Origin of the sequence: Roseovarius albus (assembly GCF_900172335.1) — a bacterium.
Classification (GTDB): domain Bacteria; phylum Pseudomonadota; class Alphaproteobacteria; order Rhodobacterales; family Rhodobacteraceae; genus Roseovarius; species Roseovarius albus.
Window position 1 is genome coordinate 171,395 of the sequence record NZ_FWFX01000001.1, and the last position, 56,429, is coordinate 227,823.

The window sequence follows — 56,429 nt, forward strand, 5'->3', positions numbered from 1 at the left end:
TTCCAGAATTTCCACGACGACTGAATACGAAGCGGCAGCCGACGTTGACGTTGTCATCGAGGCGGTGCCCGCAGTGCGTGAAACTCAGATTGAGGTTTTTGGCCGCCTTGACCAAATCTGCGCACCGGATGTCGTACTTGCTTCCACCTCTGGCCAACCGATCAGCCTGATGGTGGATGAGATGAAACACCCCGAACGAGCAATCGCCGCACATTTCATTTATCCTGCGCAACTCATGCCATTGGTCGAGGTGTGTGGCGGAGAGAAAACGTCGCCCGATGTGATCAACTGGACTTGTCGTTTTCTAGAATCTGTGGGGCAAACTGTTGCTTTGATGGATAAAGAGGTTGATGGTTTTATCGTTAACCGTCTGCAATTTGCCATTATGCGCGAAGCATGGTCGATGTGGGCCAATGGCATCGCTTCCGCCGAAGCAATCGATGCCTCAATGCGGCTGACGCTTGGACGCAGATATTCGGTCACCGGGCCCATTGAATCCGCTGAGCTGGGCGGCCTCGACATCATCCATATGTTTGGGGAATTCCTGTTTCCTGATCTCGATAATATCACCACGCCTCCAGAAGCGGTTACTGCGCTGGTGCGTGATGGCAATTACGGTTTGAAATCTGGCAAAGGTATTTACGATTGGTCTAAGCGAGACGGGGCAGCTTTGCTGGCGAAACGCGCTGACCGCTTGTTTGAACACCTCGCGGAAGACGCCGGGTAATCCCCACATAAAGTCAAAAAGCGCATTTCCGAACATTCACCCTTCAACTGGTCTCTTGCCAGTTGACCGACCATCCTATGGAGGACACCATGAAAGTCTTGAAGAAAAACGCACTACACCGGCAGATTTTAACGGCTCTCTCGGCATGCACACTGCTTGCAGGCGGCCAGGCCAACGCCGAGGAACTGTCTGGGGTTTACCGAGGCTTTCTCGCCTTCGATTTCAAAGGCGAAGAAATCCGAGAATCCATGATGATCAGTTTTGGAGGCGACAATATTGTTATCATGGGCGCAGAAGAAGGGCAGGACGAACCTGTTGATTCCGAGACTGGAATAGTGACAAAGAACGATTTCGAAGCCGCCAATCTTGGCGTATGGCGCACGGCGGGCGACGACGCGTTAGAGTTTGGAACGCAACAATACCGCGCAGGGTCAGGCTTTTGCGGCGCAGTCGCCCAACATGCCGAAGGCATGCTGCCCGCTTGCAGCTTCATCTTGACGGCCAAACTTGCGTCAGGCGCTAAGGTGCGTGGCGAAACTTGTGATCTGGGTGGCGTTGGCGGCGGCCTGAGCGTTCAGTCAGTCAATGGGCAAGAAACGGCGAAGAACCCTTTTGATCTTGGCATAACGATTGACTATTGCCTGACGAAGATGAGCGTCGATCAGTTTTTTGATGAAGCCCCCACCAAGAGTTAGAAAAGCCGGTGCCAGTTCGCCAAGTAATGACTTGCCTCACCCATATGGGACAACAGCGCCACGATGCAGCAAGCAAGAGATGGCGACAATGGTTGGGGCAAGATTTCACCTTTTTGGAAAAGTGAGCCGATGCTGATGCCTCTCTCTCTTTCGTCATCCGTTAACGGCAAAAAGATTACCGGCATGATCATGATGGCGGTTGCTATGCTCATGGTTCCGGGGCTTGACGCGGTTGCAAAAATCTTGATGGAACGGCTTCCTCCCCTTCAGGTGACATTCGGTCGGTTTCTTGTGCAGACCATTGTTTTGCTGCCCCTGTTTATGATGGTTCCAAAACGACGAACGCCAGTCGTGGGGCATGTCTTGGCGGGGTTTTTCCTTGGGTTGGCGCTGCTTAGCTTCAATTACGCGCTACAAGTCATGCCGATTGCCAACGCGCTGGCAATATTTTTTGTTGAGCCGCTCGTATTGACGTTACTAGGAGCAGTTCTATTGCGTGAGACTTTGGGGTTTCAACGGTTGGGCGCAATTGTGATTGGTCTAGTTGGCGCTTTGATCGTTTTGCGGCCGAATTTATCAACTTACGGGGTTACGGCGCTTTTCCCTCTGGCCACAGCCTTTCTCTTTTCCTGCTACATGCTTGTTACGCGACGGATGTCACAATCCAGAGACCTGTTACTATTACAGTTCTGGACAGGATTTTTCTCAGCCCTTGTGCTGTTAATTGCGGTCGGGCTGAAACTGCACTTTGCTCCGGATGCTCAAAGTTATTTGACCCCGAATATTAGGGAGCTTTGGCTTTTTCTGCTCCTCGGATTGCTGGCTGGATTGGGTCACCAACTGATCATCCGCGCACTTTCTTTTATTGAGGCTGGTGTCGCAGCACCGTTTCAGTATCTGGAAATTGTTTCCGCCATCTTTTTAGGTTGGGTTGTTTTTGGTGATTTTCCTGACATGAGGACTTGGGCCGGAACAATAATAATTGTTTGCGCGGGTTTGTACGTAATCAGGTGTGAGCTTCGGCAAACACAAGCCGTCAATGTGCTCTGAACTAATATCGCGCGATAGGCTCTGATCGCGTTAAAAAGTTTCGCAACATCTGTATCGTGCGTCATCGCGTTCTATCGAATTCACGCAATCGATCTCCAATTTGTCTCGAATATTGACCATCTGGAAACCAAGGTTGCTGCACCATTAAAGTACGTCTATTTTGGGGTAGCTGCACCGCAGCGTCTAATCACCCAACGAATGTTTCCTTTGGACCGTTCTCCCCAATCTTGCAGCTAAGAATTCTGCTGTTGCTGCACCGCATCCGAGGTCTGCATTGAGCCCAATCTGTTGAATGCTGCGCCATGCGCGAATGGCGGCTACTTGGCTGTATTTGCCTGACCAGCCTCTTCAATCAACCAAGTTCGAAATGCTGATACTTTGGGCGTTGATGAATTCCCCCGTGAGCTTAGTAGATAGTATGAGAACGTCAGTGGTGTCATTAGGTCTGGGCCAAAGGGACAGACGAGGCGTCCATTGGTCAGGTGGTCAGACACCAGTCTGTCCCCAACCAATGCCACTCCCTGCCCGTCCAGAGCTGCTTGTATAGCCATGCTTTCCTGCGTGAAGTGAGGTCCACGGTTTGGATCGGCATCGTGAAGGCCCGCCGCGAGCAGCCACATACGCCAGCTTGCTTCGGCATCTTTCCAATCAATGTGCAGGAGCGTGTGCTGAGCCAAGTCCACGGGGCGCGATAGAGCGTTTTCACCTTCTAAAAGAGCGGGGCTGCATACTGGCGTATTGAGTTGGCTGAATAGGTAGTCCACCTCAACGCCTTTGTAGTCGCCTGGGCCGTATCGCACAGCTACATCAAATTCACCTCCCGCGACGTCCACAATGCGGTCAGTTCCGTCAATTCTGATCTCAATATCGGGGTGTTTTCGATGAAATCGGTCGAGTCTTGGTACGAGCCACATTGATCCGAAGGAAGGGCTGACGCTGATGCTTAGTACATTGCTTTGGCTGAAAGCCCGCATCTGTTCCGTGCCCTCTGCAAGTCTGTCGAGCCCTTCCGACAGCGCGGGCAAGGCTGCGTGTCCTGCCTCCGTCAATCTCAGAGCGCGGGTAAGACGGTAAAACAGCGGCGTGCCGAGCAGGTCTTCAAGCGCTTTCACCTGATGACTGACAGCGGCGGGGGTCACATTCAATTCATCGGCAGCGATCTTGAAGCTGAGATGGCGTGCGGCGGCTTCAAAAGCACGCAGAGCGTTTAAAGAGGGCAGTTTGCGTGTCATGTGATATGCATTATTTTTTCTATCTTATCGGTTTAGGTATTATCGTTTGTCATTCAGCCTATCTCGTCAATATATATCATAATTAGAGTGAATTAGCTCAGCATAATGTTTTTCACTTACAAGCTATGAGTTAGATTAAATATAGCATTGGAAGATTATGACGATAACAAGCACGAGATCACAATATTCCATCGGCGTTCTGCTATTGGTGGCCGCCGCCGTGACCTACAGCACAGCGGGAATCTTCACCAAGGGCGTGGTTGCTGGAGCCTGGGCCGTGATTTTCTGGCGCGGATTATTTGCGGCGGCGTTCACGACTTTTTGGACCATCAACCGGCGAACCTTCCGGCATAATTTCTTTGAAATGGGACGCAGCGGGTGGGTCGTTGGCATTGTCGGGGCAATTGGCACGGCAGCTTTCATACCCGCGTTCAAGTTAACATCTATCGCAAATGTCTCTCTGATCTATGCTGTCGCGCCTTTAATCGCAGCACTTCTGGCTTGGCTTGCCATCGGTGAACGCATCACTGGCCCCACCATGCTTGGATCAATTTGTGCGCTGTTGGGGGTCGGCATCATTGTTTCCGGCTCTCTGGGTCAGATCAGTCTTCAGGGCGATACACTTGCTCTCGTCATGACGGCTGCCATGGCCACAATCATGGTTATCTACCGCAAGTATCCGGAAACACCGGGAGCCGGGCCTTCGGTTTTGCAGTCATTGTTCTTACTTCCCCCTTCCTTCATTCTGGGTGCGCCGTTCCAGACCGACCCATTTGAGATCTTCATACTGGCGGCGTTCGGCCTGCTGTTCGCTATTGCATCCGTCACCCTTGCCGAAGGGGCGAAGCGCGTTCCATCTGGCCAAACCGCTCTCATAAGCGCCCTTGAAACCCCACTCGCTCCGATCTTGGCGTTCATTGCCTTTGCGGAATTCCCCAGCACAACGACGTGGCTTGGCGGGTCAGTCGTTCTGATGGCCATACTGATTTCGATCAAGAACGAGGCGGATACCTGAAGCGCTATCACGTGTTTGGGGTATTTGCCTTCAACCACCCCCCAAAAAAACACAGCCACTGCTTTGGTGCAGTTCTCGTGCGTGAATATGAGCCAAAAAGCATTTTTCAGGCACAGGACACGGAAGCATATGCTGATATGAGTAAGCATCTCGTCAGACTGTCTTCCACCAATCGATGATGCACAAGACCAATGCCAAGTTACTTCGCATAGCGACCGCTGGCACACACGCAGCGAACTCACACTTTGTCCCGCTCAGTAGACATTCATTTCGGCATTGCAAACGTCAGCTAAGCGGGACAGACCCGCCTTTTGCCCATGCAGCTATTGCTGACGCAGAAAACCCTCGCATCTGCGGCACAGGAATTTCGGCGGCGCAGCAGATGTCACGAGAGCGGTCATTCAAAGCCACTTTGAGGGACGAAATTCAAACCGCCCTCTCACCGCGATCCGACGTTACTATCAAGGAGCGGACAAAGCACTATTTCGCTGCGCTTTCGTCAATGACGGCTTGCCGCGGTTGCTGTTAGTGGCGTTTCTGTTCAAGAGCTATGACGCAGCACAAACGAGACTACGCTTTAGTAACACGGCGCACTGCTCAGACAGCCTTTCATCGGTCTAGTTTGGCCGCGCTATGGCGCAATTGAGAGCGCATACCTCAAAGGGTAACGGTAAGTGCTAGTTCCAGTGTTCGGCAATCTCCGGAAATCGTTCAGCAATGGCCAGCTGTGATGCAGAGTCAAATACTGGCCTGCTGTCCTCTTTCAGAATCGCACTAGTTCTTATTCTGGCTTCTTCAAGCAATCGCGGCGTTCCGGCGTCCGCCCAGACCTGTGGCGTGTCTCGATTGGCGAGGGCTGGATAGTAGTAGTCGCTTTGCATCCGGCCCAAAGTCTGTCCACTGCCCAAGAAGTGCCCTGGGCCGTTCAGGCAGACCTCGCGGATGACTTCAAAGGCAAGCGCTTCTTCGGTGATCTCGAAACCACGTGTCGCGCGCATGACCGATCCGATCAGGTCATTGTCGAGCACAAAGCTTTCCTTGCTGGCCGCCAGTAGCGAGCCATACATGCCTGCGGCCTCATAGATCAGGTTCGCCCCTGCCAAGGCACTGAGCAATTCGGTGATGCCTTTCTCATACCCCGCCTGAAAATCCGGCATTTTGCTGTCGGTCATGCCGGCACTGACGGCGCAAGGAATGCCGTAGAACTGCGCCATCTGGGCACATGCAGCCATCAGCACGCCTTGCTCGGCGCTGCCGCCAGACATGGCACCTGTGCGCAGATCACTAACAAAGGGCAGCGCCCCAAACAGTGCAGGGTGTCCGGGATTGAGCAGGTTCACGTAGATAAGCCCGGCCAGCACCTCGGCGGTTTGTTGAGCCACGGCACCAGCAAGGGGCGCGGGACTGGTCGCACCAGCCTGACCGGCAGAGACAAGCTTGAGTGGCGTACCTGTGTCCGCCGCACATTCGATGATGCCCAAAGCCTCTTCGGCAAAGGTGAGCGGCGGCACCACGAAACAGGTTGAGACACAGCAGAAAGGCCGGGCACGCCAGGCCGCTTCACCGCCAGCGATCATATGGAACATCTCAATCGCGTCGCGCATGGTTTCAACCGCGCTGAAAGATGTGCCGATGGGCTTGGCCGTGCCTGCAGCACAAGCATAGGCGGTGTTCAGTTCCATCACGTGGGTGTCGGGGATATCGCGGGCCACCACCGTGCGCTGGAACATGTGGATATTGGGCAAGACCTGCGCCAGACGCGCCATGTCATGCAGATCGGCCAAGGTGCTGTCACGGACCGCGCCCGTCTCGCTGTCGACAATATGAACGGCCGCCCCGGATGTGCCGAGATGGATGCGCGCACCGCTCGGGTCGAGGTCATATTCCGGGCGTTGACCATAAAGCTTGAACCCGCGCCCCGCGGTTTTCAGCACGGCCTCCACCAGTACCGCCGGGAACAACAATCGGCCGTCCTCGCTGACAGATCCCCCTGCGGCCACAACCGTTTCAACGCAGCGCGGCGTCGCACTGGCCATTCCGATCTCGGCCAAGATACGCAGCGCGGTGCGGTGGATGGCTTTGGCACCATCGTCCGGGATCGGACGGTATTGTCCGCCTACGATTCCCGGCCAGATTGACGTGGTGGGGCCTGATCCGGCCCCTTCTGCACGTTCGGCGCGACGTGCGGCGCGACCTGCCCGGGTTCGGCTCATCTTCGATCTCCATTTTTGGTCAAGAGGTTCAGAATGTCTGGCTCGGTGGGCCAATCGCGCAACTGTTCTGACCAGCGCGGGTCATCGGCGGACGCGCCGAGATTGGCGTTGAACTTGGCCCAAAGTTGCGCATCGCTCATGGGGGCCTGTGGCGCCCCTAGGGGAAAGGGGCACTGTTCTTCGACGACGCGCCCATCCGACAGAGTTACGACCATGCGGTCTGGATCGGCGTCTGAATAGTTGAGCTCAGGGTGTATCGGAGAAAAGGCATGCACATGCGTCTTGCCGATCATGGCCTTAATGTCAGGTGCCGCCCAACGGGTCGCCTTTAGGTCCGCAAGGGTAAGAGCCCCCCGAATGAGGCCCATCGCGGCCACGAAAGGGAGGCTGAACAGGGCCTCGGCCCGGCTTGTGGGGCGTTGGAAGGGCAACACCGCCGCATGGAAATCTGGCAGGAATAGATCGATCCGCGCAACCTGATCCAGCGGCACCTGCTCTCTCAGTGCCAAAGCAGAAGTCATAATCCTGTGCGTGTAACCGCAACTTGGCCAGGGTTTCAGAACCAGTCCGTATTGGCTGAGCGCATACTCTTTGCCCAAATGTGACAGGGCTGCTTCAAGGCGCTCGGGTACTAGCCCGTTCATCAGCGCAGCCATGCCCCGTGGATGGTCCAGCACATGGACCTGAGCGATCAGGCCGGACTGCGCAAGACAGGCGGCTTCGACGCCTGCGCGGGCGGCGAAGCCTGCCTGAACAGGTTTGGCGCTTGATCCGAACTGACAGGTATAGCCGCTGGCTGCACTGATCGCGAAAGACATGGTGTGCGCCGTTTGATCAACCGACAACCCCATCAGTCGTGCACAGGCGGCAGCAGCCCCGGGCGCGCCAAGCGTGGCGGTGGAATGCCAGCCTGCATCGTAGTGTTCAAAATTTAGGGCCTCGCCCAGCCGCGCAATGACCTCGAAACCCGCCAGATAGGCACGCACCAGGTCCTTGCCGGACGTGGACGGGCCTGCGACAGCTAGCAGCGAAGGCAGCAATACCACCGTCGGATGGGTATTCCCGGGGATTTCCCAATCGTCGAAATCCAGCGCATGACCCGCCACAGCATTCAGAAACGCAGCCTGCGGGCGTGGGGCCTGCATATTGGTTCCGATGACCTGTGCCGGTCCGCCATTTGACATGGATTGCACGGCCTGTCTGGCGCGGATTGCGACGTCAGTCTCTACACCTGCATGTATGCAGCCCAGCGTATCCACGACCCCGGCTCGCAACACCGCAAGTGTTTTTGCGTCAGCCTCCAACGGATCTTTGGCCGCAAATGCTGCCAATCGGGTCAGCGCAGCCCCCGTCATGCAAAGGGCTCCGGCTGTTCTGGATCGAGGTCCAGCCAAACGGATTTCGTTTGCGTAAATGCCAATAGTCCTTCGATGCCGTTTTCGCGCCCGTAGCCTGACGCTTTGAACCCGCCTACGGGCGATTGCGGGGCAGAAGCGAAGTAGTTGTTGATGTAAACCGTTCCCGCGCCGATCCGGTGCGCCAATCGCATGGCCCGAGCGGCGTCCCGACTCCAGATACCGGCAGCAAGACCAAAATCACTGTCATTCGCGATCTGAGTGGCTTGATCGTCGTCGCGAACGGGTAGCACCGCCAAAACCGGTCCAAAAATCTCGTCCCGGGCAACGGCCATTTCAGGCGCAACATCGGTGAAGATCGTCGGCGCAATGAACCATCCATCGCAATCAGGTGGATGCACTGGCTCGCCGCCCAGAATGCAGGTGGCACCCTCGGCTTTCGCTTCCTCAATCGCCCGTAAAACCCGCTCAAAGTGTGGCTGATTGGCAATGGGCCCGATATTTGTATCTGGCGATGCAGGATCGCCGATCACGGCCTTACCGGTGATCTCAACCAACCGCTCAACCAGCGTGTCGTACAAGCTTTGGTGCACCAATACGCGACTTCCGGCGATGCAGCTTTGCCCTGCTGGTGGAAATATCCCCGCTGCAATGCCCCGCGCGGCCATTTCGACATCCGCGTCATCCAGCACGATTTGCGGAGATTTGCCACCGAGCTCAAGAATGACCGGTTTGAGGTGTTCTCCGGCGAGGCTGGCCACAGCACGACCGCCGGTCACGCCGCCGGTAAAACTGATCAGCCGCACATCAGGGTGGCGCACGAGTGTCGCGCCTGTCTCCGCTCCGCCTGTCACAACATTGATCAAACCCGGCGGCAGATCGGCTTCTTGCAGGATGTCCATCATGGCCAGGGTCGATACGCTGGCAAACTCGGACGGTTTCACGACCACGGTATTGCCAGCTGCAATGGCCGCCGCAATTTTCCACATGGCGATCAGCAGTGGCGAATTCCACGCTGTGATACAGCCCACGACGCCAAAGGGCTCACGCCGCGTGTAGTTCAGGATCATCGGCACATCGACGGGCACGTTAGCACCCTCGATCTTGTCAGCTAACCCCGCGTAATAGTCGAAACTGTCGGTTAGCCAGCCTTCCAGCCCAGCGGTGATGCCTGCAAGATCCTTGCCATTGTCGAGGGTTTCCATCAGCCCCAGCGTCCGAGCATGGCATCGCAAGCAATCCGCGATCCGACGCAACAGCCGCCCCCGCTCCGTCGCGTTCATCCGCGAGAACGGACCCGTCTCAAACGCCTCTTTCGCGGCGGCTACGGCAAGGTCCACATCCTCATCGCCGCAATCGGGGATGCGCGCCCAGACCTTGCCCGAGGTTGGATTGATACTGTCCATCCACGCGCCGGTCGCTGGCGAGTGCCAGTTGCCCGCGGCAAAATAATTCCAGTTGCGGTTCTCCGTCATGGGGTATCCCCGTCAAACAGGATCACGCCCCGCCCGGGTTTGCCGGCAAGCATATCAGCAACGGCCTCGTTGATTTGCTGCAGCCCGTACCGGCGGCCAATGAGCCGATCAATCGGCAGCTTTCCATCCAGATAATGCTGTGCGTAGGCCACAAAGTCACGTGTCGTACAGGCCGATCCGAAGATCGACCCTGTCACCATGATCTCGGATCGCGTGATACCGGTTGTAGGCAGATCAATTGTGGCGTCATTGGCATCCATTCCTACGAAAATCACCTTCCCGCCCGGGCGACAATAATCGATGGCTGCGCGCTGCAACGCGCGTTTTCCAACCGCCTCAAAGACGTGATCCACCCCATAAGGGACGAGGATGCCAAGCCGGTCAGCGACGCTTTCTGCTGCCGCGATGAATTCTGTCGCACCCATCTCGCGCGCTTTGGCTTCTGTTTCGGGGGCTGAATCAACCGCGATGATCTGGCTCGCCCCAGCCAGTTTTGCCCCCATAATGATCGATAGCCCTACACCCCCGGCACCGATCACCGCCACGGTACTGCCGGGGGTAACTTCAGCCCGGTTCAATACCGCCCCCACGCCTGTGGTCACTGCGCAACCCAGAAGCGCAGCAATTTCAAACGGCACGGCCTTGTCCATACGCACACAGCTTTCTTGTGGCACCACCACATGATCCGCCCAACAGGCCAGCATCGATAAATGCCGCACAGGGCCACCGGCGTTCGAAAAAAACCGGCACGTGCCGTCCATCATCGTGCCGTCCCAAAGCGGCCCCTTATAGGTCTGGCAAAGGTGGGTCTGATTGTGGTCGCAAAAAAAACAAGCATCGCAATAGGGGATCCAGCTTAGCACCACATGATCGCCGAGAGCGAAGTCGGTCACGCCTTCGCCAAGCGCGACGATCTCGCCCGCACCTTCATGGCCCAGAACAACAGGCAGATCATGGCCCGCTTGCCCGGAGATCACATGGTAGTCTGAATGACAGACACCCGCAGCACCCATGCGGATCAAGACCTCGCCCCGGCCAGGTGGTGACAGATCGAGCGCCTCGACCTTCAGCGGAGCGTTCACAGAATACATTACAGCGGCTTGGGCTTTCATGAGGCATCCTTGTAACCAGCGCGCAATCCCGCGAGGTATGGACAACTGAAAACCAGTCCCCATGGGAATGTGATTTCTTGAGCCAGCATATTCAGACTTGAATTCAATAAGAAGGTCGGAAAAAGCTATAGAGAGCATTCTCCAGGAGAATAGTATGACCATATTGAATTGGAAATTGCTGACCGCTTTTGAGGCTGTCGCGCGCCATCGCAATTTTACACGCGCGGCTCGTGAGCTGAATGTTCAGCAACCCGCTGTCAGCCGACGTGTTGCGGAACTAGAGTCAGATCTGGGCGTGAGATTGCTTGAGCGGACCCGGCCTTATGCCGCTCTGACGAGAGAGGGAGAGGTGCTCTACCGCGCTATTTCTGGCAGCGTGTTGCAAGTCAACAGCGCCGTTGAGCAGGTGAGATGCCAGCCGGACCGCAACACAGTCACGATTAATACGACAATTGGATTCGCGAGCTGCTATCTGATGAAGCGCTTGCCCGCGTTTCGCGCGTTGCACCCCGACATCTCTATCGAACTCATTTCGCGTGACAAAAACGACAGTTATGCATCCGACACAGATGTTGTGATTGTCTTTGATCACCCTGATAAGCTACCAGGGATTCACAAGACAGCGATCTTTGGTGAAACGATGGTGGCTGTTGCTCATCCCAAAATTGCTGCGGCCATTAAAAACCGCCTCTGTGCAGTGATGGATCACCCGCTGCTGTGCTTGACTATGGGCATTCACGCCGATGACTGGCGTACATATTTCACCGGCACCGATCTTGAGCCTCGTACGCCAGGGCCTGAGCAAAAGTTTACCAGCTTCATGGTCTACTTACAGGCCGCACTGAATGGCGAGGGCGTTATGTTGGGTTGGGAGACATTGCTCCAGGACAGTTTTGATCTTGGTCAGCTTGCGCCTGTCACAGACAGAAGGGTCGAAACCCAACGCGGCTATTTCGCCTGCCTGATGCCGCGGGTTGAAAACAAACCCTCAGCAAAGATATTCATTGACTGGATTTCCTCGCTTGCGCAGGCAACGTGCGAGCATGTCGAATTTGGCTAAAAGAACAAACGACCAATCTGCTGGCGGCACAGGATCGCTTCACAAAGATCCGTTTTCGCGCCGTTTGCTGCCATTCGTGCAGCCCGCAGCATTCGACACTCTGGGCTCAACACCGACCAACGTCGCGTGAGGGACAGACAGCCGCTTTGAAATGGCGAACGGCAGCACCGCTCGCCAAGGTAGCTCAAATATCGATGCGCTCGGCGATACTCAGGGCATCCTCCAGTTCGACCCCAAGGTAACGAACAGTGCTATCGACCTTCGTGTGGCCGAGTAGCAGCTGCACCGCGCGGAGGTTGCCAGTTTTTCGATAAATCTCCGCCGCCTTTGTCCGCCGGAGCGAATGGGTGCCGTATCCGCTCGGTTCAAGCCCAATCGCCGCCACCCAATCACGTACCAAGCGTCCATACTGGCGTGTTGAGATGTGTGGGCGGTCATGGAATCGGCTTGGGAACATGAACCGACACGCAAACATCTCGGGTGATTTGACCCAGGCCAAGACGGTTTCACGAGTGTTTTCCGTTAGTTCAAACTGCACTGGCCGCTTGGTCTTGCTTTGGACCACCGAAACACGTTCTCGCACGCGGTCATTCTTGACGAGATCGACCACTGCCAGTTTGACCAGGTCGCAACCGCGCAGTTTGCTGTCGATGGCGACGTTGAACAAAGCCAGATCGCGCAGATTACCTGCCAGTTCGAGCCGTGCCCTTATCGCCCAGACCTGTTTAGGCAACAGGGGCCGCTTCTGGCCAATGATGCGTCCTTTGTTCCAAGCTTTGCGCTTCGGAGTGACGGCGGGAAGTTGAACTCTAGGCATGATTTTGCCCTCCGTTCCTCCCTCCGCACCCAATCATCAGCACAGCGCCAACGGGACAATTTTACAGTTTGAGCGAACGGTCCGTGTCAGAGATACACGATGGCGGTCGATGCCGCACCAACATCAGGCCGTTCTGAGCCCTAATTACTTAGGCTGCAGCTGCAGATTGTTGTTATCGTAGAAAACGTCGTGAGTTCGGCTCGGCGCATAACGGCTTCTCGGTATAGCCCAGAGTTACTTAATTACCTTTTCCAAAGCTGACGCTCAACGGCTCATGAGCGCAACGTTAACGTGCCTTCATCGTTTCTCAACTTTAAGATTCTGTTACGAGTCCGATAAGAAACTGTGAGCTTCCGGCTGTACTCGAATGAGGCATTTTTGTGACTCAATGGGGGCTAGTTGTGGCTTATACTCTCGAACTTCTTCATATCGCTGACCAAGAGGCCGGTAGCGCGGCTGTTGTGGATGCGCCAAATCTTTCTGCTGTGCTGAATGCGCTACGTGGGCAAGACATTGGCAACGACGGTGAGGCGGACAACACTCTGACGCTCTCTTCGGGGGATGCGATCATTCCCGGACTATTTTTTGACGCTTCGGCGACGGCATTCGGTTCCGCCGGGATCGCCGATATTCAAATTCAGAATGAATTGGGCATTTCTGCCATCGCCCTTGGAAACCATGAATTTGATTTCGGAACGCAGGTTCTCGCCGACCTGATTGATGGTTCTGCTGCAGGCGATTTCTCGAGCCTGTCTGGCACGGATCTGGATGGCTTGGACTTCTCGGGTGCTCATTTCACTTACCTGTCCGCCAATCTTGATTTCTCAACTGATGCGGATCTGGCCCCAATGGAAGTGGCCGGAGGTGGCGCACCTGTAACGAATGCAGTCACCTCTTCAGTTGTGATGGAACAAGGTGGTGAGCTGATCGGCGTCGTCGGCGCGACGACGCCGACACTGGCAACCATCTCATCCCCAGATGGGGTTGGCATTTCGCCTTCGCCATTTGACGGCAATCCGACCCCAGAGCAACTGGACGCGCTGGCGGCTGAAATCCAGGCCGAAGTTGATGCATTGTTGGCCGCAAATTCGACCATGAACAAAGTTGTTTTGTTGGCGCATATGCAACAGCTGGATATCGAACTTGGTTTGGCTGAGCGTCTTGAGAACGTTGATATCATCTTGGCTGGCGGATCAAACACGCGCCTGACAGATGAAAATGACCGCCTGCGTGATGGCGATGTATCGCAAGGCGAATATCCGCAGTTTGTCACCAATGCCGGCGGCACGGAAACGGTGGTTGTGAACACCGACGGTAGCTACAAATATGTCGGCCGTCTGGTCATCGACTTCGATGATGAAGGGAACATTATCCCCGAAAGTTATGATTCAGATGTTTCGGGTGCCTATGCAACAGATGCGCAGGGCGTCGCCGACTTGGGTGCCGAAGGGTTGGTTGACCCTGAAATTCAGGCCATTGCAGATGCGATCGAAGACGTCATCATTGCCACCGAAGGAAACGTCTTTGGTGTCTCTGATGTCTTTTTGAACGGCAACCGCTCGGGCACGGGAGATAGCGAAGACACGGACGGTGTGCGCACACAGGAAACCAACCTTGGCAATCTGACCGCCGACGCTAATCTGGCGGCGGCCAAGGAACATGACGAAAGCATTCTGGTTTCGATCAAAAACGGTGGCGGCATTCGTGCAAGCATCGGTGAAACCGTTGTTCCAGCCGGAGGCACAGAAGCCATTCGAACAGTGAACAGCGAGGTTGTCGATGGTGAAGGGAACGTCATCAAACCCGAAGGCGGTATCAGTCAAAACGATATCCAGACAACTTTGGCCTTTAACAATAATCTGACCCTTTTAACCCTGACCAAGCAAGAACTGGTCAACGTTATCGAGCATGGCCTTGGCGGGCTGCCCGGTGTAAGCGGCCGGTTCCTGCAGGTTTCTGGCCTGAAAATTGCCTTTGACGAAACACAGCCTGTTGGCGACCGTCTGGTGAACGCAGCAATCGTTGACGAAGACGGCGGCATTATTGCCCAACTGGTTTCAAACGGGGAGATCGTCGGTGACACTGCAGAAACGTTCCGTATTGTAACCCTGGGCTTTCTGGCTGGCGGTGGTGACGGCTATCCATTCCCGGATGGAGAAACCGCTAATCGTGTTGATCTGGATGATCTGGACGCAGACGGAGAAAGCGACGGTTCAACAACTGGTGTTGCAACATTTGCTGATGATGGAACAGAGCAAGATGCGCTGGCCGAATATCTGGCGGCAAATTTCGGTGATGCGGAAAATGCGTACAACGAAGAAGATAGTGGCGCGGCCAACGACCAGAGAATCGTTCAGATTGAAAAGGGCGGTGTGAACTTCTCTGTCAACACTGCGGTGAAAATCACCAATCAGACCGTACTGTTCTCTGGTGAGGATGGAACACCTGACGCGGGTGACGACGAAGGCCGCGCCGAGATTGTGGATGTTGAGGCCGGTCGCGCCTATGTCACCAATGACGTGGATGATGTGATTGACATCTTTGATACGTCTTCCGGAGACCTTGTTGGCACCATCGACCTGAGTGTGATCAATGGTTACGCAGGTGTGCAGTCGGTTTCGGTTCAAAACGGTGTGGTTGCAGTTGCGATCAATCGTCAGTTCGGTGGCAGTGAAGATAACGCCTCGGGTGTTGTCGGCCTGTTTGACGCTGATGGAACCTTGCTCAATGTGGTTTCGGTCGGAAACTTGCCTGACTCGGTCAAGTTCTCTGCGGATGGCAGCAAAATCGTTGTCGCCAATGAAGGTGAGCCAGGCGAGAACTTTGACGCCCCTGGTACCATCAGCATCATCGACATCAGCAATGGTGCCGGAAACGCGACCGTGGCTGCAATCGATTTCAGCGCCTTTGCGGGAATGGAAGACGAGCTGCGCGCACAAGGTATCCGTATCTTCCCAGGCAAAACGCTGGGCGAAGATCTGGAGCCCGAAGTGGGGGCCTTCTCGGAAGATGGAACGACAGCTTATGTTTCACTGCAAGAAAACAATGCAATTGCTGTTGTCGACGTGGCCACAGGTGAGATCACCAATCTGTTCTCAGCCGGTGTTCAAGATCTGTCTCAGATCGCTACTGACGTGAATGACAAAGATGGCGGGTACAACCCATCGACCTTTGACAACCTTGTCAGCATGCGCCAGCCCGACACGATCACTGCCTTCACGGCCAATGGCACGAACTATATCGTAACTGCCAATGAGGGCGACTCGCGCGATGAAGACTTCCGTGTAAAGGATTTCCTTGATGGTGAGGCCTTCTATGACATTGATGGTGATGGCGAAGAGGAGCTGGTGACAATCGACGCCTCTGTCGACACAACCGGCCTTGAACGTCTGGAAATCTCGGCCATTGATGGTGATACAGATGGCGATGGTGACATCGACGTTCTGCACGCCTTTGGTGGGCGCTCGTTCTCAATCTTTGATGAAGAGGGCAACCTGATTTTCGATAGCGGTTCGGACTTTGCCCGTATCACCGCAGATCTGAACAGCGAAGGCTTTGTCGAAGGTCGTTCCGACAATAAAGGCACCGAGCCGGAAGCCGTCACCGTCGGTGAAGCTGATGGCCGGACTTACGTCTTTATCGGGCTGGAGCGCGACAGCGGGATCATGGTTTACGATGTGACTGCCCCTGAAAATTCGGTCTTTGTCGAATACTTCGCACCCGGTGATGTGGGCGTTAGCCCAGAAGGTATGGCCTTTGTTCCCGCCGAAGAAAGCCCAAGTGGGCAACCTCAGTTGGTCGTGTCCTACGAGGTTGACGGCTCAACCATCGTTTATGATCTGGAGTTTGGTCTGAACACGCCGATCCTTGGTACAAACGAAAGTGAAACACTTAAGGGTACAAAACAGGACGATGTCATTGAGGCCTTTGGGGGTGATGACATCGTGCGTGGCCGTCAAGGGGATGACGAGCTGAATGGCGGCTCGGGCAATGACAACCTGCGTGGCAATCAAGGCGAAGACACTCTTAATGGTGGTGACGGTGACGACAATCTGCGGGGCAACCGCGATGACGATGTGCTGAATGGTGAAGACGGCAACGATCAGCTACGCGGTAACCAAGGCAACGACCAGCTCTTTGGTGATGCAGGCAATGATACGCTCCGTGGCGGTCAGGGTGACGATGAACTCACTGATGGTGCTGGGCGAGATTTCCTTGTAGGCAACCAAGGTCAGGATACATTCATCTTTGTCGCAGATGGGGAATTCGATCAAATCGGTGGCTTTGAGAATGGCAAAGACCTGATCGACGTCACACAATGGGGAGCAACGTCATTTGATGATCTGACGATCGACTACATTAATAAGCATGCCGCCACGGTGACGTTCGAGGATGAAACTCTCAGCGTTCGGGGTCGCAATCTGAATGAAAAAACCTTTAACGAGGCCGATTTCATTTTTGATGACGCACTACTTCTTGCCTGAGTTTGTGGGATGATTTTAGGTCAAGTGTCCGCTTTTAGCGGGCACTTTCCTTCTTCCAAGGTCAACTGGACCGAGCAAACCAACGGCAAAAAAGCAGCTTTCTACAGAACTTGAAAAACTATCCCAGTTTTCCTACTGTCACCCAAGTGTCACAAATGGGTGGGAACCATGGTGAAAAGAGTGTATGTTGCTGAAACTGATGGAGACGGGGCAATTGTCTGTGTTTGGGTGAAACCCGAAAGAGGAAGAAATGCGGCACCTTTCGACCCAAAACTGCACAAGTTTGATACGAAAAAGACAGCTGACTACTACGGCGCAAACCCGATGGCGGTTCAGTCATGGCTTGCAGCTGAGTTCCTAAACTCCAGATAGTTTTTGTATTCAAAATTTGCATTTCGATGAATGACCGCTTTTCCGGTGAAAAGATAGACTGAGCGCTCAAAGCTAAAGTCCGCTTCCCGCCCGCCGCTGCAGAGCCTTCTTAAACGCAGCAACAAATTCGCGCATGTGGCGAACGGTAGCTAAGTCCGCGACCTGCAAATTCTCAGGCTGATCGTCGCCGCGCAGCTCCCCAATGGCCGGTTTCTCTGCCGCCATACAGCACCAATGACCGCGCACTTGCAGCGAATTTCGTGCTGCATGCGCTCGCAGCAAAAATCCGAGAGGTCTCCTCTGGGCTCAATGCGGACGGTTTTTGCGATGCTCCTCAATGTCCGGTAAGAGCCCGAGGTGGTCATTGCGATTTTGTGCTGCGTGCGCGCGCAGCGTGAAAATCTCTGCAGGTGCGTTGTCTGGCCTGCCGCAGCGCGGCTGTAAACTCGGCCATTCGTGGGCGGCGCAGCATAGATTAAGGGTCGACTTACAGGCCGCGGGACCAACCTACCATTCAGATTATGAAACCCAATGTCTGCATACGGATTTGGTTGACGACGAGATGTTGCCGTGGAAAGCGCTTTCCCGGGCATTCGAGCCCGGGATGCCTCCTGGCTCAGGTTTCGGTTGCTGATCGTCGGAAGAACAGAAAGACATCAATCAAAGACGAAACCGTTCGGCTAATTGCTGGATGTTCGACGTTCACACCGAAGAGTAGCGATATCCGTCAGATGCTCGTTCAATTTGTCCGATCCCGGGGTAAGCAAAATGATAGCCCAATATACGATGGCCATCGGTCGCCATGCGGTCCAGCAGAGCCGTTCGAGTTGCAATCGCCACATCCGGTATCGCGTCAAAGCCGAAAGCCCAATCCGGCCTCTGAACGCTCACAAACTCACTGGCGATTGAATCTCCGGCAATGATCAATCCCTCGCCCCTTTCAACGACCACGGAGATATGACCCGGGGTATGACCCGGCGTGTCCAATACACTGATGCCGGATGCGATGCTGTCGCCCTCTTTTACAAGCTGAACCCGATCTTGAACTGCCAACAGATCGCGTTTCGCCCCTACGGCAAAGGCCCTAAATTCGTCCGGCATCTGGGTTTCAGTTGCCGGATCACTCCAAAATTCGAACTCGGTTTCGCCAACTTAATAGGTGGCATTCGGCAGGGCCAGAGAACCGTCGTCCAGCAGCGTGCCCCAGATATGGTCGGGATGAGCATGGGTGAAAACCACTTTCGTGACTGCAGCGGGATCGACCTCGTTGAGCGAAAGGTTGTCCAACAACCTTCCAGCGGTGGGCTGGTATTTATTGCCAGACCCGTTGTCGATCAAGATCAAGTCATCACCGATGCGCAGCAATGCATGATTTGTCCCGGCCTCTACAGTTTCAGGCAATGAGCCCATTGTTCGGGTCAGCAGAGCCTCGAATTCCTCTCTTGGCGCCGCTGGAGCCAGCGCGCCTGAGGGAAGCGTGAGACTGCCATCACTCAGAACTGTCAGCTCGACATCACCGATCATCGAGCTGTACGTTTCTGAGCCAACCGCCCAACCGGTGCTCGGCAGGGACGGTATTGCGGCTGCACTTGCAGAAAGTGCAAGAAAGCGGCGGCGATGAATGTCGGTTAACTTTGGATGTGTCATCAGAATTCCCCTTCTGTGATGTGGTGATCGATTGAGAGCTGCCCCTAGCGGGACAGTTCACCTGAATTCAAAGGCCTCGACGTGCATGGCTTTGCGCTTCACGCCTTCCTTCTTGAGGTCCTTCATCAGCCCCTCAACCATCGGCTTGGGTCCGCAGATTAAGTATTCGTAGTCGGTCAGCGCGCCGGGGAGCCGTTCCTTGGCCGCGTCGACACGGGCAAAGTCGCCGTCTTCAGAGAAGAAATAATAGAGGGTGAGATTATCCCGCTCGGCTGCGATAGCCTGCAGCTCCTCCAGAAAGATCGCTTCTTCCTTGTTCCGGGCGGCATAGGCAAAGTGAATGTCCCGATCATCGTCTGCGTCCATCGCCCGCAGCTTTGACAGGAATGGTGTCAGACCGATGCCACCTGCAATCCAGACTTGCTTTTTGCTTTCAGCTTTGGAGGCGTCGAACCGACCGTAGGGGCCCCGCACAATCACTTCTCCTCCAGGCTGAAGCTCTTCGCGCACCTTTCGGGTCCAGTCGCCGAGGACCTTCATGGTGAAGCGCAAACGATCCTCGCCTGGCGCACTGGAGATCGTGAACGGGTGTGGCTCTGACCACCCCTTGCCCTGGATTTCCACAAAGGCGAACTGACCCGGCTTGAACTTCAGCATGTCTCCGACGGGTTTCAAAACGACTTCGGTGGCCCGTTCCAACGCGTTCACCGCTTCAATTGTGTAGTGCTGCGCGGTGCGCTTGTTCATGCCGAAGGCCGTGTAGATCAGCGCGACGGTTCCGACCAAGGTCGCCAGAATCAACAGAATGCCGGAGGCGCTGAACCGTTCAAAGAATATGCCGGGTGCGTTCATGAAGTGGCCAATCACCAGGATGTAGACCAGCGCCATGACCTTGTGCGGGTTCCGCCAGCGGGAATAGCTTATCTTCCGGTTCAGCGCGACAAAGAGGCCGATCACCAAGAGGACCATGGCTGCCATCCCGATCTGGGCCGAAGGGAACGTCGAATTGGCAACCGGATCGACGCCAGCGGGCAATTCCTTTGGGATGAAGAAGAAATGGACCAGTGCGAACACGGCTGTGAACGTGCCTGCCACGCGGTGCACCTGATACATCCGGTCCAACCCGCCGAACATCTCTTCAAAGACCTCCAGCCGCGTCGCCAGGATCACCGAACAGGTCATCAGCAGAAAGGCGATGCCGCCCAGCAGTGTTGAGATTGTCGTTCTGAACGTGTGCGCATCAGGCACAAAGGCGAGGTGCAGCAAAGCGAAGACTGCGATCAGGGCGATGATGGCATTGATGCCTTGTAGACGAAGCATGAGCTTGCCTCCTTTCTTGGGGTTTGGTGTATGCTCAGGCGGTCTTCTCGGACGCGTATCCGGCGCTGACAGCGCAGAAGAGACCGAGGATCCCTACGATGGTCCGGAACCAATGCATCTGTTGCCAGGTGGCGAGTTCGGCGGTGATGGCCTCCCCACTCAAAGTGCCACCAGACAGCGCTGCATTGGCGGCCCCAAAGTAGAACGGCACGCAGACCAGCATGATGAGCGTGGCGGCGGCACCTGCTGCGAGCCAAGCGCGGCCCGGCAGCTTTTTCCAGAGCGCAAGTCCGGCTGCGAGGACCATCGAGCCGGTGCCCAGGATTGTCAGAACGATCATGGTGCCGCCGACGGTTGGTAGGCTTGTCGCAAAGGCCTGTGTGAATTCCACCGTGTCGAGCGCGCGCCAATACGGGACAAGTCCGGTCGCGATCAGCAACATTCCCCCGGCGAGCAGTCCAAACAGGGTGGTTGCGGCTTGTGAGATGAGTTTCATGGTGTGTCTCCCAGTTTTGGTTTCAAGGTGAATTGAGGGTGCAAAGGACCGTCCGGTGCTGAGCATCGGTTTGGCTTTGCTGAGGTTTGGTGGGTTGGCCTTTAGCGCTGATCGCCGAGCTCAGGCCCTATTCAATCTGCTTGTTGAGTTGCCGTCGGTAGTCAGACGGCGTCTGGCCTGACCAACGTTGAAAGGCCCGACGAAACGCACGCTCGTCGGAATACCCGAGCAAGAACGCAATGGAGCCGATGTCGTTGCGATTGTCCTGCAGAAGCTCCAATGCCCGATACTCACGTACTTTGTCGACCAGCGCTTGCAGGGTCGTGCCGTGCTCTGCGGCAATCCTCTGCGCCGTGCGGACACTCATGTTGGCGGCCGCCGCGATGCTGGCGGTATTGAACACTCCAGCCTCTGCATTCTCCGCAGCTGCTTTTCTGAGCGCTTTTAGCTCCTTCGGCTCTTTAGCTGCAGCAATCTGCTTTTTGATGCCGGACAGGTGAGTCTGGACGTAGTTGAAGAGGTCGACATTGGCCTGCTTGATCCGAGCATTCAGCTTCTCTGGTTTGATGACAAGGCTGATCTCATCCGCGTTGAACTCCACAGGCACGCCGAAATAGTCCTTGTAGTGTCTCTCATCGAAGTGAGGTGCATGGGAGAATGTGATGCGCTCGAAGCAGTCCGGTATTCCCAAAAATTCCGTGAACAGCCGCACGATAAAAGCGGACCCGATTTCCGCTGAACGGCCACCATCGATATGGTTCATCGGATGGTTTGAGATGATTTTGGCCTCGGACTCACTTTCATGGAAGGCCAGTTCCAACTGGTCGGAAATGACCGAGCAGTTCTTGACCAAAAGATTGATCGCAGCGCTCAGATCGTCTGCGTAGCGGGCACCATCTGCAAGGCCACCGAAGAAGGAGAATGGTGCTGCCCGCGCAATGTCCAGTGTGATTGGCTCGCCGGGAAACCGTTCACCCAGCTGCGCAACGATCTTCGGCATGACATCCTCTGGGGGACGCGTCTCTGGGTTCATCAATGTACTGCACTCGATCCCGGCAGCGTCTTGAACGTCCTTAAACGATAGTCCTCGTGACAAAGCTGATGCGACGACCGACATGACGGTGCCATTGCTCACTGTTGTCATGACAAGGCCCTCGCATATTCAGTCCGGGGCAAAGTGCGACTGGCCAAGGTCCAGCAAACCTCATCTCCTCGAGGATGGCTCGTTCCTGATGTTTGAAAAACCTGTGTCATCTCAACCCTCTGAGCTTGCTTTGTTAGAATTAAGATGATCGATCACCCCGTGCTTGCACAGGACAATTCTCGCCAAATGCCGGACAATGTACGCCAAAAAGGGGCAGTTTGCGCCATTGTGTGGGTTGAGAAGAAGCGCACTGGGCGGTGCTAGCGTCCACGGCAAGAAGTGGGTATGAGCGCTATCCGGACATCCGCACAAAACGCAGCATTTGTCAGGTAGAGCCCAATCTTAGCCTTGGTGAAATCCGCAGCATCCGTCGCGAATGGCGGTCACTAGTCATTGGCGGCGCCGAAATCGATCGGCCGGTTTGGTGCGTCGCCCATCGCGCCGGTACTAACTGTAACCGCCAGTCCGTGCGGTCTCTACTCGGCGTCAGATTGATCGCCATGAGCCTCCTTCCTGAACTCCGTCGGAGCTTGGTTGTGCGCTCTTCGAAAGGCCCGTGTAAAGTTTGCGGCGTCTGAGTAGCCGAGTTCCGTTGCGATTTCTCGGATAGACCGTTCGGTCGTGGAAAGAAGCATCCTGGCGGTTTCCTGGCGGACGACGTCAATCTCGCGCGAGATGTTCGTTCCGAATGATGCGAGGTGCCGCTGAAGCTTCTGTTGGCTCATCGAGACAAGCTCTGCGCAATCGCCCGCTGTAAGCTGTCCTTGGTCGAAATGTGCGCGAACGACTTGCCGGAAAGACTGCACGAACTCAGGGGTGCTGTGATGAGGGGCGGCATTCAAGGTTACGGTTCCGCTTGACGCTTCCAGGGGGGCGAACAACCAGGAGGAAGGGAAAACGAGTTTGAAACCGCTGCGATCGCCCTTCATTGGGTGCATCAACTCGAACTCGGGAGGAAGCGCCTTGGGCTCGCTGACGACCACTTGAATCTGCGAGGGGTCCATGCTGTCGCGCAACGCGCGCCGCAGAATGGACAAACCGAGACCGGCCATGAAAGCATCGTTCTGAGCCGGCAGAATAGAAGGATCAAACGCCCGCCGCTCGCCAAGTGTCGCTTTGGGACCGTCAAGATGAAGATATTCTACAGCCGAAGAGGCAACTTCGTTGGCAGTAGACACGAAGATATTCAGGTATTCCCCGACGGTCGATGCACGCGCCTCCGCATCGGCCAGCACTGGCCAGCCGTCGAGATCCAGACCAGCGGCAATACGAGCTGCGAGAAAGCTGTCACCGGCGGCTTCGGCCGCGTTCTCGACAAACTGCGTAGCGACCATCACATGGACAGACATTTCTGGATCGAGCGTCGCCTCTTCACTCAGCCCGACGCCAGAGAATACCGGTTCCGGATCGAGCCCGCGATCCCGCAGCGCATTTGCGTAGGGTCGCAGGAGACTGAGTTTGACGAGGGGTAGGTTTTGTGGCATCTCTCATTGTCTGGTAGGTTCGATTGGCCTGACCGTAGATGCTGTATTCCCAAAAAAACAGCAAAAATCCCCAGAATCTGTCATTTTTCATAAAGTTTTTGCCTCTCGTGATATCTACGGACAGGGTGCTTCTGAAATCTGTGCTAGACTTCCGTCATGTGGAAGCCCGTTCGGACGGGCTTTGTCCAATGGGAGATTGAAATGCGTAGATATTTGAACTCGGTTGCCGGGATGGTCCTCGTGGCTGCTTCGGCTACAGCCACCATCGCGCAGGAGAAGGATGCGCCGCCCCCCGTGCTGTTCACTAATGTCGATGTCTTCGATGGTTTCAGTCCGGACCTGATCATGGACGCCAACGTCCTGGTCGAAGGCAATGTGATCACCCAGGTCTCGACCGACCCGATCGAGGTCGAAGGCGCATTTGTCGTCGATGGAACCGGCAAGACAATGACGCCCGGTCTGGTCGACATGCACACACACATCATGTTCGAAACCCCCGAAGGGACGAACTCATACCAGGACGAGTGGGATTTCGGTGGTGGCGGTGCAATGGCCGCACAGGCGATCCGAGAGAACTACCTGATGAAAGGCATTACCACGATCCGCGATATCGCAGGTAACTCGCGTGGCGTTGCACGGGCGGTGCAACGCGGCCTGTTGATCGCTCCGCGGGTTTACACCTCCGGCGGCGTGCTGAGCCATACGGGTGGTCACGGTGACTGGGGCGACCGCAATGACCTCACCGCAAACGACTACGGAGAAATCGTCCAGAACTCATTCAAGGTGGACAATCGGGATGACGTGATCAAGGCCTCCCGCCGCAACTATCGAAATGGCGCACATTTCACCAAGTTGATGGCCGGTGGTGGCGTGGCTAGCCGCTTCGACCCGCTGGAGATTTCGGCCGCGACGAAGGAGGAAGTCGAAGCGGCCGTGGAGATCGCAGAGAACTACGGCACCTATGTCGCGGTTCACGCTTATCACGACACATCCTATCAGCGTGCACTGGATGCGGGCGTTCGCAGCTTCGAACACGGGTTCCTTGTCTCGGAGGATATCGTCAAGCAGATGGCGGCCAAAGGTGAGGAAGTCGTTTGGTCTTTCCAGTGCTATATGAGCATCAATTCCTTCGGGTCCTACGAGACCATGCCGGAATTCTTCACGCATGAGCAAAAGCTCAAGGGCGTTGCCGTTGGCGAAGGTGCCCGAAATGCAGCCAAGATGATGTTGGAAAACGATGTGTTCATGACGGGTGGGGCAGACATGTTCGGCCCGGGTCTCAGCGAAATCGCCAAGGAAGACATCACTTGTAAGGTCAATGAGGCAGGATATCCACCAGCGCATGTCTGGAAGATGCACACGGGAAATGCGGGGAAGGTGCTCAAGTGGTCCGGGCCACTTGACCCGTATCCGACTTTTGCAATTGGGACCATCGCGCCCGACAGCTATGCGGATATCCTGATCTGGGACGGAAACCCTGTCGAGGACATTGATATGATCCTGGACGAGTCCAAGCTTCAGCTGATCATGAAGGACGGTCGCGCCTACAAGAACACTTTGGTTGAAGCTGACAGCATTATGTATCGACCGGGAACGACCAAGGCCTCGATCACTCAATTCCAGTAACCCAAGTGGTATGCAGGGCGGTTTGTTTACCTCGGCCGTCCTGCGTACTGCATTTATTGTCGCAGAAAATGAACTTGAAATGAGCATAGTTTCGTTAGTTGGCTCAGTGGTCACGGCCTTCGTGTTTTCCGCTACTCTAGCGTTGGCAGCCGAGGATCGTTCCGTGGACTGGGGCGACCTTGTCGATCCGTCGGCGAAAACCTACGAGGATCCTTATCGGGATTTAAGCAGTCAGCAGATCGAAGCCTTGCAGACGATCGTCCGGAACCGCGCTTGGCTTAATGACCCCACGCTCAGCGAAGCGCGGATGGCCGACAGCGCCGCAAAAATTAGTGCGGCGATTGAGGGGCTGGCCGAAGACAGGATTGATGCCGATTGGCTGATCGACCAACGCTGGATCGTCGCGGATCGGCGGGAGAAAGCAGCAACTGCAGCCAACCCAAACCTTGATGGACGAACCGTTACATTGGCGGGTTACGCTATCCCGGCGCCAGTGGATGCTGACGGAGCCACGGTCGTCTACCTCGTTCCAGAACGTGGGATGTGCAGTCATACGCCCCCGCCAAATGCCAATCAGATGATCCGAGCGCGTGTAAACAGCGACTGGAACCCCAGCACGATTCATCAACCTGTGCGGCTGACTGGTACACTTTCGATTGAAGAAACAAATTACAGTTTCCGTATCGTAGACGGCATTGTGCCGATGCGCGCCAGTTTCATTATGGACACAACAGAAGTTGAAACGGCGCCAGTTTTTGGCTCTCCACCTCAAACAACAAATGAATGGGCGACATCCATTGCGGAACGTCTCCGTGCATCCGGGCAACTGCAAGACCACGGGACATCCAATGCAGAGTCGCCGTAACTTTTTGTCGACCTCCATTGCCGCCGGCTTCGTCTTTCCCACAGGTGTTATCGCCGCAACCGTTGACGAGACCAAACCAGTGTCCCGCATCGCCTTCGGATCCTGCGCAAAGCAGTGGGAGCCGCAACCGATCTGGACGGCAATAGGTCGCCGGCATCCGGATCTTTTTCTCTTTCTCGGTGATGCGATCTACGGCGACTGGCATGGCGAAGATCCATTTGTTCCGACTGTCGAAACCCTGCAGGCCGACTGGAACAAGCTCGGAGCTATTCCCGAGTTTGCCAGTTTCCGGGATCAGGTTCCGATAATGGCCACCTGGGATAATCACGATTATGGCAAGCACGACGGCGGGGCCGATTTTGAACTAAAAGAGAAATCCAAAGAGTTATTTCTGGATTTCTTTGGTGAACCGAAGGACTCAGAACGTAGAAATAGGGCCGGCATATACGACTCCACAATCCTCGGACCGACGGGAAAGCGCGTTCAGATTATCCTGCTAGATTGCAGAACTTTCAAGTCAGCGTACGTTCCAGATCCGCGATCAAAAGAAGAAAAGGCCGCGCTCAACATCCGGGGTCAGTATCTTCCAAATACGGCCCCCGACGCGATGCTTCTGGGCGACGAACAGTGGCAATGGCTTGAAGATCAACTGCGGGAACCCGCTGAGGTCCGGCTGATCGTGTCCGGAACCCAGATCGTCGCGGATGAAAAGGCGATGGAGGAATGGGGGAACTTTCCGCAGGAGCGCCAAAGGTTGTTTGATCTGATTAGCGGCACTGGCGCGCAGGGCGTGATCCTGCTGTCGGGAAACGTCCATTTCAGCGAGATCTCTCAAACAGACGAAGGCCCGTACCCGCTGACAGATTTCACCGCTAGCGGCATGACGCATTCAACTCCGGGCTACGCCGATCTAGCGAACGACAAGCGGATAGCCGGGCCCTTTACTGACTTCAACTTCGGTGAAGTGGAGATTGATTGGGAGGCTGAAACTGGGCCGGTGACCCATCTTAATTGTTTTGATGTGAATGGAAACGTTCAGTTTGGCATTTCCTTAAAGACACTTGATTTGAAGGCTGGATGACAAAGATGGCAACAGGGATAAGCAATTGAGATATTCGACATTCCGACTCGCGTTCAGCACGGCTGTCGTCGCTATATGTTTCCTGTTCCCCGGCGCAACTGTGGCTCAGGGCCTTGGTGGCCCTTCCTCGGTTCGGGCAGATCTTGAGCCGGGCGACGGCTTGACCGATCCGCAGTACCGCAGTGATTTCCCACGCAACATCGCGCCGCGTTGGTTCGCGTGGAAGGACGGGCTGGCCGAACAGGGGTTTCGGTTCAACATCGACTATTTGGCCTTGGCTCAGTCCTCGAGTTCAGATCTTGGCGAGGGTACAGCGAGCGGCGGCATCGCGCGGTTTTATGGCAGCTGGCAGGGGACCAACCATGGCTCATTGACTTTCAAGCTTGAAAATCGACATGCCTATGGAGCAGTCGCACCACAGTTTCTGGGGTTGGATGGTGGTGCTCTGGCAATTACCGGAACGGCGTTTAACGACGGTGGAACTATGCTGACCAACTTGTTCTGGACCCAGCGCGCAGAGAACGGTTCTTGGACGCTGCAATTCGGGCAGATCGACGTGACCGATTTCACCAATGTCTATGGTCTAGTCAGCCCCTACACCGCGTTTCAGAATCTTGCGTTCAACACCAACCCGACGATCAACGCGCCCAACCCGGGGCTGGCGGTTGCGGGCAGCGTGAAACTTGGCAGCAATTTCTATGCCATCGGTACGGTGGCCGACGCGAACGCCGACCCGACCTCGCCTGATGGCGATGTGTTCAGCCATGGCAACCTCTATAAAAGCCTTGAGATCGGCTATACGAGCGGTTTTGACCGGGTCTATTTCGACAATATCCACCTGACGCTTTGGCACGCGGACGCCGCCGACGACGGTAGCCGCCTCGAAGATTACGGCGCAGCCTTTTCCGCCGCTTGGTTTATCGACAACCAGTGGATGCCATTTGTGCGCGCCGGGGTATCACAAGGCACCACCGCGCTCTACGAGAAATCCGTTTCGGCTGGGATTGGTTATTACGGTGGCAACACCGATTTAGCGGGGCTGGGTCTGAACTGGGCAGAAGCCAACGGTGTTCCGAGCAGTCAGACAACAGCCGAGTTGTTCTACCGTTTCTCAATCTCTCCGGGGCTGCAAATCACGCCGTCAATTCAATACATCCACAATCCGCGAATGAACCCCGGCCAGTCCAGCATTTTCATAGCAGGACTCAGGATGCGGGTTGTTTTCTGGGGTCATCAAGGTTTGAGTTTGTTGACGTGTCGATTTGGAAATATCACTTCAATGAAGTGCAAGTCGGGTTGGCTGTAGGAGGATGAAAAGCACGTCACCTCCACTTCGCTCCCTCGAATGATCTGAAGTGTACTGGATCTCGAAAATCCCATATTGGTATCTTTGCATCGCTATGACCGCACCTCATTGTTGATTTCGAACGCGGCGAAAATGCAGTTCAGAGCTCGGCGAAAGTTACGCCTTTGAATAACCGGAAACGGGAAATCTGCTGCGGCGCCGCAAAACTCGCGCCCCGCATGCAAGCAAATGCTGCATCAGCAAAAGCTGCATTTGCAAAAGGCGGCTTCGTCCGCACAGCAGCCATCGCTCAATACTTTGAATGAAAGAGTCTCCCGAAAAGGTTCGGGAGCTTCTTTCATTACGTGGCAACGCCGAGATGTGGCACGGTGTTTTCTTTCTTGCTGTTCGTGCAATGCGCAGCATTTTCCAGAGCCTGCGAGAGCTTTATTCAGTTAGATGGATCGGATGCACTCTACTAGCCGCCCACACCGTTCATGACATCCGGCATCTCGCGGCGTAGAAACTCGGCAAGGGCGTCGACCTGTGGCGGATTGCCCCTCCGACCGTGCATCAAAAGGCTGATCTCAGGCAAACCGGCATTCCATTTCGGCAAGAGCCGGCTCAGCCGACCAGCGGCGACGTCCTCGGCACAGGTGTAAACTGGCAGCGCCACCACACCGAGCTCAGCTGCTGCCGCCTGTTTCAAGGTGACCATATCATCGCTGCGCATGCGCGTTGCAAAGGGAACCGAGGCATTGGCCCCGTCCGGCCCTTGTAGTGACCAACTGTTGCCGCCGGGCCGCCAGCCAAGTGTGAGCCCGGGCAGACCGTCGAGATCAGCAGGTGAGCCGGATGGACCGATTTGTTGCGCAATGCTGGGTGAGGCGAACAGGTGCCAAGGAACCTCGGTCAGCCGCCGGTGGATTAGCCCCGAGTCGGGAAGCAACTTAAAATGCCCCCGGATGGCGAGGTCGATGCCGTCACTGATCAGGTCGGAAAAGTCGTTGGACGCCTGAATTTGCAGAATGACGCGAGGGTTCTCAGCCAGGAAACGCGGAAGAATCCGGCCGAGCGCGAACTGCGCAACCCCGACCGAACAGGACAGTGTGACGGTGCCCTCCAGCGCGTCCTTGTCCTGGCGCACCGCCGTTTCCGCCGCCGCCATGCATTCCAGCGCCACTTTGGCATGACGATAGTAGGCTTCGCCCGCCTCCGTCAGGGACATGCGTCTTGAATCTCGGTTCAAGAGTCTCGTGCCAAGGGTATCTTCAAGGGCCTTCACCTGCCGGCTGATCCGCGATTTGGGAATGCCCAGCGTCCGCGCCGCCGCCGAGAACCCTTTTTTATCAACGACATGCACCAGGTAATAGGCTTGATTAAGGTCCAAGGTCCTGTCTTCTCTTTGTAAAATGTCGTTCCAAATATAGAACGAAGAGTTCTGAAATCAACGGATTTTCCGACCATCGTCCCGACTGTAGGTTCATAGTCAACACAGGAGACGAATATGACCGTTCAATACACAGATCAATCCCGCAAGTCACAAGCCGCAATCAAGAGATCCCAGGAAGGCGAAAGGATGACCAAGGGCACGGGCTTTGAAGCGCTCAGCTTCATCCACCGCCAGCTTGACGGGCTGATGGACCCGCTGATCATGGTCGATCACTTCACCATGACAGAGCCGACCTTCGGACCCCATGCGCATGCTGGCATCTCGGCAGTGAGCGTGATCTTCGAGGATAGCACCGGCACCTTCCGTAACAGGGATTCTCTGGGTAACGACATCAAACTGGCCCCAGGCGATCTCTATTGGCTGAAGGCCGCCCGTGGCGCGGTGCATGACGAGGCGCCAACCCCAGGTTCACGCACCCATGCGTTGCAGATTTTTGTAAACCTGCCGACAGCTCAGAAACAGGACGAGCCCAGTGCGCGGCATATACCCGCAACAGAGATGCCGGTGATCGAAAGTCCGGGCCATCGGGTGCGGGTGATGACGGGCAAAAGCAATGGTGTTGTTGGTGCAACCCCGCCCGCGATGCCCTTTACTATCCTCGATATTACCCTGCAGGCGAACGGCAGCTTCACCCATCGCACTGATCCCGGTGACGCCGCTTGGTTGCATGTTATCCGCGGTGAGGTCGAGGTCGAACTCGACGCTCACCGCCACCGGCTTAGCAATGACGCAGCGCTGGCCGCCCATGGCGCCAACGAGATCCGGCTGCTGAGCGGTGAAGGAGGACAGGCTGTGCTCCTAAGCGGCGTCCCCTTGCGCGAACCTTTTGTGCAAAAAGGCCCTTTTACGATGCGTGACACCGAACAACTGGCCGCCGTGATCGCCGCTTATGAGGCCGGCCAACTCGGCTCGCTCGACTGAGCTGTCGCTCGCGTCATTTTCTGGTCCGAACCGCCAACCAAGAGGGTTCGGACAAGGAAACAGGAAGTGGCCTCTATCAACCCTGAACCGATGCTGATGCGGCCCTGGGCCGGTCAGATTTACGAAACATGTGAAAAAGAAATTGGAGAATACCCATGAAAATCCTGACATTTGGTGCAAGCAACGCCAAGAGCTCCATCAACAAAGCGCTGGCGCGGTTTACCGCGACGTTAGTCCCGGGCGCCGAGATAGAGGTCCTGGATCTGAATGACTACGACCTGCCGATCTATAGCGAAGATCTTGAGAAAGAGGTCGGTCGACCTCCAGCGGCCCAGGCGTTCTTCGAGAAGATCGGCGCCGCTGACGGGGTGATCGTATCCTTCGCGGAACATAATGGATCCTATACCGCCGCCTACAAGAACCTCTTCGACTGGGCGAGCCGGATCGATCAGAAAGTGTTCCAGGACAAGCCAACGGTCTACCTTTCGACCTCTCCGGGACCCGGAGGCGCGGCAAGCGTGCTGGCTTCAGCAAAAGGCTCGGCCCAGTTTTTCGGGGTAGACCTGAAGGCGGCTGTTTCCGTTCCCAACTTTTACGATGTCTTTGATGCGGAGACCGGGCGAATCGATGAGCCGAGCGCCTTGGCAGACCTAACCGCCGCGGCCGAGACCTTGGCCCTACAAGAGGCCGCTTGACATGATACGTCGTGGGCATCTACAGCGCCTCGCCGGCTCTTTGGTCATGTCGTCTTTCATGTCCGTGGCTCTCTCAGGGGTGTTCAGCCACTTGGAATTCGGGCTCTCGTGGACGTGGCTGCAAGCCTGGTGGCAAAGCATTCTGATCGCACTGCCGGTCGCGTTCTCGCTGGATATGATTTTCGGAGACAAGCTCCGCTTTCTGTCAGGCAAGCTGGCAGACAAAGCGGCAAGCGCTTGGCCATAACAATTGATGTTCGGGAGGGCGGTCAAGCCTTTCCGAACTCGGCGCTGCGGATACCCAGTGTCAATCTCCCCCAACTATTCAATGCAGAAAGGGTAACCCCATGAAACGCGTTTTGTCCCTGATAACAACCGTCTTCTTCACCCAGTCGGCTGGCGCGGTTTCTTCACTTTCGATCCCGACGGCAACACTGTTGAACTTGTCGCCAAAGACCCGGATTGGGCCGACCCTTCCGATCAATCATCCGAGACATCCGATTGGTGAACCAATTGCAAAAGCGGTCATTGGTTGAGACCTCTGCAACGTCAGCTTCGTCCGCACAACTGACCTTTAGCCCAAGTTAGATTGTGCAATCATAACGAACAGCAGCAATGCGTATTGCCACTGGCTGCATAAAATCCGGGGCTGATCTTCTAGTCGACAAAATGCAAGCAAGTTTTATAAATCTTTGCTTCGTTGACCTAGTCCTAACGCATAACAATTACAAAAGAAGCCAAGCAGCGCTGGGTTTGAATAAGGTCATTGAGATGATTGGCTCGGGAACTTGTTGCTTCCTTCATAGCAATGTATTTCGTGCAGACCTTTTTTAAGTCTAACGCCAGCTCCTTCACCATTCTCTTCGATAAATATAATGCCTGCGTCTTGAAGGGTCACAATTAATGCTTTGGCCGTTGATTGAAGGCCTCCTAATTGCCCTCCAGCAGCTTCTAAACGTTTAATTGTTGGTAAAGAGACACCGGACCTTTCAGCATGTCTCGCTTGGGTCCAACCTAATAGAGCACGCGCTGCTTTAATTTGTTCGGTTGATACTTTTAGTATTGACATTGGGCGGCATCTCCAAGCGATACTAAAGGTATTAACATTGAGTGAAGCCATTGCAATGAAAATCGGAAAACTACCGCTTTAAGCTTCCGGATACATATTTTCCTGAGAAAATAATAGTATATAAGATGTTGATATATATTGATTAATTAAATTTTTGTGAGAGTGAGTGTCATGATTTTGCGGAAAGTAGGGGAAACGCCAGAGGAAAACAGATTCTTTGGGCGGCAGTCTATGTCTGAAACTGGCAAACATTGGAGTAGATATGTCATCAATTGTCACAGAATGTAAAACGCCCTTGCTAACTCAAGTGGAGGTTGCGGCACTTCTTAAGGTATCTCAGCGCCAAGTGCATCGAATGGTCGTAGATGGGCGCTTTCCACCACCGATCAAAATCGGAAACCAAAATAGGTGGAGTGCACGATGTGTGTCCAATTATATCCTGAGCCTTGAAGGAAATTCGAAGTCGGTTTGTTCCAAAGGGCAGGTGCTTTGATGAAACAAATTGTCCCTTTATTTGTTGGAGAAACCAAAGCCGCGAAGCTCTTGGATATCAAGTTGGCGGACTTTCGTACGCTCGTTCAACACGGCGTTTTACCCAGAGGTAATCGACTAGGGAATTTTGAGCGCTGGGATGTGGAGTTGCTCAAGTCGATCGTTAGCGGCGCTCACATTGCTAATGCAGGAGAAGTGGAATGGTGAATCAAAGAAAGAAACTTCTTTGGCGGCATCCAGCCGGTAGGTGGTATGTTCGTAAGTACGTTAACGGTAGAATGGTCTATCTCGGGAGAATTACAGCTCAAGAAGGCAGTGAAGAATTTGATCGGCAATACTGGGAAATTGTCAGCGGTAAACGTTTTGAAGCCAAAACCTCATGGAGTGCTTTGATCTGTGCTATGAAGGAGACTGAAAAGTGGGCAAACCTCTCTTCTCGGTATAGAAAAGATCTAGAAAAAGTATTTGACTACTTAGAACAGAAAATTGGCCGATTAGATGTGGCACGCCTTACCCAAGCGGACATCTACGACGCGATGGAGAAAAATCGCCACAGAGTTCGGTTTGCAAACTACCTTCCGACGGCGATCAGCATGCTATCCAAATTAGCTATCCGTAAAAGGTGGCGCAAGGATAACCCTGCGATTGATGTCGAACCCTTGAAGGTGCCCAAAACACGGCAGAAACCGCACTTGCCATGGGCCGATTGGGCTGTCGACAGAATGCGTGATGAGGGAGAAGAACTCCCGTCGTTGATCTTTGAAATTGGTGTTGGCAGCGTCCAGCGACCTGGAGATTGGGTGACGTTTCAATGGGGAGACTATGATGGAGAAACGCTTCGGGTCGTTCAAAACAAGACCGGAAAGCTTTTACTTCTACCATGCACAACCTCTCTGAAATCTACACTGGATCGAGCGAAATTGGATTTGGGATTTGAGCCACATCCGGCGCGGCACATTCTCACGCGCAAAGACGGTTCGGCGATGGATTACCACGCAATGGCCCGGGTCATGGTGCGAGAACGCAAGAGATTAGGGCTAATGGACTTCGATCAGCACGCCTTACGCTATCGTGGCGTAATGGAGTTGGCTTGGGCTGGTTGTACCGATGATGAAATAGCCAGTTATAGCGGTCACACCTCTAAAGCGATGATTATAAAGTACGCTGGTGAGGCAAGACGGATCATGCGAGCGCGCCAAGCAGCGGCAAAGCGTAAGTGAACAGAACAAGTACAGAACGAGAATCTGATACCCGAGGTGATACCCTATGCAGAATGAAATTCTTAACCCATTGAAATTGTTGGAGGCGAGTACCGGAATCGAACCGGTGTACACGGATTTGCAATCCGCTGCGTCACCACTCCGCCAACTCGCCTGCCGTGTGGTTGCACCGCATTAGCGGATTGCAGAAAGCGGTGCAAGAGGCATCGGTGATGCAAATGCAGAGTTCTTGGCATTGTCGAGCCATGGGGAATGTGTCAAAACTTGCTAGAGGAAAAATGTCTGTCTTGAAGGCTGAATGAATGACTGATTTTGCAACACGCCGCACCTTTATGGTGGACTCGCAGATCCGGCCGTCGGATGTGACCAAGTTTCCGATCATTGATGCGATGCTTTCGGTGCCGCGAGAGGCGTTTGTACCGGCGGAGAAGGTTGAGGCCGCCTATGTCGGCGATAATCTCGAAATCGCTCATGGGCGCGTGGTGATGGATCCGCGGACCATTGCCAAGATGTTGGATGCACTGGACATCCGGGATGATGAGTTGGTGTTGGATGTCGGGTGCACTTATGGATATTTTTCGGCGTTAATGGCGCGCATGGCCGAAGCCGTAGTTGCCGTGGATTCCGATGCCGCCATGCTTGAAGATGCGCAATCAACGCTGTCCGATATAGGTGCTGACAACGTTATGTTGCACCGAGGAGCGTTGGCCGAAGGGGCGGCAGAACACGGGCCATATGATGTGGTCGTGATTGAAGGAGCGGTTGAGAATTTACCAGATGCCCTGCTAAATCAGATAAAGGACGGGGGGCGCATTGCGTGTCTTTTTGCCGAAGGGGCCTTGGGCGTCGTAAAAATCGGGTATAAGATAGACGGGCAGGTGAACTGGCGCTTTGCGTTCAATGCGAGTGCACCAGTCTTGCCGGGTTTTGAACAAGAAGAACAGTTTTCGTTTTAGAGCAGGAACGCAAGGATACAGGGAATCCACATGAAACATATCGTTTTCGGAGCATTTCGAAGAGGCTTACTAACGGCAAGTGTCATTGCGGTGTCCACAGTTTCAGCGAAAGCTGAGAATCTTGCCGATACCTTGGTGAGCGCTTATGAACACAGCGGGTTGTTGCAGCAAAACCGCGCTTTGTTGCGTGCCGCTGATGAGGACGTCGCACAGATTGTGTCTCAGCTTCGGCCAATCATCAATTGGACAGCGGATATAACACAGAGTTTTGGCGAGCGAGAGACCAACAACTTTCAAAGTGATTTAGATGGCACCAATTTTAGTGGCGGAATCGAGTTGAGCTTGCTGCTTTATGATTTCGGAGAGACGCCACTGCAGATCGAAGCTGCGAAAGAAACGGTGCTGGCCACGCGTGAGAGCCTACGCAGTGTTGAACAGCAAGTGTTTTTTCGGGCAATTCAGGCCTATATGAACGTCTTGCGGAACGGCCAATTTGTATCGGTGCGTCAAAACAACGTACGTGTGCTTCAAGAAGAATTGCGCGCAGCGGGCGACCGTTTTGAAGTGGGGGAAGTTACGCGGACTGATGTCGCGCAGGCAGAGGCACGACTGGCAGAAGCTCAAAGCGGTCTGTCCACGGCAGAAGGGGATTATATCCAAGCCGTCGAAGAATTTCGCGCCGCTGTTGGGCGTGCCCCAAACAATCTCAGACAACCGACAAGCCTGCCGAAACTGTCGGGTGATGTTGAAGCGGCCAAATTGATTGCAGTACGTTCACACCCGGATATGCTTCAGGTCCGTCATCAGGTGGCCTCAGCAGATTTGACATTGTTGGCAGCCGAAGCGGCCATGCGCCCTGAAATAAGCCTGTTTGGTGCTTTGAATGGAACGGAAGAGATTGACGGCAGTGATTATAGCCACGATGGAAGTGTTGGTGTGCGCGTAACAGGGCCAATTTACCGAGGCGGATTGCTCAGCTCTCAGAAGCGCCAAGCGCAGGCTAGAAGAGATGCCGAACGTGGCAATTTGCATGAAGTGCGTCATGAGGTGAAACGTACGGTTGGCAACTCTTACGCCGTTCTAGAAGCGGCACAAGCGTCCAGTCGATCCAGTCGCGAACAGGTGCGTGCCGCACAGGTTGCTTTTGATGGTGTTCAAGAAGAGGCCAAGCTGGGGGCGCGTACAACGTTGGACGTCCTGGATGCAGAGCAAGACCTGTTGGATGCAAAGACAAATCTGATTTCTGCTGAGACCGATGTTTACATCGCGGCTTATGCGGTTTTGTCATCGACGGGACAACTGACTGCTGATGAGCTCAATTTGAACATCCAAAGATATGACCCCGCAGCATATTATAATCTGGTTAAAAGTGCGCCTGTGAAGCTCAGTCCACAGGGCAAAAAATTGGATAAGGTGCTGGAAGCTCTCGGCAAAGACTAACGACGACAGCGATGCAAGGTGCCTATCGCCGGTTACCCGCGGTAATTGTGTAAAATTGTTGTAGAAACAGCGGCGTGGCGTTAAGCTAAGTTAAGAGGAATTGGTGACTGGGTATGCCGGACAGAGTGACAAATATCGAAATTGAAGATGTTCTTTCATCTATTCGTCGATTGGTCTCGTCTGATGAAAGAGAGCCCAGAGCCGATGCCGAGGTCGCATATCAAACAGAGCCAGACGAGAATAAGCTGGTTTTGACACCGGCCCAGAGGATCGATCCCGAGGATGAATCCTTGGATAAATTTAATCCCAAAGCTGTCGAGGGAATTGATGACGTTTCAGATGCTGGTGACGCTGATGAACGGGTTCAGACATTTCGTTCGGGCCGCCGTTTGGAAGCGCGCGCTGCAGAAGTTGAAGCGGTCGTTGCCAAACAAGAGGATGAATGGGAACCTGATGGCGCAACGGAAGACGCTTATGCGGATAATCTGATCTCGCCGTTTCCGTGGGCGCATGGTTCGGCAACTTCGACGGACTATGTCGAAATCGCGGAAGATGATGAGAATGCATCTGACTCAAGTGGCACCTTTCGTTTAGGCGAGGCACAATCGAAGATCAAGGCAAGTGCTGACACGGACGAATTTAACTGGGTCATCGAGGGCACGGAGATTGATGAAGCTGCTTTGCGCGACCTTGTGTCTGAAATTGTAAGACAGGAATTACAAGGTGCACTTGGGGAACGCATCACCCGCAACGTGCGCAAGCTGGTGCGTCGTGAAATTCAACGGGCCTTACTCGCACATCGGTTGGATTAATCTCTGGGCTTACCTTATGATTTGATGATGTCCACTTTCGCAGACAATTTCCACAAAAGATCCAAGTCTAGGTGTCTCTCAACGTGCGCGGCTAACGCATCAAGCGTGGAATCAACCGTTGCCGAAAACGCCAAGTTTGAGCTGGTGCCAAGCTCATCCAGATAAGTTGATCTGAACTGGTCCGAAGAAAACAGGCCATGCAGATAGCATCCTTTGATCCGACCGTCGGCTGATGCCGCGCCTTCTGGTCGGCCAGAGACCTCAAGCCAAGCGCGAACGCAATCTGGGCCGTTGGTTTCCCCGATGTGAATTTCATACCCTTCTACGCTGTCGCCGGTGGCACGATAGGTGGCCTGCGTGAGTGAAAGGTGTTTGTGAGGGATCATTACGGTATTGATGTCTAGGTGGCCCAAACCCGCGACCGTGCAGGCGGGGCCTTCGATCCCCTCTGGGTCGGAAATTTCGCACCCAAGCATCTGATAACCACCGCAGATACCCAGTACATGGCCACCACGCCGGATATGCGCCTGAAGGTCTATATCCCAACCCTGAGCCCGAAAATGCGCCAGGTCGGCGATAGTCGATTTGCTTCCGGGGATCAAAATCAGATCGGCGTCGCCGGGCAGGGGGCGACCTGACTCGATGATCTCGACGCTGACATTGGGTTCAGAGCTCAGCGGGTCAAGGTCGTCAAAATTGGCAATCCGGTTCAATCTGGGCACAGCGATCTTAAATGCGCCGCCTTTGGAACTGCTGATGTCCATGACATCCTCGGCGGGCAGGCGCCACGCCTGATCAAACCATGGCAAAATGCCAAGCGAAGGCCAGTCAGTGCGCTTAGTGATTTCGGTCAACCCATCATCGAACAACGAAACATCGCCACGAAATTTGTTGATGGCATAGCCTTTTATGCGATTGGCGTCCTCATCTGGTAAAATCACCTGAGTGCCGACCAATTGCGCGATCACCCCGCCACGATCAATGTCGCCCAGCAAGATCACTGGCACATTTGCAGCCTCGGCAAATCCCATGTTGGCGATGTCACCTTTGCGTAGGTTGATCTCGGCCGGGCTTCCGGCCCCTTCAACGACGACCAAATCAGCCGTTTCTGCCAACCGGTGAAAGCTCTCAAGCACGGCCTTCATCAAATGCGGTTTAGCCTTGGCATAGTCTCGTGCGCGCAGTGTGTCATACCGTTGCCCCTGAACGATCACTTGCGCTCCGGTATCTGTTTCAGGCTTCAGTAGAACAGGGTTCATATCGGTATGGGCATCACGCTTGCATGCCAAGGCTTGTAAGGCTTGCGCACGACCGATCTCGCCTCCGTCTACCGTCACAGCCGCATTGTTGGACATATTCTGGGGTTTGAACGGTGCAACCTTGAGACCGCGGTTGTGAAAGGCCCGCGCAAGGCCCGCAACGACCATAGACTTGCCGACGTTTGAGCCGGCACCCTGTATCATGATTGCTTGTGTCATCGACCGCTCTGTGTTTGCCTAGGCCCTGATAGCATAAGGCAGTGCCAGAGGAAGAGATGAATACGCCTGCGCATTTGATTTTTGCCACCGCAGCCTTTGCGCGCCCTGATGAGCCCCGTCGCACTTTGGCTGCTGTGTGTGGGGCATTGGCACCTGATTTGTCGCTTTATCTCATGTCATTCACGGCGTTGGTCGTATTGGGATATAGCCCGCAGTATGTATTTGATACGTTGTATTTCTCTCGCGCCTGGCAGCAGGTTTTCGCGATCGACAACTCCTTCATCCTGTGGGGACTGGCCTTTGCAATTTGTGCTTTTCTGAAGGCTAGGAATGCGATGGTGTTCACGGCCTCGGCCTTGCTGCATCTCGCATTCGACTTTCCCTTGCATCATGACGATGCGCGCGCCCACTTTTGGCCGGTCTCTGACTGGGTTTTTGAAAGTCCATTAAGTTATTGGGACCCAAATCACCACGGAGGTGCAGTGGGAGCCATCGAAATTGCGGTTTCTTTGGCGCTTTGTGTTGTGCTACTCATACGCTTTCAAAGCTTCCGTTCGCGGGCTTTGATTGGGGTTTTGGCAATGACACAAATCATGCCGCTTGTGCTTTGGGCTTATGTGTTCGCTCTTGGAACCTAACCTAGCCTAAAAATGAAAAAGCCCTGCCAAAAGGCAGGGCAAAGTCAGCTGTTCAAATTCGGGTAGGCTCAGGCCGCTTCGGCCTGTGCAGCCGCATTGCGGCGTTCGCTTTCTTCGCGTGACAGGGCAACAGACGTGCGCACGCCTTTCGAGACAAATTCCATCAGGCCGGACACCACTCGCTCATTGGGGTCAATGCCGGCACAGCTCAGCACCTCGCGGCCATCACGTGACCGCGCCCAGCGGGCGATTTGCTCGGGTCCATTGCCATATTTCTTGTCATCAGAAATGGCATCGTCCAGTGCAGCCAGTACGACAGCTGCGAAAAGTTTACGCGCACGATTACCCTGTTCAGCATTGAAAGCCGTGCCGTCAACGAAATCCTTCATGGTTCGTCCTTGTCTTATTGCTCTTGCGTTTCTGTGTGTTTTGGGCGTTCAGGTGGTTATGACGAAGTTTTAGCGATTCGGATAGGCTTTTAATGCATAGCTCCCATGCAAATGCTGCATGAGCATTCTGCAGCTGCAGCACAACACCTTGTCACCTTGCCTGCCATAGCTTCGACATATATAGGGTGGGATCAAATCGGATCAAGTTTTAGACAGGGTTTTCTGCGATGCCAAAGATCAATGGAAATGAAATTCGGCCGGGTAACGTGCTGGAACATAACGGTGGATTGTGGAGCGCCGTAAAGGTCGATCACGTCAAACCGGGCAAGGGCGGCGCCTTTGCACAGGTCGAAATGCGCAATCTTCGCAATGGCTCAAAGCTTAACGAGCGTTTCCGCAGCGCCGACAAGGTTGAGCGTGTGCGTCTGGAGCAAAAAGATCAGCAGTTCCTTTATGAAGACGATGGAATGCTTATTTTTATGGACTCTGAGACATACGAGCAGATCCAATTGTCGGCCGAACTCTTGGGTGATCGCCGTCCATTCTTGCAAGATGGCATGACGATTGTTGTAGAGTTTCACGAAAACGAAGCTCTCAATGCGACCCTGCCGCAGAAGGTTACTTGCCGCATCGCAGAAACCGAGCCCGTGGTCAAAGGTCAGACCGCCGCGAACAGCTTCAAGCCTGCTGTTCTCGACAACGGCGTCAAGGTGATGGTGCCGCCATTTGTTGGCCAGGATGAAGACATCATCGTCAACACCGAGACCATGGAGTATTCCGAGCGCGCGTAAATGTCGCAGTCTTTGGAACAAAAAGGGGGCAGCTGCCCCCTTTTTATGTCCGTTGTAACGTGGCGTCACCGGCCTGCATGTCACTGCTGGCGCGATCAAATCGCAGATAGGCAATCGCTTGGTCACCTGATTGGGTCAGCAAAGTACCCACGATTTTACCGTTTGCGGTGATGTCCGTACCTACCGGAGCAGCACCGTCGATTCGAACAGAGGCCAAACCTTTGCGCAATTCAGTCTTGTGTTTCATACGCGCAGTGACCTCTTGGCCAACATAGCAACCTTTCTTGAAGTCTACCCCGTTCAGGCGTTCAAACCCCATTTCGAGGATGTAACTGTCCGACGTTAGCTCGATTTCAGTTTCAGGAATGCACTGGGCCACCCGTATCGCGGCCCAATCGCTTCCATCATCACCTGCCTTCTCACCATAAAGCCGCCATCCCAGATCCGGGTGGCGCGGATCGCGCAGGGCACCGTCTGGGGCGGGTCCAGTCCCGCAGTATACATTTGTTTCGGTCTCGGAAATCTGCACTTCGGCACGCAATCGATACATGTTCAGCCGTTGCAGGAGAGAAGGTGCAAGCGCGCTGTCGACATCCAGCAGGATGCCGTCCTCGTCCTCGCGCAGGAAAAAGTCAGCCAAATATTTCCCCTGTGGTGTCAGCAGCGCAGCATAGACCAGCCCCTGACCAAGCTTATCAACATCATTGGTCACCAGCCCTTGAAGAAAGTCATGAGCGTCTTTGCCGCTTACTTTGAGGATCGTGCGTGTCATGGCTATTTCCATTCTTTTTACGCATGTAATATAGGGTAGAGAACTGGGTACAACAGGGTTGCTGAATGCGCGCGCCTCTTTCTGTCATTATTCCAACTTTAAACGCAGCGGACGCCCTTGAGAATTCTCTGCCGATGTTGGCCGAAGGTCTGCAAACGGGCCTCATTCGGGAGTTGATCATTTCAGACGGCGGCTCGGGTGATGCTACATTGCAGATTGCGGATGCAGCGGGCGCAGTTGTTGTGAATGGCGCGCCGTCGCGTGGCGGGCAACTGCACCGAGGGGCACTGGCAGCATCTGGGGAATGGATGTTGTTTCTTCACGCAGATACTGTCCTACCGAATGGATGGGTCGAGCTGGTCGAACAACAATTTCGAAAATCCGCCCCTGCCTATTTTAAACTTCGTTTTGACCGCGTTGGAATGCGGCCCTCCCTGGTGGCAGCATGGGCCAACTTTCGCGCGCGGGCCTTGGGACTGCCCTATGGTGATCAGGCCTTGCTGATATCACGACATGATTATGCCACTGCGGGTGGGTACCCTGACATTCCATTAATGGAGGATGTGGCGCTTGTGAGATCACTGCCCAAGATTACAGCGATGCCTGCCTCTGTTACTACCAGTGCCGCCAGATATGAGCGAGAGGGTTGGCTGCGACGGGGTGGGCGAAATCTATCATTGTTGATGCGCTATCTGTCTGGGGCGGATCCGAATGATTTGGCGCGCCGGTACGGGGGTGACCTTAGAACCAGGGTTTGAAGTTTGCTTCGAACTCTTTTTGCATCTGTTTGTCGTCGTATTCGGTTTTCACCCATTCCTCAAAACCAATCGGGCTTTGAGCATTGCGCGCCTCATAGCAATCCAGCAGGTAATCCAGAACGCCCGTGCGCGAACTTTTGATATGCACGTATTTGAAGCTGAGCATCTTGCGCGCTTCTGACACAGGCCGCCCTTCAATTTCCATCAGGTAGATGGCGGAGGCAAAACCAGCGCGATCAGCGCCCGATTTGCAATGCATGACAAAGGGCTTTTCGATTGTGCGAAAGGCGTCGATGACGGCCAAAATATCCTTTGGCGGGGCCGCTGTACGGGCGTGCAGGGTGCAGTTAACCAAAGTGAGGCCAAGCTGACGGCAGCTTTCTTCCTCAACCAGATAATGCGCAGCCCCAGCCGCACCACGCAGGTTCAGGATGCTTTTGATCCCCATGGCCTTGAGTTTGACAAAGCGTTCGTGCGTCGGCTGGTTCGAACGGTAGACCCCCGGTGCGACCTCAAAGAAGTTGGTCCAGAACTTACGCAGAACAGCGTGATCAAACCACATGTTATAGATATGGGCGCGTCGGCGATTTTCAGGCGTCGACAGATCGGTGTTGTATGAGGCGCGCACACCTCGTTCCCAGTCTGCAATGCGCTTGAAAAGCTTCATGATTTGTCACGCTCCGTCCGGTTGGCCGGGACGGGCCCGGTCGCATTCATTTAGTTGGGCTTGGACCAGATGACAAGACAGTGACACCTGATTGGCCCCAGTCGTGGCAGGCGTACAGTCCTGAGAGATTCTGACAGGAGAATACGCATGAACCTTTCGCAAGGTCGATCCTATCTGGCAATACCGGGGCCGTCGGTCATGCCGGATGAGGTATTGAACGCGATGCATCACGCCGCGCCCAACATTTATGGGAGTGCCCTGAATGATCTGGCAGCGAGTTTGGCACGTGACCTGAAGAAGGTAGCTCGCACCGAAGGCCAGGTCGCAATGTATATCAGCAATGGCCACGGCGCGTGGGAAGCGGCGCTCGCCAATCTTTTTACCCCGGGCGACAAAGTGTTGGTGCTGGCCACCGGCCGGTTCGGGCACGGTTGGGGAGAGATGGCCACGGCGCTTGGCTTAGAGGTTCAAGTAGAGGATTTCGGAAAGAGTTCCGCTGTGGATATGGATCGATTCCGCGCACTGTTACAGTCGGATTCCTCTCATGGAATCAAAGCGGTCCTTGTGCCTCATGTTGATACCTCAACCTCGGTTCGCAATGACGTTGCCGCCATGCGCGCTACACTCGATGAATTGAAACACCCGGCGCTGTTTATGGTCGACTGTATCGCCTCACTGGGGTGTGACCGATTTGAGATGGATGCCTGGGGTGTCGATGTGATGGTGTCGGCTTGCCAAAAGGGGCTGATGGTGCCGCCGGGGTTGGGCTTTGTGTTTTACAGCGATAAGGCAGCGGCCATTCGGGCGTCAATGGAACGCGTCAGTAAATATTGGGATTGGCAACCTCGTTCTGATCCGAAAGTCTTCTATCAGTTCTTCGGGGGCACCGCCCCGACACATCATATGTTCGGCCTGCGCAAGGCGCTGGACATGATCCTTGAGGAAGGGATGGAGCATGTCTGGAAGCGGCATGAAATGCTGGCGAATGCGATCTGGGCGGCTTGTAAAAAATGGTCAGATTCCAATGTATTATGGCTGAATGTTGATAAGATTGAAAGCCGCAGCAACGCGGTGACCTTGATCAACTTGAATGCTCCGGATGGGGCGCGGGTGCGGGATTGGGTGGAACGGACCGCCGGGCTGACTTTGGGGATCGGGCTGGGGATGGAAAGCACCGAGGATCCGAATGCCGATGGCTATTTCCGTATTGGACATATGGGGCACGTGAATGCTCATATGATCCTTGGGGTTCTGGGCACGATTGATGCGGCTTTGAAAGCCCTGGATATTCCACATGGCGAAGGCGCATTGGAAGCGGCAGCGCGCGAGTTATCTCGCTGATCTATTTGGCATTTTCCAAAGCGATGGGAAGAGCTTTCGCAAGGTGTTCAAGATCCGCCTCGCGGCCGCAGCTGATACGGATGCAGCGGTCTTGCGGGGCGACAAAGGGCATGCGGACGAAGACGCCTTGTTCGATCAAACCGCTGAGAACCTTGCGGGCAAAGTCACCGTCTACACCGCAATCAACAGTGACGAAGTTGGCGGCAGAGGGCAAGGCGGTCAGGCCGTTTTGGGCGGCAATGTCGGTAATGGCGGTCCGTGATTGTGAAACCTTTTCAATGGTTTGATTGATCCACTCTTGATCTTCCAGCGCTGCCATGGCTCCAGCTTGTGAGAGCAAGCACATGCCGAAATGATTGCGGATCTTGTCAAAGCTGCGGATGAGGTCAGCTGTGCCAATGGCATAGCCGACGCGTGCCCCGGCCATGCCGTAAGCCTTTGAAAAGGTGCGCATTCTGATGACACGCGGATCATCTGTGCTGATTTCGGGGGACGTGCCTTCTGGGGCAAATTCAATGTAAGCTTCATCCAGCAAAAACAGGCAGTTCTCGGGCAGATCAGACAGCGCGGCGGTGATGTCCGCGCCCGGGTAAAATGTACCCATTGGGTTGTCAGGGTTGGCGAAATAGATCAGCTTGGCTTTTGCTGATTTAGATTTATTAATAAGGGCTTGTATGTCTTCGTGGTCATCTTTGTAAGGGACTTTGTGGAGCTGCCCACCGTAGCCGGAGACGTGGTAGTTGAAGGTGGGGTAGGCGCCGTCGGAGGTGACGACGGGGTCGCCGGGGGAGATCAGCAGGCGGACAAGGTAGCCGAGCAAGCCGTCAATCCCTTCGCCGACGAGGATGTTTTCGGGGCCCACATTGTGATGTGCAGCCAAGGCGTGACGCAGGGCATGGCTATCAGGTTCGCCGTATTTCCAAATGTTATCAGCGGCTTGACGTATGGCTTCAAGTGCTTTGGGCGAAGGGCCAAAGATGTTTTCATTGGCCCCAAGGCGGGCCAAAAACGGTGCGCCGCGCTGCCGTTCCATCTGTTCGGGGGCGACAAAAGGCACCGATGAGGGCAGGGATTCAATGAGTTTTGTGTAGCGTGGGCCGGTCATGGTGATCCTTAAACGCAGAAAAATTTGGTACAAGTGGTACCACTGGTACGCAGGTTTGGTACCAAATTCTACAATTGGTTAAGCCGGTGTTAAGTCAGACCTGCAAAGCGCGCCGTTTGAGCAGCAAGGTTCCCACCGACAGCAGGCCAAAGATGGCCATGGTGATCGGGATGGCACGGTGGCTGCCGTCAAACAGAACCGTGGCCAAAGCGGCCCCACCTGCACCCATCGCGGTCTGGATGGTGCTCATGAGTGAGGTAGCAAAGCCGGGCATCTCGCCTGCGGGTTCCAGCGCCAATGCAACAGAGGTCGGGTAGACCATGCCAAAGCAAAAGACATAGAGACAGACCACGCCCCAAAACAGGGGCAGGGTCGGCGTGGTCAGAGCGGAGACGACCGAGACCAGCGCGGCCAGTCCAAGCAACATCACGGACAAAGAGGTGATCCGGGCGAGCGGGACGGTCTTGAGCATTTGCCGGGCCGAGAGCGCGCCGCAGGTGTTGGCAAGGGCCGCGAGGGCGAAGAGCGAGCCAAACGCTTGTGGCGAGACGTGATAGACGTTTTCGGTCAATACCGCGCCAACGGAGAGGATCGCGGCGTATCCAGCAAAGGCGAAGCTGCTGGCAACAACTGGGACGACATAAGCCGGGAGGGCGAAGAGTTGGCGCGAGGAGGCGGCGACAAAGGACCACGTGAAGCGATCCGGGCGGCGCTCGGTCATTGTCTCTTCGATCACAAAGATGGTGTAGGCGAGGAAGATCAGCCCTAGCAGGGTCAGCGCCCAGAAAATGGCACGCCATTCAAACAAGACCAGTAAGCCAGAGCCCAAGACCGGGGCAATCAGGGTGGCCACGGTCAGAATGGCGGTCAGGACGGTCAGGATGCGGGCGGCCTCGTTGCCGGAACTGACATCACGCACCATGGCGCGGGCAATCACTGGCGCACCGCCGGTAAGGCCCTGCAGGATGCGGCCCGCGATCAACACCTCGAAACTGGGGGCGAGGGCGCAGAGCAGGCTGGAGGCGGTGAAGCTGATGAGGCTGAGGATCAGGGCAAGGCGACGACCAAAGGCATCAGAGAACAGACCCCAGAGCATCATCCCGGCGGCATAGGCGAGGAAGTAGCTGCCCACCAGCATCGCGCCGAGGGATTCCTTAACGCCGAAAGAGCGGGCGATGACGCCGGTGGCGGGCAGGATGATGTCGATGGAAATGGCCGTCAGCGCGGTGATGCCGCCGAAAAAGATCAGGGCATCGCCGCGCTGAAAAGCGTGCTTATCCTCGGAAGGCTCAGCCAATCTCGGCCAGCCGTTCAAGCGCGGCGCGCAGTTTGTCGGCCTCTTCCTCGCGCAGGGCAAGGTTTTCGCGTGCCTCGGCCACAACCTCATCCGGGGCGGAGGCCACGAATTTGGGGTTGTTCAACCGGCCACGCAGACCGCCAAGTTCTTTGTCGAGCTTGCCGATGTTTTTCTCAAGTCGGGCCTTTTCAGCGTCGACATCGATGATGTCTGCCAGCGGCAGGCCAAAGCTGCCGCCCTCAACCGCGATTGTGGCGCAGCCTTTAGGGAAGGCATCGGTTTTGCTGAGGCTGTCGATGCGGGCCAGGCGCTTGATCATCACTTCGTTGTTGTCCCACGCAGCCTGACCTGCGGCATCCAGATCGGTGACCAGAACGGGAATGTACAGACCAACCGGCACATGCACCTGCGCGCGGGCGGAGCGGACAGATTCGATTAGATTGATGACCCAGTTCATTTCACGGTCGGCGTCGGCATCGACCAGTTCGCTGCCGTAGGTGGGCCAGTCGGCGTGGATCAGCATTTTCTGACGCTCGCCCAGATTGCCCCAGAGCTCTTCGGTGATGAAGGGCATGATCGGGTGCAGCAGGATCAGGCATTGATCGATGACCCAGCCCATGGTGGCCTGGGTTTCAGCCTTCATCGCGTCGTCGCCATCCAGCAGCAGGGGCTTGGACAGTTCGACATACCAGTCGCACACCTTGCCCCAGACAAAGGCGTAAAGCGCCTGTGCGGCATCGTTGAAGCGGTACTGCGCCATAGCGGCATCGACCACCTCGCGCACCTTTGCTGTTTCGCCCATAATCCACTTGTTTACGGTCGCTGTGGGGGTGGGCAGGGAGCCGTCGTTGCCAACCGCGCCGTTCATTTCGGCGAAACGGGCGGCATTCCATAGCTTGGTGCCAAAGTTGCGGTAGCCGGCGATACGCTGCATGTCGAGCTTGAGCACGCCGCCAAGTGCGGCCATGGCGGCCGAAGAGAAGCGCAGGGCGTCAGCGCCGTATTCGTCGATCACTTCGAGCGGGTCAACGACATTGCCGACGGATTTCGACATCTTCTTGCCTTTGGCATCACGCACAAGGCCGTGCAGGTAGACGGTGTCAAACGGGATTTCATCGACGACAGCCAGCTGCATCATCATCATCCGGGCGACCCAAAAGAACAGGATATCCTGACCGGTGACCAGCGTGGAGGTCGGGAAGTAGCGTTTGAGTTCATCCGTCTCTTCCGGCCAGCCCAGAGCGCCGATGGGCCAGAGGCCAGAGGAGAACCAGGTGTCGAGAACGTCGGGGTCGCGCCAGATGCCAACTTCGGTTCGCTCATCAAGACCTTTAGATGTTTGTCGGTCTTCTACTTCGTACAGGAAGTTCGGGTTATCGTCCCATCCAGCTTCATCGTAGTATTTCAATGCCTTGGCCAAAGCGTCTTCTGAGTTTGAAGCGCAGAAGGATTGAAGGTCATCACTTTCCCAGCTCAATTTCTCCCTATCGACGACGCCAGGCCCATACCACACCGGGATCTGGTGACCCCACCAGAGCTGGCGCGAGATGCACCAGGGCTCGATGTTTTCCAGCCAGTGGTAATACACCTTTTCGCCGCTTTCGGGCATGATTTTGACCCGGCCATCCTTGACCGCGTCCAGCGCGGGGCCAACGATTTTTTCCGCATCGACAAACCATTGGTCTGTCAGCATCGGTTCGATCACAACCTTTGAGCGGTCGCCAAAGGGCTGCATGATCGGTTTGTTTTCGACGTAGGGCACGGTGACTTCGATCTCGTTGCCTTCGTCATCCTTTTGCGTCGCGGTCGTCATCACAGCGAGGCCCTCAGACGTGATTTGATCCACCACCAGTTTGCGCGCCTCGAACCGGTCAAGGCTGCGCAGGTCATCGGGGACGAGATTGATGGCGTCGGCCTCATTCTCGGACAGGGTTTGCTCGCCCTGCGCGACGGACATGGCAATGGCGGCCGCCTCGGCATAGGGCGCGCCGTCAGTGCGCATGTGGCCGCGGGTGTCCATCAGGCGGTACATCGGGATGCCGCCGCGCTTGGCGACCTGATAGTCGTTGAAGTCATGCGCGCCGGTGATTTTCACGGCACCCGAGCCAAAATCCTTGTCCGGGTATTCATCGGTGATGATCGGGATCAGGCGGCGGTGTTCCTTTGGCCCGACCGGGATCTCAACGAGCTGGCCGACGATGGGCGCGTAGCGCTCGTCACTTGGGTGCACGGCCACCGCGCCGTCGCCCAGCATGGTTTCGGGGCGGGTGGTGGCGATGGAGATATAGTCGCGCTCTTCCGTGAGTGTGACGTTGCCGTCTTCGTCTTTCTCAACGTACGTATAGGTGGCCCCGCCCGCGAGCGGGTATTTGAAGTGCCACATGTGGCCGGGGGTGTCGATGTTTTCGACCTCGAGATCGGAAATCGCGGTTTCAAAATGCGGGTCCCAGTTGACCAGACGTTTGCCGCGATAGATCAGGCCCTTGTTGTACATGTCGACAAAGACTTTGATCACGGCGTCGTGGAAATTGGGCGCGCCGCTGTCTTTGTCTGGGTCGCCTGCCGCGCCGCCCATGGTGAAGGCCTCGCGCGACCAGTCGGCCGAAGCGCCGATGCGTTTCAGCTGGCCAATGATGGTGCCACGGGATTTGACCTTTTGCTGCCAGACGCGGTCGGTGAAAGCGTCGCGGCCCATCTCGCGGCGGGAAGGTTCGCCATTGGCGGCCATCTCGCGTTCGGTCACCATCTGGGTGGCAATACCTGCGTGGTCGGTGCCGGGCTGCCAGAGGACATCATGGCCCTGCATGCGGTGCCAGCGAATGAGAATATCCTGCAGCGTGTTGTTGAAGGCGTGACCCATGTGCAGGGAGCCTGTCACGTTGGGCGGTGGGATCATGATGGAAAAATGGTCAGCACCGGGCTTGGCATTTGCCCCGGCTTTGAAGGCACCTGCTTGTTCCCAGGCCTCGTACAGGCGGGGTTCAGCTTCGGCTGCGTTAAAGGTCTTTTCCATTGCCATTTTTCGTACTCGTCTTTGCGCTCATCAGGTGTTGTGCCTGCTGTAGCGAATGTGCAGCATGAGGGGAAGGGTTTTGGAGCCTGTTGCGGCAGACCTGGGCCGGATTGTGAGGGAGTTGGCGCAGATGAGTGGACAAATCGCACAAAAGCCGCCGTCGGTGTTGGCGTTGTTTTTGAAAATGGGCGGCTGGTTTGTACTGGCGCTGGGCGGGTTGATCCTGCTTTTCAGCGTGGTCGGGCAGAACAACTTCAAAACAGCAGAGCGGTTTGAGAGCGAAGGCCTGATGGCGCAGGCGGAAGTGGTCAAGAAATACACCAGCGAACATCGAGAACCCGATGGCGATATCGAGATCACCTATCGTCTGGTGGTGCAATTTACGCCTACCGGGAGCGATGTGGTGACGGTGGATCGTTCTGCGCCAAAGTCGATTTATGACAATGTGGAAGAAGGTGGGCGGGTCAAACTGTTCTATCTACCGAACCAGCCCAAGAAAGTGGAGCTTGTGCGTGGGGCCAGCCGTGCGGGGGCGACGTTTTTGTCACGGCTCAGTCTGGTGCTGGGGATCGTCTGGCTGGGTGCACTGTGGGTGGTCGGCCGTTGGGCCGTTGCGGGCGTGCGCGCACGCCGGTTTGGCAGGCGCGAAGAGGCGCTGGTGTCCGGGGTCAAACAAAGCCTGCTGACCATCAATGGGCGCCCGAGATTCCGACTGGTCTGGGTGGATTCACAGGGGCGCGAGGGGGTGAGCCTGCTGCACCTGTGGCCGGAGGTGGAGCACTACAAGGCGGGCGACCGCGTCGGGATTTACCATGGGATCAAATGGACCTGGTGGGTTGGGGATATTGGAGAGCGGACGGGGATGTGAAAGCCCCACTTTGAGCGCGGCCAGTGGCTTTTACAGCCACAGATTCAAGTTTGAAGCGGTTTCGATAGCTGTTAGGCCCTCTCTATTCTGAACGATATTTCCACAAGGGATGCTTTCAAGCGCTTTTGCGAGACTGCTATCAGGTAGATTCAAGGTCTTTTATCCACAGTATCGCGAAGTCACAGAAAATTCAGGTTCAAAAAAGTAATGTTCGTGAGGCGTTGGATAAGTATTCTTTTCATTTCTCCTCTCACCCAGGTACCTATGAAGACCATTGCCTGATATTATCCCATGTCTGTTTCCAGTCTGAGGAACAAACCGGTCCTTTCCATAAGGAAGCCCCCGGGAAGGATACGTTCTTCTTAAGGTCTGGCAAATAAGCTGCGCCTTTGCCGAGGACTGTACAGCCTGACCAGGCTCGATCTCCATGATATTCACAAGATGACCGGCTTTGACCGTTAGATTCTGAATTTCAAAAGTAAACGTCTCATTCAATTCGAAAACATGAGTGTTCGCGCCTGAGCCAAATAGAAATTCTTCGCCCTGCCAGTCTACTCCAGCAGCAAATTTCAACCGAAACTCCCCAGGTGGGACAAGAACTTTGAAGAATGCCCCGCCGGCAATGTAAGCAGCCATGGCGTCTTCACCGCTTTCAGCATCGATCAAGGTCAGAAAGTAATCTTGCCCTGCTGGCGTTTTGACCTGAAGTGGGAAAACAGCGGGAAGGCCGGTGCGATTCCACATGAGACCGGCAGTTTGAGTGGTTCCAGCCGCCATCTCATTTCCGGCGCTGGCAAATGTGGACACTGCACATAGCCAAAGCTGAAGGGCTAAAATACAGATGGGTTGACTATGAATCAGTTTCGACAAAACAGCCTCTTGTACTGTGGTCCTTGATCTTAACTCACTTAATTGTACCATTTTTGAGACGAAGCGTGATGTCGTATTTCTTTAGAGCTTTCGCATGATACGGAGCGGTATCTAAGGGCTCCAACAGCGAAACAAACCTGCAGCATGGCCATAAAAACCCGATTCGTGATCGGCGTCCGTTTATGACACGAATTATGACACGAAGGTCGAATTCGTCTGATGTGCAACATATTATAGCAAAAAGCTGCGTCATTTGTGGTCTTCTGCTATCGTTGAATGGGGGCGGCAAAGCCGCACGGATCTGATGTCGCGAAGGTCATGGGGGACGCCAATGTCTGTAACAGCAAAAAGAGCAACAGAGGCCGCGCAGGCCATTCGGAAGGTTGAAGCTTTCTTTACATCTTACAGTGCTGCGGTGAAGGAGACGCCTGCGGTTGCGGATTTTACCTTTGGCAATCCACAGGAAATGCCGCTGCCTGCGGTTGTGAATGCGCTGAAGACACATGCTGAACCGCAAAGTGTTGATTGGTTTGCTTATAAAACCAACGAGAGTGACGCCTGCGAGTTTGTGGCGAACGCGCTGTCGAAAGAACTGGCGCTGTCGTTCGAGGCAGACGACATTGCACTGACCAAAGGTGCCTTTGGCGCGATCAAAATGGCGTTCACGATGTTGCTGGAACCAGGTGACGAATGCATCGTACCGCTGCCGGGGTGGTTTTGCTACGGGCCGATGCTGGCGGCGGCTAATGCCAAAGAGGTGCAGGTGCCGCTTGATCCGGTCAACTTTGACCTCGATCTGGAAGCCATCGCCGGTGCCATAACTCCGCGCACAAGGATCTTGGTGGTGAACACGCCACATAACCCGACAGGGCGGATCTATTCGCGCGCAGACCTTCAGCAGCTTGCTGACTTGCTGGAGGTGAAATCAGCCGAGATCGGACGTCGCATCTGGATTTTGTCGGATGAGCCTTACCGTCGCATTCGATTTTTTGGCCTTGGTTTTACCACGCCTGCCGCTGTCTATCCGCATACTTTGATTGATTATTCTTATGGCAAGGTGCTTCTCGCCCCTGGTTTGCGACTTGGGTATCTCGCGATTTCACCGACATTGCCGGATGGTGAACGTGAAGAGTTGCGGACGCTGCGATTTGCGGTGCAGATGGCGGATGGGTGGAATATCCCTGATGCGCCGCTGATCTATGCGCTGCCGGATCTCGAAAACGTCTCAATCGACATTGCTGCGCTGGATCGGCGTCGCGAACGTATGTTGGGTGCTTTGGGGCAGTGGGGATACAAGATGACACGACCGGAGGGCACCTTTTACCTCTGGGGGCGTGCCCCGGGGGGCGACAGCGATGCCTTTGCCGCGCGTCTGCAAAAGAGCGGCGTCTATGTGATGCCCGGATCGGTGTTCGACCGGCCCACCGATTTCCGAATTTGTCTGACGGCCACGGACGAGATGATCGAAAACGCTTTGCCTGCTTTTCAAGAGGCCGCAGAGAGTTTGCTGGATTGATGTCGGGCATCGTAAGTTACACTTGTTTGCTCCTGCGAAGGGCGTACTCCAGTCGGGAGGCTTTTCGACACTAATGTATCGAAGATCACCCCTCTGCTGGGGATACGGCCCGCAGATAGAGATGCCAAGTGGTATGGCCAAGGATGGGCAGAGTGAAAATCAGACCCAGAAAGGCTGGAACCAGCGACAACAGCATGGTGACGGCGACAATCGCGGCCCAGGCGAGCATGACCGCGGGGCTTTCCAAAACAACGCGAATGGACGTTAACATTGCAGAAATGAAATCAATATCCCGGTCGAGCAGCATGGGCATGGTGATAACGGTCACAGAAAAGAGGACAGCCGACAGAAATGCGCCTAAGCAGGTGCCAATCGCAAGGAAGGTCCAGCCTTCCTGTGTGTAGAAAACAGTGTTCAAAAACCCGTTCAGATCCGAAAAGGATGAGTCTTGCAGGACAATCACCAGCACAGTTCGAAACTGGTAAAACCACACCCATAAAATGAACAAGGTGACAAAAGCCATCCAGCCCATTTCACGCTTGCGTTGTTTGATCATGACGGTGAGGACTTCAGACCAGCCGAAGTTCTTTCCCTGCTGCAACCGGCGGGACATCTCATAGAGCCCGGCGGCAGCAAAGGGTGCGACCAGTGGAAAGCCTATGGCGGCGGGAATGACCATCCAGATTTTGCCGAGCCAGAACAGGCACCAAACAAATAGGATTCCGAACACCGCATAGAACAGGCCAAAGAATCCGCTCATGACGGGACGCGCAAGAAAGTCAGAAAACCCGGCCTTCAGAGACTCGGTGATATCGTCCACTGTCACCTTTTTGACGGCAGGGCTGCCCGGCTGTTGCGGCGTCGGATTGCCTGGTGGTATGGGACCTGAGGTCTTGGATGTCACGCTCACTCCTCCCAAAACATGTCGCCGCGCTGGTCTTTTTAGCAGCAGACCCTGTGATAAACAAAAGATCCTCTCTTCGCGCAAGTTTGCATCAGGTGAGGCATTGGGGCAAGAGCGGGCCTTTGGCCCGAGCTAGATAGATGGAGAAAGGATTTGGGAAGTCTGCGTCGTCCCGCATTGCGGTTGCTGGTGGATTGTCAGTGTAGCCGTCAGGCTATGAAGGAATTGTAACCACATGTCTTGGCCTTCTCTGCCAACGGGCTTTGAGAAGGCCAATTTTCGGGAGGTTACGCATTAATGCGCTGGGCGGATGAAGGTGCCGTTTTGCAGCTCTTGTACCGCGCGCTGGATTTCTTCGCGAGTGTTCATCACGATCGGCCCATGCCATGCCACAGGTTCCTGAATGGGGGCGCCCGAGACCAGTAAAAAACGCACGCCTTCCTCGCCCGCCTGCACGGTGATTTCATCACCGGTACCAAAGCGGATCAGGGTGCGGTTACCCGACAGATCACGGATGTTGACCTCTTCGCCGCCGATGTCTTTTTCCAGCAAGATGCCGGTGGGTTTGGAGGCATCTGCAAAGGCTGCGCCGCCCTGAAACACATAGGCGAAGGTGCGTCGGTAAGTGTCCAGCCTGAAGGTCTTTTTTATGCCAGCGGGCACGGTGACATCGAGATACTGCGGATCGGCGGCAATGCCGTCCACAGGGCCGCGTTTGCCCCAGAAGTCACCGATGATGACCCGCACCTTGGTGCCGTCGTCATCAATCACTTCCGGGATGTCGGGGGATTTGACATCTTGATAGTGCGGGGCGGTCATTTTGAGGGATGACGGCAGGTTGGCCCAAAGCTGGAACCCGTGCATCTGGTCCTGTGCATTACCGCGTGGCATTTCCTGATGCATGATGCCCGACCCGGCGGTCATCCATTGGATATCACCCGCGCCAAGTGTGCCGCGATTGCCAAGAGAGTCGCCATGATCGACCTCACCCTCAAGAACGTAGGTGATGGTTTCAATGCCGCGATGCGGGTGCCAGGGGAAGCCTTTGGCAAATTTTTCCGGATCGTCATTGCGGAAATCGTCAAATAGCAGGAACGGGTCCAGTTCAGATGGATCGCCAAAGCCAAAAGCGCGTTGCAGATGTACGCCCGCCCCTTCTATATGAGGTTGCGCGTTTCGGGCTTCCAAAATTGGTTTGAGGGACATGTGTCACCTCCTTTCCCCCGCAAGATAGGGAGGACGGTGCTGTGCGCCAATGTGGTGATGTGTGAGATCAGGCACGCGACATGTGCGAATTTGTTCAGGAGAATTGCTGTGGCTGGTTTTATCCGCTATGCGCAATGACAACACAAACCGGACACCCAAGGGGACAGGCGTGACATCAGATGAGCAGGGACAAGAGGTTCTGGCGGTATTGCAGGCCTCGCCCGCGCGGCGGGGTTTTGGTGTGGGCGCGATGGGATTGCTGGGCTTTTTGCTGATCTACGTTGCGCTGAGCCGACCGCCTCAGAATATTCTGGGATTAGCGTTCTTGCTGGTGATCGGGGCAGGGGGGCTGTGGCTCGCCCGCGCAATGTGGCTGGCCACGGCGCAATATTTGGTACTGACCAAGACCGAGTTGCGCAGCAGTTCGGGCGAGTTGCTGGCGCGGGTAGAGGACATCGCTGGAATTGAACGGGGCATGTTCGCCTTCAAGCCGTCCAGTGGCTTTACCCTGAAATTAAAAGTCCCGGCTGCGCGTCGTTGGCAACCGGGGCTTTGGTGGCGATTAGGCGCAAAGCTTGGTGTGGGCGGGATGACCTCCCGCGGTCAAGCCAAGGCGATGGCGGATACGATCAGCGCGACTAAAGACCAGGTGTCCCAGTCCCCCCCGAACCGGTATTCCCCGCACCACCCGAATTAGAATCGGTTGTATCAGCGACTTCTTCTTCTTCGTCATCCCTGGGATCATTGGTATTCGCAACGTCCGGGGGGAAGTATCGTAGTTGAGGGGCAAACCGGAGGTCTGTAAAGACACGTGTTGAAACCCGCATGTCTTCATTGAAACCAACGTCGAAAATCGGCACGTATTTGGATTCGGATTCAACCATCAAGAGAAATTGACCATTGGAGCGAATGGGCAAGGTGTCATGAGAGTTCGCGACATCTACATCCTTTAGAGCGGTCATTGTGCCGGTTCCGCGGACTTCGGACCATTCGCTGACATAGGTGCCTGGGTCATCTTCGTTATCTGGATCGCCGGCGATGAATTGAATCATAGAGACGCGGATCTGGTTGGCGCCATTGTCGTTGGTGATCTCGTCGAACAGGCGCAGACTGTTGTCGATATAGGTGTCGGTAATGAATTCTTCCGGGCGATCAACGTTAATGTCTTCCCCTTCACCCTGCTCGCGCGAAATCATGTCCGCA

General features: G+C 55.1%; 52 protein-coding genes and 1 tRNA gene (2 of these 53 running past the window's edge). 26 read left to right on the forward strand and 27 right to left on the reverse strand.

What is annotated here, in order from left to right:
• From ROA7450_RS00835 to ROA7450_RS00845, 3 genes are all read left to right on the forward strand, one after another.
• A protein-coding gene (locus ROA7450_RS00835) for a 3-hydroxyacyl-CoA dehydrogenase family protein (RefSeq protein WP_085803722.1) crosses the window boundary here: on the forward strand, positions 1 to 727 show its 3' portion. The gene continues 215 nt to the left of window position 1, outside the view; only the last 727 of its 942 coding nucleotides appear in the window; its start codon lies off the left edge, out of view; its stop codon occupies positions 725 to 727.
• An 89-nt stretch (positions 728 to 816) separates the two neighbouring features.
• On the forward strand, positions 817 to 1,422 hold the full coding sequence (locus ROA7450_RS00840) for a hypothetical protein (protein ID WP_085803723.1): 606 nt from the start codon (positions 817 to 819) through the stop codon (positions 1,420 to 1,422).
• Positions 1,423 to 1,485: 63 nt separating this feature from the next.
• Positions 1,486 to 2,472 (forward strand): DMT family transporter, encoded by a 987-nt coding sequence (locus ROA7450_RS00845; RefSeq protein WP_085803724.1) that lies wholly within the window; start codon positions 1,486 to 1,488, stop codon positions 2,470 to 2,472.
• A 317-nt stretch (positions 2,473 to 2,789) separates the two neighbouring features.
• Here ROA7450_RS00845 and ROA7450_RS00850 read toward each other — a convergent pair whose 3' ends face one another.
• The gene (locus tag ROA7450_RS00850; RefSeq protein ID WP_085803725.1) at positions 2,790 to 3,704 is read right to left on the reverse strand and encodes a transcriptional regulator GcvA; all 915 of its coding nucleotides are present in this window, start codon (positions 3,702 to 3,704) and stop codon (positions 2,790 to 2,792) included.
• Between the two features lie 157 nt (positions 3,705 to 3,861).
• Here ROA7450_RS00850 and ROA7450_RS00855 point away from each other — a divergent pair, with 157 nt between their 5' ends.
• Entirely contained in the window at positions 3,862 to 4,719 is an 858-nt protein-coding gene (locus tag ROA7450_RS00855; protein WP_085803726.1) for a DMT family transporter, read from the forward strand.
• A 677-nt stretch (positions 4,720 to 5,396) separates the two neighbouring features.
• On the opposite strand, the gene ROA7450_RS00860 is transcribed toward ROA7450_RS00855, so the two are convergent.
• The 4 genes from ROA7450_RS00860 to ROA7450_RS00875 are packed head-to-tail and all read right to left on the reverse strand — an operon-like array spanning position 5,397 to position 10,874.
• Positions 5,397 to 6,932: a trimethylamine methyltransferase family protein gene (locus tag ROA7450_RS00860; RefSeq protein ID WP_085803727.1), complete on the reverse strand. Its 1,536-nt coding sequence runs from the start codon at positions 6,930 to 6,932 to the stop codon at positions 5,397 to 5,399.
• Positions 6,929 to 8,287, reverse strand: a complete 1,359-nt coding sequence (locus tag ROA7450_RS00865) for an MmgE/PrpD family protein (protein ID WP_085803728.1) — start codon at positions 8,285 to 8,287, stop codon at positions 6,929 to 6,931. Before ROA7450_RS00865 ends, ROA7450_RS00860 begins: the two co-directional genes overlap by 4 nt.
• Complete coding sequence (locus tag ROA7450_RS00870; protein ID WP_085803729.1) at positions 8,284 to 9,762, reverse strand: aldehyde dehydrogenase; 1,479 nt, start codon at positions 9,760 to 9,762, stop codon at positions 8,284 to 8,286. The genes ROA7450_RS00865 and ROA7450_RS00870 overlap by 4 nt, the downstream gene beginning before the upstream one ends.
• On the reverse strand, positions 9,759 to 10,874 hold the full coding sequence (locus tag ROA7450_RS00875) for an alcohol dehydrogenase catalytic domain-containing protein (protein ID WP_159453969.1): 1,116 nt from the start codon (positions 10,872 to 10,874) through the stop codon (positions 9,759 to 9,761). Before ROA7450_RS00875 ends, ROA7450_RS00870 begins: the two co-directional genes overlap by 4 nt.
• A 154-nt stretch (positions 10,875 to 11,028) precedes the next feature.
• Between ROA7450_RS00875 and ROA7450_RS00880 the strand changes: the two genes are divergently transcribed.
• Positions 11,029 to 11,934, forward strand: coding sequence for a LysR family transcriptional regulator (locus tag ROA7450_RS00880; RefSeq protein ID WP_085803731.1), 906 nt, complete (start codon positions 11,029 to 11,031; stop codon positions 11,932 to 11,934).
• Positions 11,935 to 12,118: 184 nt separating this feature from the next.
• Here the strand turns inward: ROA7450_RS00880 and ROA7450_RS00885 are convergent, their stop codons facing one another.
• The gene (locus ROA7450_RS00885; RefSeq protein ID WP_085803732.1) at positions 12,119 to 12,751 is read right to left on the reverse strand and encodes a tyrosine-type recombinase/integrase; all 633 of its coding nucleotides are present in this window, start codon (positions 12,749 to 12,751) and stop codon (positions 12,119 to 12,121) included.
• A 401-nt stretch (positions 12,752 to 13,152) separates the two neighbouring features.
• Between ROA7450_RS00885 and ROA7450_RS21110 the strand changes: the two genes are divergently transcribed.
• Positions 13,153 to 17,235: a choice-of-anchor I family protein gene (locus ROA7450_RS21110; RefSeq protein ID WP_143534308.1), complete on the forward strand. Its 4,083-nt coding sequence runs from the start codon at positions 13,153 to 13,155 to the stop codon at positions 17,233 to 17,235.
• A 1,074-nt stretch (positions 17,236 to 18,309) separates the two neighbouring features.
• Here the strand turns inward: ROA7450_RS21110 and ROA7450_RS00900 are convergent.
• From ROA7450_RS00900 to ROA7450_RS00925, 6 genes are all read right to left on the reverse strand, one after another.
• Positions 18,310 to 18,708, reverse strand: a complete 399-nt coding sequence (locus tag ROA7450_RS00900) for an MBL fold metallo-hydrolase (protein ID WP_085803735.1) — start codon at positions 18,706 to 18,708, stop codon at positions 18,310 to 18,312.
• Between the two features lie 51 nt (positions 18,709 to 18,759).
• Positions 18,760 to 19,254 carry an MBL fold metallo-hydrolase gene (locus ROA7450_RS00905; protein ID WP_085803736.1) on the reverse strand — a complete coding sequence of 165 codons (495 nt, stop codon included), beginning with the start codon at positions 19,252 to 19,254 and terminating at the stop codon, positions 18,760 to 18,762.
• A 57-nt stretch (positions 19,255 to 19,311) separates the two neighbouring features.
• Positions 19,312 to 20,574, reverse strand: a complete 1,263-nt coding sequence (locus tag ROA7450_RS00910; protein ID WP_085803737.1) for a ferredoxin reductase family protein — start codon at positions 20,572 to 20,574, stop codon at positions 19,312 to 19,314.
• Between the two features lie 34 nt (positions 20,575 to 20,608).
• Positions 20,609 to 21,136: a hypothetical protein gene (locus ROA7450_RS00915; RefSeq protein ID WP_143534309.1), complete on the reverse strand. Its 528-nt coding sequence runs from the start codon at positions 21,134 to 21,136 to the stop codon at positions 20,609 to 20,611.
• A 61-nt stretch (positions 21,137 to 21,197) separates the two neighbouring features.
• Positions 21,198 to 22,214 carry a helix-turn-helix domain-containing protein gene (locus ROA7450_RS00920; protein WP_085803739.1) on the reverse strand — a complete coding sequence of 339 codons (1,017 nt, stop codon included), beginning with the start codon at positions 22,212 to 22,214 and terminating at the stop codon, positions 21,198 to 21,200.
• 476 nt (positions 22,215 to 22,690) lie between these two features.
• Positions 22,691 to 23,698, reverse strand: coding sequence for an AraC family transcriptional regulator (locus tag ROA7450_RS00925; protein ID WP_085803740.1), 1,008 nt, complete (start codon positions 23,696 to 23,698; stop codon positions 22,691 to 22,693).
• Between the two features lie 201 nt (positions 23,699 to 23,899).
• Between ROA7450_RS00925 and ROA7450_RS00930 the strand changes: the two genes are divergently transcribed.
• The 4 genes from ROA7450_RS00930 (at position 23,900) to ROA7450_RS00945 (ending at position 28,576) form a co-directional block, all read left to right on the forward strand.
• Positions 23,900 to 25,324: an amidohydrolase family protein gene (locus ROA7450_RS00930; RefSeq protein ID WP_159453970.1), complete on the forward strand. Its 1,425-nt coding sequence runs from the start codon at positions 23,900 to 23,902 to the stop codon at positions 25,322 to 25,324.
• Positions 25,325 to 25,403: 79 nt separating this feature from the next.
• The gene (locus ROA7450_RS00935; protein ID WP_085804123.1) at positions 25,404 to 26,189 is read left to right on the forward strand and encodes a DUF3299 domain-containing protein; all 786 of its coding nucleotides are present in this window, start codon (positions 25,404 to 25,406) and stop codon (positions 26,187 to 26,189) included.
• Complete coding sequence (locus tag ROA7450_RS00940; protein ID WP_159453971.1) at positions 26,173 to 27,270, forward strand: alkaline phosphatase D family protein; 1,098 nt, start codon at positions 26,173 to 26,175, stop codon at positions 27,268 to 27,270. Before ROA7450_RS00935 ends, ROA7450_RS00940 begins: the two co-directional genes overlap by 17 nt.
• Before the next feature lie 25 nt (positions 27,271 to 27,295).
• On the forward strand, positions 27,296 to 28,576 hold the full coding sequence (locus ROA7450_RS00945) for a carbohydrate porin (RefSeq protein ID WP_085803743.1): 1,281 nt from the start codon (positions 27,296 to 27,298) through the stop codon (positions 28,574 to 28,576).
• A gap of 457 nt (positions 28,577 to 29,033) precedes the next feature.
• Here the strand turns inward: ROA7450_RS00945 and ROA7450_RS00950 are convergent, their stop codons facing one another.
• Positions 29,034 to 29,945: a LysR substrate-binding domain-containing protein gene (locus ROA7450_RS00950; protein WP_234999371.1), complete on the reverse strand. Its 912-nt coding sequence runs from the start codon at positions 29,943 to 29,945 to the stop codon at positions 29,034 to 29,036.
• A 117-nt stretch (positions 29,946 to 30,062) separates the two neighbouring features.
• Here ROA7450_RS00950 and ROA7450_RS00955 point away from each other — a divergent pair, with 117 nt between their 5' ends.
• The 3 genes from ROA7450_RS00955 (at position 30,063) to ROA7450_RS00965 (ending at position 31,871) form a co-directional block, all read left to right on the forward strand.
• Positions 30,063 to 30,929 (forward strand): pirin family protein, encoded by an 867-nt coding sequence (locus ROA7450_RS00955; RefSeq protein WP_085803745.1) that lies wholly within the window; start codon positions 30,063 to 30,065, stop codon positions 30,927 to 30,929.
• A 155-nt stretch (positions 30,930 to 31,084) separates the two neighbouring features.
• Positions 31,085 to 31,624, forward strand: coding sequence for an NADPH-dependent FMN reductase (locus ROA7450_RS00960; protein WP_085803746.1), 540 nt, complete (start codon positions 31,085 to 31,087; stop codon positions 31,622 to 31,624).
• 1 nt (position 31,625) lies between these two features.
• Entirely contained in the window at positions 31,626 to 31,871 is a 246-nt protein-coding gene (locus ROA7450_RS00965; RefSeq protein ID WP_085803747.1) for a DUF2798 domain-containing protein, read from the forward strand.
• Positions 31,872 to 31,949: 78 nt separating this feature from the next.
• Here ROA7450_RS00965 and ROA7450_RS21220 read toward each other — a convergent pair whose 3' ends face one another.
• Both ROA7450_RS21220 and ROA7450_RS00975 read right to left on the reverse strand, forming a co-directional pair.
• A complete protein-coding gene (locus tag ROA7450_RS21220) occupies positions 31,950 to 32,108 on the reverse strand; it encodes a hypothetical protein (RefSeq protein WP_234999373.1) in 159 nt (52 codons plus the stop codon).
• Between the two features lie 279 nt (positions 32,109 to 32,387).
• Positions 32,388 to 32,744, reverse strand: a complete 357-nt coding sequence (locus ROA7450_RS00975) for a helix-turn-helix domain-containing protein (protein ID WP_234999375.1) — start codon at positions 32,742 to 32,744, stop codon at positions 32,388 to 32,390.
• A gap of 211 nt (positions 32,745 to 32,955) precedes the next feature.
• On the opposite strand from ROA7450_RS00975, the gene ROA7450_RS21495 reads away from it, so the two are divergent.
• Genes ROA7450_RS21495 through ROA7450_RS00985 form a run of 3 tightly spaced genes read left to right on the forward strand, consistent with a single transcriptional unit; the run spans position 32,956 to position 34,405 of the window.
• The gene (locus ROA7450_RS21495; protein WP_143534310.1) at positions 32,956 to 33,186 is read left to right on the forward strand and encodes a helix-turn-helix transcriptional regulator; all 231 of its coding nucleotides are present in this window, start codon (positions 32,956 to 32,958) and stop codon (positions 33,184 to 33,186) included.
• Entirely contained in the window at positions 33,186 to 33,392 is a 207-nt protein-coding gene (locus tag ROA7450_RS00980) for a hypothetical protein (protein ID WP_085803750.1), read from the forward strand. Before ROA7450_RS21495 ends, ROA7450_RS00980 begins: the two co-directional genes overlap by 1 nt.
• Positions 33,386 to 34,405 carry a tyrosine-type recombinase/integrase gene (locus ROA7450_RS00985; RefSeq protein ID WP_085803751.1) on the forward strand — a complete coding sequence of 340 codons (1,020 nt, stop codon included), beginning with the start codon at positions 33,386 to 33,388 and terminating at the stop codon, positions 34,403 to 34,405. Before ROA7450_RS00980 ends, ROA7450_RS00985 begins: the two co-directional genes overlap by 7 nt.
• 80 nt (positions 34,406 to 34,485) lie before the next feature.
• Here the strand turns inward: ROA7450_RS00985 and ROA7450_RS00990 are convergent.
• Positions 34,486 to 34,559 (reverse strand) — tRNA-Cys (locus tag ROA7450_RS00990).
• A 148-nt stretch (positions 34,560 to 34,707) separates the two neighbouring features.
• Between ROA7450_RS00990 and ROA7450_RS00995 the strand changes: the two genes are divergently transcribed.
• The 3 genes from ROA7450_RS00995 (at position 34,708) to ROA7450_RS01005 (ending at position 37,613) form a co-directional block, all read left to right on the forward strand.
• Positions 34,708 to 35,361, forward strand: coding sequence for a protein-L-isoaspartate O-methyltransferase family protein (locus tag ROA7450_RS00995; protein WP_085803752.1), 654 nt, complete (start codon positions 34,708 to 34,710; stop codon positions 35,359 to 35,361).
• A gap of 30 nt (positions 35,362 to 35,391) precedes the next feature.
• Positions 35,392 to 36,801, forward strand: coding sequence for a TolC family outer membrane protein (locus ROA7450_RS01000; protein ID WP_085803753.1), 1,410 nt, complete (start codon positions 35,392 to 35,394; stop codon positions 36,799 to 36,801).
• A 113-nt stretch (positions 36,802 to 36,914) separates the two neighbouring features.
• A complete protein-coding gene (locus tag ROA7450_RS01005) occupies positions 36,915 to 37,613 on the forward strand; it encodes a hypothetical protein (protein WP_085803754.1) in 699 nt (232 codons plus the stop codon).
• Between the two features lie 14 nt (positions 37,614 to 37,627).
• Here ROA7450_RS01005 and ROA7450_RS01010 read toward each other — a convergent pair whose 3' ends face one another.
• Complete coding sequence (locus ROA7450_RS01010; RefSeq protein ID WP_085803755.1) at positions 37,628 to 39,091, reverse strand: cobyric acid synthase; 1,464 nt, start codon at positions 39,089 to 39,091, stop codon at positions 37,628 to 37,630.
• Between the two features lie 56 nt (positions 39,092 to 39,147).
• Between ROA7450_RS01010 and ROA7450_RS01015 the strand changes: the two genes are divergently transcribed.
• Positions 39,148 to 39,729: a cobalamin biosynthesis protein CobQ gene (locus ROA7450_RS01015; protein WP_085803756.1), complete on the forward strand. Its 582-nt coding sequence runs from the start codon at positions 39,148 to 39,150 to the stop codon at positions 39,727 to 39,729.
• A gap of 68 nt (positions 39,730 to 39,797) precedes the next feature.
• Here the strand turns inward: ROA7450_RS01015 and ROA7450_RS01020 are convergent, their stop codons facing one another.
• A complete protein-coding gene (locus tag ROA7450_RS01020; RefSeq protein WP_085803757.1) occupies positions 39,798 to 40,118 on the reverse strand; it encodes a DUF6280 family protein in 321 nt (106 codons plus the stop codon).
• Positions 40,119 to 40,345: 227 nt separating this feature from the next.
• Here ROA7450_RS01020 and efp point away from each other — a divergent pair, with 227 nt between their 5' ends.
• On the forward strand, positions 40,346 to 40,909 hold the full coding sequence (gene efp, locus ROA7450_RS01025) for an elongation factor P (protein WP_085803758.1): 564 nt from the start codon (positions 40,346 to 40,348) through the stop codon (positions 40,907 to 40,909).
• 43 nt (positions 40,910 to 40,952) lie between these two features.
• On the opposite strand, the gene ygfZ is transcribed toward efp, so the two are convergent.
• Positions 40,953 to 41,681: a CAF17-like 4Fe-4S cluster assembly/insertion protein YgfZ gene (gene ygfZ, locus ROA7450_RS01030; protein ID WP_085803759.1), complete on the reverse strand. Its 729-nt coding sequence runs from the start codon at positions 41,679 to 41,681 to the stop codon at positions 40,953 to 40,955.
• A gap of 65 nt (positions 41,682 to 41,746) precedes the next feature.
• Between ygfZ and ROA7450_RS01035 the strand changes: the two genes are divergently transcribed.
• Complete coding sequence (locus tag ROA7450_RS01035; protein WP_085803760.1) at positions 41,747 to 42,439, forward strand: TIGR04283 family arsenosugar biosynthesis glycosyltransferase; 693 nt, start codon at positions 41,747 to 41,749, stop codon at positions 42,437 to 42,439.
• Here the strand turns inward: ROA7450_RS01035 and ROA7450_RS01040 are convergent.
• Positions 42,423 to 43,106, reverse strand: coding sequence for a phosphatase domain-containing putative toxin (locus ROA7450_RS01040; RefSeq protein WP_085803761.1), 684 nt, complete (start codon positions 43,104 to 43,106; stop codon positions 42,423 to 42,425). The genes ROA7450_RS01035 and ROA7450_RS01040 overlap by 17 nt on opposite strands.
• Before the next feature lie 147 nt (positions 43,107 to 43,253).
• Between ROA7450_RS01040 and ROA7450_RS01045 the strand changes: the two genes are divergently transcribed.
• Positions 43,254 to 44,447: a pyridoxal-phosphate-dependent aminotransferase family protein gene (locus ROA7450_RS01045; protein WP_085803762.1), complete on the forward strand. Its 1,194-nt coding sequence runs from the start codon at positions 43,254 to 43,256 to the stop codon at positions 44,445 to 44,447.
• Between the two features lies 1 nt (position 44,448).
• Here ROA7450_RS01045 and ROA7450_RS01050 read toward each other — a convergent pair whose 3' ends face one another.
• The 3 genes from ROA7450_RS01050 to ROA7450_RS01060 all read right to left on the reverse strand — a co-directional run bounded on the left by ROA7450_RS01050 (position 44,449) and on the right by ROA7450_RS01060 (position 49,868).
• On the reverse strand, positions 44,449 to 45,552 hold the full coding sequence (locus ROA7450_RS01050; RefSeq protein ID WP_085803763.1) for a pyridoxal phosphate-dependent aminotransferase: 1,104 nt from the start codon (positions 45,550 to 45,552) through the stop codon (positions 44,449 to 44,451).
• 94 nt (positions 45,553 to 45,646) lie between these two features.
• Positions 45,647 to 46,849 (reverse strand): multidrug effflux MFS transporter, encoded by a 1,203-nt coding sequence (locus tag ROA7450_RS01055; protein WP_159453972.1) that lies wholly within the window; start codon positions 46,847 to 46,849, stop codon positions 45,647 to 45,649.
• Positions 46,842 to 49,868 (reverse strand): valine--tRNA ligase, encoded by a 3,027-nt coding sequence (locus ROA7450_RS01060; protein ID WP_085803765.1) that lies wholly within the window; start codon positions 49,866 to 49,868, stop codon positions 46,842 to 46,844. Before ROA7450_RS01060 ends, ROA7450_RS01055 begins: the two co-directional genes overlap by 8 nt.
• A gap of 124 nt (positions 49,869 to 49,992) precedes the next feature.
• On the opposite strand from ROA7450_RS01060, the gene ROA7450_RS01065 reads away from it, so the two are divergent.
• Positions 49,993 to 50,730: a DUF3592 domain-containing protein gene (locus tag ROA7450_RS01065; protein ID WP_159453973.1), complete on the forward strand. Its 738-nt coding sequence runs from the start codon at positions 49,993 to 49,995 to the stop codon at positions 50,728 to 50,730.
• Positions 50,731 to 50,889: 159 nt separating this feature from the next.
• Here ROA7450_RS01065 and ROA7450_RS01070 read toward each other — a convergent pair whose 3' ends face one another.
• Positions 50,890 to 51,600, reverse strand: coding sequence for a hypothetical protein (locus tag ROA7450_RS01070; RefSeq protein ID WP_143534312.1), 711 nt, complete (start codon positions 51,598 to 51,600; stop codon positions 50,890 to 50,892).
• A gap of 331 nt (positions 51,601 to 51,931) precedes the next feature.
• Between ROA7450_RS01070 and ROA7450_RS01075 the strand changes: the two genes are divergently transcribed.
• The gene (locus tag ROA7450_RS01075; protein WP_085803768.1) at positions 51,932 to 53,116 is read left to right on the forward strand and encodes an aminotransferase class I/II-fold pyridoxal phosphate-dependent enzyme; all 1,185 of its coding nucleotides are present in this window, start codon (positions 51,932 to 51,934) and stop codon (positions 53,114 to 53,116) included.
• Positions 53,117 to 53,201: 85 nt separating this feature from the next.
• On the opposite strand, the gene ROA7450_RS01080 is transcribed toward ROA7450_RS01075, so the two are convergent.
• Both ROA7450_RS01080 and ROA7450_RS01085 read right to left on the reverse strand, forming a co-directional pair.
• Entirely contained in the window at positions 53,202 to 54,020 is an 819-nt protein-coding gene (locus tag ROA7450_RS01080; RefSeq protein WP_085803769.1) for a DUF2189 domain-containing protein, read from the reverse strand.
• Between the two features lie 294 nt (positions 54,021 to 54,314).
• Entirely contained in the window at positions 54,315 to 55,226 is a 912-nt protein-coding gene (locus tag ROA7450_RS01085; RefSeq protein WP_085803770.1) for a pirin family protein, read from the reverse strand.
• Positions 55,227 to 55,395: 169 nt separating this feature from the next.
• Here ROA7450_RS01085 and ROA7450_RS01090 point away from each other — a divergent pair, with 169 nt between their 5' ends.
• Entirely contained in the window at positions 55,396 to 55,923 is a 528-nt protein-coding gene (locus tag ROA7450_RS01090; RefSeq protein ID WP_085804124.1) for a hypothetical protein, read from the forward strand.
• Here the strand turns inward: ROA7450_RS01090 and ROA7450_RS01095 are convergent.
• A protein-coding gene (locus ROA7450_RS01095; protein WP_085803771.1) for a TadE/TadG family type IV pilus assembly protein crosses the window boundary here: on the reverse strand, positions 55,865 to 56,429 show its 3' portion. 176 nt of this gene lie beyond the right edge of the window; only the last 565 of its 741 coding nucleotides appear in the window; its start codon lies off the right edge, out of view; it ends in the stop codon at positions 55,865 to 55,867. The two genes, ROA7450_RS01090 and ROA7450_RS01095, sit on opposite strands and share 59 nt — an antisense overlap.

Bases quoted from the DNA above. Each gene is read 5' to 3' on its own strand.
- ROA7450_RS01045 (WP_085803762.1), top strand. From the start codon at position 43,254: ATGAACCTTTCGCAAGGTCGATCCTATCTGGCAATACCGGGGCCGTCG.
- ROA7450_RS01060 (WP_085803765.1), bottom strand. From the start codon at position 49,868: ATGGCAATGGAAAAGACCTTTAACGCAGCCGAAGCTGAACCCCGCCTG.
- ROA7450_RS01065 (WP_159453973.1), top strand. From the start codon at position 49,993: ATGAGTGGACAAATCGCACAAAAGCCGCCGTCGGTGTTGGCGTTGTTT.
- ROA7450_RS01040 (WP_085803761.1), bottom strand. From the start codon at position 43,106: ATGAAGCTTTTCAAGCGCATTGCAGACTGGGAACGAGGTGTGCGCGCC.
- ROA7450_RS00880 (WP_085803731.1), top strand. From the start codon at position 11,029: ATGACCATATTGAATTGGAAATTGCTGACCGCTTTTGAGGCTGTCGCG.
- ROA7450_RS00980 (WP_085803750.1), top strand. From the start codon at position 33,186: ATGAAACAAATTGTCCCTTTATTTGTTGGAGAAACCAAAGCCGCGAAG.
- ROA7450_RS21495 (WP_143534310.1), top strand. From the start codon at position 32,956: ATGTCATCAATTGTCACAGAATGTAAAACGCCCTTGCTAACTCAAGTG.
- ROA7450_RS00885 (WP_085803732.1), bottom strand. From the start codon at position 12,751: ATGCCTAGAGTTCAACTTCCCGCCGTCACTCCGAAGCGCAAAGCTTGG.
- ROA7450_RS01085 (WP_085803770.1), bottom strand. From the start codon at position 55,226: ATGTCCCTCAAACCAATTTTGGAAGCCCGAAACGCGCAACCTCATATA.
- ROA7450_RS00920 (WP_085803739.1), bottom strand. From the start codon at position 22,214: ATGACAACAGTGAGCAATGGCACCGTCATGTCGGTCGTCGCATCAGCT.
- ROA7450_RS01050 (WP_085803763.1), bottom strand. From the start codon at position 45,552: ATGACCGGCCCACGCTACACAAAACTCATTGAATCCCTGCCCTCATCG.
- ROA7450_RS01005 (WP_085803754.1), top strand. From the start codon at position 36,915: ATGCCGGACAGAGTGACAAATATCGAAATTGAAGATGTTCTTTCATCT.
- ROA7450_RS00875 (WP_159453969.1), bottom strand. From the start codon at position 10,874: ATGAAAGCCCAAGCCGCTGTAATGTATTCTGTGAACGCTCCGCTGAAG.
- ROA7450_RS00900 (WP_085803735.1), bottom strand. From the start codon at position 18,708: ATGCCGGACGAATTTAGGGCCTTTGCCGTAGGGGCGAAACGCGATCTG.
- ROA7450_RS00955 (WP_085803745.1), top strand. From the start codon at position 30,063: ATGACCGTTCAATACACAGATCAATCCCGCAAGTCACAAGCCGCAATC.
- ygfZ (WP_085803759.1), bottom strand. From the start codon at position 41,681: ATGACACGCACGATCCTCAAAGTAAGCGGCAAAGACGCTCATGACTTT.
- ROA7450_RS01010 (WP_085803755.1), bottom strand. From the start codon at position 39,091: ATGACACAAGCAATCATGATACAGGGTGCCGGCTCAAACGTCGGCAAG.
- ROA7450_RS00860 (WP_085803727.1), bottom strand. From the start codon at position 6,932: ATGAGCCGAACCCGGGCAGGTCGCGCCGCACGTCGCGCCGAACGTGCA.
- ROA7450_RS00840 (WP_085803723.1), top strand. From the start codon at position 817: ATGAAAGTCTTGAAGAAAAACGCACTACACCGGCAGATTTTAACGGCT.
- ROA7450_RS00940 (WP_159453971.1), top strand. From the start codon at position 26,173: ATGCAGAGTCGCCGTAACTTTTTGTCGACCTCCATTGCCGCCGGCTTC.
- ROA7450_RS00915 (WP_143534309.1), bottom strand. From the start codon at position 21,136: ATGCTCAGCACCGGACGGTCCTTTGCACCCTCAATTCACCTTGAAACC.
- ROA7450_RS01020 (WP_085803757.1), bottom strand. From the start codon at position 40,118: ATGAAGGATTTCGTTGACGGCACGGCTTTCAATGCTGAACAGGGTAAT.
- ROA7450_RS00905 (WP_085803736.1), bottom strand. From the start codon at position 19,254: ATGACACATCCAAAGTTAACCGACATTCATCGCCGCCGCTTTCTTGCA.
- ROA7450_RS01035 (WP_085803760.1), top strand. From the start codon at position 41,747: ATGCGCGCGCCTCTTTCTGTCATTATTCCAACTTTAAACGCAGCGGAC.
- ROA7450_RS00975 (WP_234999375.1), bottom strand. From the start codon at position 32,744: ATGGCTTCACTCAATGTTAATACCTTTAGTATCGCTTGGAGATGCCGC.
- ROA7450_RS00995 (WP_085803752.1), top strand. From the start codon at position 34,708: ATGACTGATTTTGCAACACGCCGCACCTTTATGGTGGACTCGCAGATC.
- ROA7450_RS00925 (WP_085803740.1), bottom strand. From the start codon at position 23,698: ATGCCACAAAACCTACCCCTCGTCAAACTCAGTCTCCTGCGACCCTAC.
- ROA7450_RS01015 (WP_085803756.1), top strand. From the start codon at position 39,148: ATGAATACGCCTGCGCATTTGATTTTTGCCACCGCAGCCTTTGCGCGC.
- ROA7450_RS00855 (WP_085803726.1), top strand. From the start codon at position 3,862: ATGACGATAACAAGCACGAGATCACAATATTCCATCGGCGTTCTGCTA.
- ROA7450_RS00965 (WP_085803747.1), top strand. From the start codon at position 31,626: ATGATACGTCGTGGGCATCTACAGCGCCTCGCCGGCTCTTTGGTCATG.
- ROA7450_RS00935 (WP_085804123.1), top strand. From the start codon at position 25,404: ATGAGCATAGTTTCGTTAGTTGGCTCAGTGGTCACGGCCTTCGTGTTT.
- efp (WP_085803758.1), top strand. From the start codon at position 40,346: ATGCCAAAGATCAATGGAAATGAAATTCGGCCGGGTAACGTGCTGGAA.
- ROA7450_RS00930 (WP_159453970.1), top strand. From the start codon at position 23,900: ATGCGTAGATATTTGAACTCGGTTGCCGGGATGGTCCTCGTGGCTGCT.
- ROA7450_RS01000 (WP_085803753.1), top strand. From the start codon at position 35,392: ATGAAACATATCGTTTTCGGAGCATTTCGAAGAGGCTTACTAACGGCA.
- ROA7450_RS00845 (WP_085803724.1), top strand. From the start codon at position 1,486: ATGCAGCAAGCAAGAGATGGCGACAATGGTTGGGGCAAGATTTCACCT.
- ROA7450_RS01075 (WP_085803768.1), top strand. From the start codon at position 51,932: ATGTCTGTAACAGCAAAAAGAGCAACAGAGGCCGCGCAGGCCATTCGG.
- ROA7450_RS00960 (WP_085803746.1), top strand. From the start codon at position 31,085: ATGAAAATCCTGACATTTGGTGCAAGCAACGCCAAGAGCTCCATCAAC.
- ROA7450_RS00985 (WP_085803751.1), top strand. From the start codon at position 33,386: ATGGTGAATCAAAGAAAGAAACTTCTTTGGCGGCATCCAGCCGGTAGG.
- ROA7450_RS00870 (WP_085803729.1), bottom strand. From the start codon at position 9,762: ATGACGGAGAACCGCAACTGGAATTATTTTGCCGCGGGCAACTGGCAC.
- ROA7450_RS00850 (WP_085803725.1), bottom strand. From the start codon at position 3,704: ATGACACGCAAACTGCCCTCTTTAAACGCTCTGCGTGCTTTTGAAGCC.
- ROA7450_RS00910 (WP_085803737.1), bottom strand. From the start codon at position 20,574: ATGCTTCGTCTACAAGGCATCAATGCCATCATCGCCCTGATCGCAGTC.
- ROA7450_RS00865 (WP_085803728.1), bottom strand. From the start codon at position 8,287: ATGACGGGGGCTGCGCTGACCCGATTGGCAGCATTTGCGGCCAAAGAT.